The 56,142-nt window shown below is 71.5% G+C and carries 52 protein-coding genes and 2 pseudogenes (1 of these 54 only partly in view); 25 read left to right on the top strand and 29 right to left on the bottom strand.

Annotated elements, in window-relative coordinates:
- Positions 1–895 carry the 3' portion of an MFS transporter gene (locus ACFVYR_RS34800; RefSeq protein WP_384261066.1) on the top strand. Its footprint begins 314 nt before the window's first position, so 895 of the gene's 1,209 nt are visible here — the last part of the coding sequence; its start codon lies off the left edge, out of view; its stop codon occupies positions 893–895.
- Between the two features lie 90 nt (positions 896–985).
- Here the strand turns inward: ACFVYR_RS34800 and ACFVYR_RS34795 are convergent, their stop codons facing one another.
- On the bottom strand, positions 986–2,185 hold the full coding sequence (locus tag ACFVYR_RS34795; protein WP_384261063.1) for a hypothetical protein: 1,200 nt from the start codon (positions 2,183–2,185) through the stop codon (positions 986–988).
- Positions 2,182–3,147, bottom strand: coding sequence for a 5-dehydro-4-deoxyglucarate dehydratase (locus ACFVYR_RS34790; protein ID WP_384261061.1), 966 nt, complete (start codon positions 3,145–3,147; stop codon positions 2,182–2,184). The genes ACFVYR_RS34795 and ACFVYR_RS34790 overlap by 4 nt, the downstream gene beginning before the upstream one ends.
- A gap of 269 nt (positions 3,148–3,416) precedes the next feature.
- Between ACFVYR_RS34790 and ACFVYR_RS34785 the strand changes: the two genes are divergently transcribed.
- The 7 genes from ACFVYR_RS34785 (at position 3,417) to ACFVYR_RS34755 (ending at position 10,754) form a co-directional block, all read left to right on the top strand.
- Positions 3,417–4,226, top strand: coding sequence for an NAD-dependent epimerase/dehydratase family protein (locus ACFVYR_RS34785; protein ID WP_384261059.1), 810 nt, complete (start codon positions 3,417–3,419; stop codon positions 4,224–4,226).
- 207 nt (positions 4,227–4,433) lie between these two features.
- Positions 4,434–5,204: a DeoR/GlpR family DNA-binding transcription regulator gene (locus ACFVYR_RS34780; protein ID WP_384261056.1), complete on the top strand. Its 771-nt coding sequence runs from the start codon at positions 4,434–4,436 to the stop codon at positions 5,202–5,204.
- A 123-nt stretch (positions 5,205–5,327) separates the two neighbouring features.
- The gene (locus ACFVYR_RS34775) at positions 5,328–6,695 is read left to right on the top strand and encodes an ABC transporter substrate-binding protein (RefSeq protein WP_384261054.1); all 1,368 of its coding nucleotides are present in this window, start codon (positions 5,328–5,330) and stop codon (positions 6,693–6,695) included.
- Positions 6,692–7,654 (top strand): carbohydrate ABC transporter permease, encoded by a 963-nt coding sequence (locus ACFVYR_RS34770; protein WP_384261049.1) that lies wholly within the window; start codon positions 6,692–6,694, stop codon positions 7,652–7,654. The genes ACFVYR_RS34775 and ACFVYR_RS34770 overlap by 4 nt, the downstream gene beginning before the upstream one ends.
- Positions 7,654–8,484 (top strand): carbohydrate ABC transporter permease, encoded by an 831-nt coding sequence (locus ACFVYR_RS34765; protein ID WP_384261046.1) that lies wholly within the window; start codon positions 7,654–7,656, stop codon positions 8,482–8,484. Before ACFVYR_RS34770 ends, ACFVYR_RS34765 begins: the two co-directional genes overlap by 1 nt.
- Positions 8,481–9,470, top strand: a complete 990-nt coding sequence (locus ACFVYR_RS34760) for a zinc-dependent alcohol dehydrogenase family protein (protein ID WP_384261044.1) — start codon at positions 8,481–8,483, stop codon at positions 9,468–9,470. Before ACFVYR_RS34765 ends, ACFVYR_RS34760 begins: the two co-directional genes overlap by 4 nt.
- A 66-nt stretch (positions 9,471–9,536) precedes the next feature.
- Positions 9,537–10,754, top strand: coding sequence for a TerD family protein (locus tag ACFVYR_RS34755; RefSeq protein ID WP_384261073.1), 1,218 nt, complete (start codon positions 9,537–9,539; stop codon positions 10,752–10,754).
- A 161-nt stretch (positions 10,755–10,915) separates the two neighbouring features.
- On the opposite strand, the gene ACFVYR_RS34750 is transcribed toward ACFVYR_RS34755, so the two are convergent.
- A complete protein-coding gene (locus tag ACFVYR_RS34750) occupies positions 10,916–11,143 on the bottom strand; it encodes a CarD family transcriptional regulator (RefSeq protein ID WP_055564387.1) in 228 nt (75 codons plus the stop codon).
- Positions 11,144–11,473: 330 nt separating this feature from the next.
- On the opposite strand from ACFVYR_RS34750, the gene ACFVYR_RS34745 reads away from it, so the two are divergent.
- Entirely contained in the window at positions 11,474–12,376 is a 903-nt protein-coding gene (locus tag ACFVYR_RS34745; protein ID WP_384261041.1) for a serine/threonine-protein kinase, read from the top strand.
- 67 nt (positions 12,377–12,443) lie between these two features.
- Here ACFVYR_RS34745 and ACFVYR_RS34740 read toward each other — a convergent pair whose 3' ends face one another.
- Entirely contained in the window at positions 12,444–13,889 is a 1,446-nt protein-coding gene (locus ACFVYR_RS34740; protein ID WP_384261038.1) for an alkaline phosphatase PhoX, read from the bottom strand.
- Positions 13,890–14,176: 287 nt separating this feature from the next.
- On the opposite strand from ACFVYR_RS34740, the gene ACFVYR_RS34735 reads away from it, so the two are divergent.
- From ACFVYR_RS34735 to ACFVYR_RS34725, 3 genes are all read left to right on the top strand, one after another.
- A complete protein-coding gene (locus ACFVYR_RS34735) occupies positions 14,177–14,416 on the top strand; it encodes a hypothetical protein (RefSeq protein WP_384261036.1) in 240 nt (79 codons plus the stop codon).
- A 65-nt stretch (positions 14,417–14,481) separates the two neighbouring features.
- A complete protein-coding gene (locus ACFVYR_RS34730; RefSeq protein ID WP_384261033.1) occupies positions 14,482–15,651 on the top strand; it encodes a hypothetical protein in 1,170 nt (389 codons plus the stop codon).
- A 26-nt stretch (positions 15,652–15,677) separates the two neighbouring features.
- Positions 15,678–16,133: a hypothetical protein gene (locus ACFVYR_RS34725; protein WP_384261031.1), complete on the top strand. Its 456-nt coding sequence runs from the start codon at positions 15,678–15,680 to the stop codon at positions 16,131–16,133.
- A 130-nt stretch (positions 16,134–16,263) separates the two neighbouring features.
- Here the strand turns inward: ACFVYR_RS34725 and ACFVYR_RS34720 are convergent, their stop codons facing one another.
- Complete coding sequence (locus ACFVYR_RS34720; protein WP_384261030.1) at positions 16,264–17,730, bottom strand: hypothetical protein; 1,467 nt, start codon at positions 17,728–17,730, stop codon at positions 16,264–16,266.
- 282 nt (positions 17,731–18,012) lie between these two features.
- Here ACFVYR_RS34720 and ACFVYR_RS34715 point away from each other — a divergent pair, with 282 nt between their 5' ends.
- Positions 18,013–19,866: an endonuclease/exonuclease/phosphatase family protein gene (locus ACFVYR_RS34715; RefSeq protein ID WP_384261027.1), complete on the top strand. Its 1,854-nt coding sequence runs from the start codon at positions 18,013–18,015 to the stop codon at positions 19,864–19,866.
- 36 nt (positions 19,867–19,902) lie between these two features.
- On the opposite strand, the gene ACFVYR_RS34710 is transcribed toward ACFVYR_RS34715, so the two are convergent.
- The 6 genes from ACFVYR_RS34710 to ACFVYR_RS34685 all read right to left on the bottom strand — a co-directional run bounded on the left by ACFVYR_RS34710 (position 19,903) and on the right by ACFVYR_RS34685 (position 24,006).
- A complete protein-coding gene (locus ACFVYR_RS34710; protein WP_384261025.1) occupies positions 19,903–20,763 on the bottom strand; it encodes an SRPBCC domain-containing protein in 861 nt (286 codons plus the stop codon).
- Between the two features lie 148 nt (positions 20,764–20,911).
- Positions 20,912–21,682 carry an antibiotic biosynthesis monooxygenase gene (locus tag ACFVYR_RS34705; protein WP_384261022.1) on the bottom strand — a complete coding sequence of 257 codons (771 nt, stop codon included), beginning with the start codon at positions 21,680–21,682 and terminating at the stop codon, positions 20,912–20,914.
- Between the two features lie 132 nt (positions 21,683–21,814).
- Positions 21,815–22,654, bottom strand: a complete 840-nt coding sequence (locus ACFVYR_RS34700) for an SDR family NAD(P)-dependent oxidoreductase (protein ID WP_384261020.1) — start codon at positions 22,652–22,654, stop codon at positions 21,815–21,817.
- A gap of 70 nt (positions 22,655–22,724) precedes the next feature.
- The gene (locus tag ACFVYR_RS34695) at positions 22,725–22,991 is read right to left on the bottom strand and encodes a DUF4235 domain-containing protein (protein WP_384261017.1); all 267 of its coding nucleotides are present in this window, start codon (positions 22,989–22,991) and stop codon (positions 22,725–22,727) included.
- On the bottom strand, positions 22,988–23,587 hold the full coding sequence (locus ACFVYR_RS34690) for a DUF3618 domain-containing protein (RefSeq protein WP_384261015.1): 600 nt from the start codon (positions 23,585–23,587) through the stop codon (positions 22,988–22,990). The genes ACFVYR_RS34695 and ACFVYR_RS34690 overlap by 4 nt, the downstream gene beginning before the upstream one ends.
- Entirely contained in the window at positions 23,584–24,006 is a 423-nt protein-coding gene (locus ACFVYR_RS34685) for a phage holin family protein (protein WP_384261014.1), read from the bottom strand. The genes ACFVYR_RS34690 and ACFVYR_RS34685 overlap by 4 nt, the downstream gene beginning before the upstream one ends.
- A gap of 158 nt (positions 24,007–24,164) precedes the next feature.
- On the opposite strand from ACFVYR_RS34685, the gene dapA reads away from it, so the two are divergent.
- The gene (gene dapA / locus ACFVYR_RS34680; protein WP_384261012.1) at positions 24,165–25,076 is read left to right on the top strand and encodes a 4-hydroxy-tetrahydrodipicolinate synthase; all 912 of its coding nucleotides are present in this window, start codon (positions 24,165–24,167) and stop codon (positions 25,074–25,076) included.
- A gap of 3 nt (positions 25,077–25,079) precedes the next feature.
- Here dapA and ACFVYR_RS34675 read toward each other — a convergent pair.
- The 4 genes and pseudogenes from ACFVYR_RS34675 to ACFVYR_RS34660 all read right to left on the bottom strand — a co-directional run.
- Positions 25,080–25,268, bottom strand: a pseudogene (locus ACFVYR_RS34675) (SigE family RNA polymerase sigma factor); the annotation flags it as partial.
- 177 nt (positions 25,269–25,445) lie between these two features.
- Positions 25,446–26,054 carry a hypothetical protein gene (locus ACFVYR_RS34670; RefSeq protein ID WP_384261009.1) on the bottom strand — a complete coding sequence of 203 codons (609 nt, stop codon included), beginning with the start codon at positions 26,052–26,054 and terminating at the stop codon, positions 25,446–25,448.
- Between the two features lie 22 nt (positions 26,055–26,076).
- On the bottom strand, positions 26,077–27,066 hold the full coding sequence (gene dapD, locus ACFVYR_RS34665; RefSeq protein WP_384261007.1) for a 2,3,4,5-tetrahydropyridine-2,6-dicarboxylate N-succinyltransferase: 990 nt from the start codon (positions 27,064–27,066) through the stop codon (positions 26,077–26,079).
- A 9-nt stretch (positions 27,067–27,075) separates the two neighbouring features.
- On the bottom strand, positions 27,076–28,374 hold the full coding sequence (locus ACFVYR_RS34660) for an MFS transporter (protein ID WP_384261004.1): 1,299 nt from the start codon (positions 28,372–28,374) through the stop codon (positions 27,076–27,078).
- Positions 28,375–28,446: 72 nt separating this feature from the next.
- Here ACFVYR_RS34660 and ACFVYR_RS34655 point away from each other — a divergent pair, with 72 nt between their 5' ends.
- A complete protein-coding gene (locus ACFVYR_RS34655) occupies positions 28,447–29,337 on the top strand; it encodes a winged helix-turn-helix transcriptional regulator (protein WP_384261002.1) in 891 nt (296 codons plus the stop codon).
- On the opposite strand, the gene ACFVYR_RS34650 is transcribed toward ACFVYR_RS34655, so the two are convergent.
- From ACFVYR_RS34650 to ACFVYR_RS34605, 10 genes and pseudogenes are all read right to left on the bottom strand, one after another.
- Positions 29,309–29,854 (bottom strand): TetR/AcrR family transcriptional regulator, encoded by a 546-nt coding sequence (locus ACFVYR_RS34650; RefSeq protein ID WP_384260999.1) that lies wholly within the window; start codon positions 29,852–29,854, stop codon positions 29,309–29,311. The genes ACFVYR_RS34655 and ACFVYR_RS34650 overlap by 29 nt on opposite strands.
- Positions 29,854–30,213: pseudogene (locus tag ACFVYR_RS34645) on the bottom strand (DMT family transporter); the annotation flags it as partial. The gene ACFVYR_RS34650 and the pseudogene ACFVYR_RS34645, both read right to left, overlap by 1 nt.
- A 75-nt stretch (positions 30,214–30,288) precedes the next feature.
- On the bottom strand, positions 30,289–30,627 hold the full coding sequence (locus tag ACFVYR_RS34640) for a metal-sulfur cluster assembly factor (protein WP_030358830.1): 339 nt from the start codon (positions 30,625–30,627) through the stop codon (positions 30,289–30,291).
- Entirely contained in the window at positions 30,624–31,097 is a 474-nt protein-coding gene (gene sufU, locus ACFVYR_RS34635; RefSeq protein WP_384260995.1) for a Fe-S cluster assembly sulfur transfer protein SufU, read from the bottom strand. Before sufU ends, ACFVYR_RS34640 begins: the two co-directional genes overlap by 4 nt.
- A gap of 17 nt (positions 31,098–31,114) precedes the next feature.
- Positions 31,115–32,383, bottom strand: a complete 1,269-nt coding sequence (locus ACFVYR_RS34630; RefSeq protein WP_384260993.1) for a cysteine desulfurase — start codon at positions 32,381–32,383, stop codon at positions 31,115–31,117.
- Positions 32,380–33,144, bottom strand: coding sequence for a Fe-S cluster assembly ATPase SufC (sufC, locus tag ACFVYR_RS34625; protein WP_365145094.1), 765 nt, complete (start codon positions 33,142–33,144; stop codon positions 32,380–32,382). Before sufC ends, ACFVYR_RS34630 begins: the two co-directional genes overlap by 4 nt.
- A 7-nt stretch (positions 33,145–33,151) precedes the next feature.
- The gene (locus ACFVYR_RS34620) at positions 33,152–33,484 is read right to left on the bottom strand and encodes a bifunctional 3-phenylpropionate/cinnamic acid dioxygenase ferredoxin subunit (RefSeq protein WP_384260990.1); all 333 of its coding nucleotides are present in this window, start codon (positions 33,482–33,484) and stop codon (positions 33,152–33,154) included.
- A complete protein-coding gene (gene sufD / locus ACFVYR_RS34615; protein ID WP_384260987.1) occupies positions 33,481–34,662 on the bottom strand; it encodes a Fe-S cluster assembly protein SufD in 1,182 nt (393 codons plus the stop codon). Before sufD ends, ACFVYR_RS34620 begins: the two co-directional genes overlap by 4 nt.
- A 62-nt stretch (positions 34,663–34,724) precedes the next feature.
- Complete coding sequence (gene sufB / locus ACFVYR_RS34610) at positions 34,725–36,146, bottom strand: Fe-S cluster assembly protein SufB (protein WP_223773968.1); 1,422 nt, start codon at positions 36,144–36,146, stop codon at positions 34,725–34,727.
- The gene (locus ACFVYR_RS34605) at positions 36,143–36,898 is read right to left on the bottom strand and encodes a helix-turn-helix transcriptional regulator (protein WP_384260984.1); all 756 of its coding nucleotides are present in this window, start codon (positions 36,896–36,898) and stop codon (positions 36,143–36,145) included. Before ACFVYR_RS34605 ends, sufB begins: the two co-directional genes overlap by 4 nt.
- Before the next feature lie 261 nt (positions 36,899–37,159).
- Between ACFVYR_RS34605 and ACFVYR_RS34600 the strand changes: the two genes are divergently transcribed.
- From ACFVYR_RS34600 to ACFVYR_RS34590, 3 genes are all read left to right on the top strand, one after another.
- Positions 37,160–38,083 (top strand): ABC transporter ATP-binding protein, encoded by a 924-nt coding sequence (locus ACFVYR_RS34600; RefSeq protein WP_384260982.1) that lies wholly within the window; start codon positions 37,160–37,162, stop codon positions 38,081–38,083.
- Positions 38,084–38,171: 88 nt separating this feature from the next.
- Positions 38,172–38,942 carry an ABC transporter permease gene (locus ACFVYR_RS34595; protein ID WP_384260980.1) on the top strand — a complete coding sequence of 257 codons (771 nt, stop codon included), beginning with the start codon at positions 38,172–38,174 and terminating at the stop codon, positions 38,940–38,942.
- A 63-nt stretch (positions 38,943–39,005) separates the two neighbouring features.
- Positions 39,006–41,243 carry a glycogen debranching N-terminal domain-containing protein gene (locus tag ACFVYR_RS34590; RefSeq protein WP_384260977.1) on the top strand — a complete coding sequence of 746 codons (2,238 nt, stop codon included), beginning with the start codon at positions 39,006–39,008 and terminating at the stop codon, positions 41,241–41,243.
- Here the strand turns inward: ACFVYR_RS34590 and ACFVYR_RS34585 are convergent.
- Complete coding sequence (locus ACFVYR_RS34585; RefSeq protein ID WP_384260975.1) at positions 41,202–42,413, bottom strand: glycosyltransferase family 4 protein; 1,212 nt, start codon at positions 42,411–42,413, stop codon at positions 41,202–41,204. The genes ACFVYR_RS34590 and ACFVYR_RS34585 overlap by 42 nt on opposite strands.
- A gap of 178 nt (positions 42,414–42,591) precedes the next feature.
- Between ACFVYR_RS34585 and ACFVYR_RS34580 the strand changes: the two genes are divergently transcribed.
- Together ACFVYR_RS34580 and ACFVYR_RS34575 are read left to right on the top strand one after the other, a co-directional pair.
- Positions 42,592–45,318: a tetratricopeptide repeat protein gene (locus ACFVYR_RS34580; protein ID WP_384260972.1), complete on the top strand. Its 2,727-nt coding sequence runs from the start codon at positions 42,592–42,594 to the stop codon at positions 45,316–45,318.
- Between the two features lie 4 nt (positions 45,319–45,322).
- On the top strand, positions 45,323–46,351 hold the full coding sequence (locus ACFVYR_RS34575; protein WP_384260970.1) for a heme A synthase: 1,029 nt from the start codon (positions 45,323–45,325) through the stop codon (positions 46,349–46,351).
- Positions 46,352–46,408: 57 nt separating this feature from the next.
- Here the strand turns inward: ACFVYR_RS34575 and ACFVYR_RS34570 are convergent, their stop codons facing one another.
- The 3 genes from ACFVYR_RS34570 to ACFVYR_RS34560 form a co-directional block, all read right to left on the bottom strand.
- Complete coding sequence (locus tag ACFVYR_RS34570; RefSeq protein WP_384260968.1) at positions 46,409–47,500, bottom strand: amidohydrolase family protein; 1,092 nt, start codon at positions 47,498–47,500, stop codon at positions 46,409–46,411.
- 102 nt (positions 47,501–47,602) lie between these two features.
- The gene (locus ACFVYR_RS34565; RefSeq protein WP_384260965.1) at positions 47,603–47,950 is read right to left on the bottom strand and encodes a hypothetical protein; all 348 of its coding nucleotides are present in this window, start codon (positions 47,948–47,950) and stop codon (positions 47,603–47,605) included.
- Positions 47,951–48,043: 93 nt separating this feature from the next.
- Positions 48,044–48,997 carry a heme o synthase gene (locus ACFVYR_RS34560; RefSeq protein ID WP_384261071.1) on the bottom strand — a complete coding sequence of 318 codons (954 nt, stop codon included), beginning with the start codon at positions 48,995–48,997 and terminating at the stop codon, positions 48,044–48,046.
- Positions 48,998–49,414: 417 nt separating this feature from the next.
- Between ACFVYR_RS34560 and tkt the strand changes: the two genes are divergently transcribed.
- Genes tkt through pgl form a run of 5 tightly spaced genes read left to right on the top strand, consistent with a single transcriptional unit; the run spans position 49,415 to position 56,009 of the window.
- Positions 49,415–51,502 carry a transketolase gene (tkt, locus tag ACFVYR_RS34555; protein WP_384260963.1) on the top strand — a complete coding sequence of 696 codons (2,088 nt, stop codon included), beginning with the start codon at positions 49,415–49,417 and terminating at the stop codon, positions 51,500–51,502.
- Positions 51,503–51,536: 34 nt separating this feature from the next.
- Complete coding sequence (gene tal / locus ACFVYR_RS34550; RefSeq protein ID WP_384260961.1) at positions 51,537–52,655, top strand: transaldolase; 1,119 nt, start codon at positions 51,537–51,539, stop codon at positions 52,653–52,655.
- Positions 52,656–52,660: 5 nt separating this feature from the next.
- Positions 52,661–54,184, top strand: a complete 1,524-nt coding sequence (gene zwf / locus ACFVYR_RS34545; protein WP_384260958.1) for a glucose-6-phosphate dehydrogenase — start codon at positions 52,661–52,663, stop codon at positions 54,182–54,184.
- Entirely contained in the window at positions 54,181–55,233 is a 1,053-nt protein-coding gene (gene opcA, locus ACFVYR_RS34540) for a glucose-6-phosphate dehydrogenase assembly protein OpcA (RefSeq protein WP_384260956.1), read from the top strand. The genes zwf and opcA overlap by 4 nt, the downstream gene beginning before the upstream one ends.
- Positions 55,230–56,009: a 6-phosphogluconolactonase gene (gene pgl / locus ACFVYR_RS34535; RefSeq protein WP_384260954.1), complete on the top strand. Its 780-nt coding sequence runs from the start codon at positions 55,230–55,232 to the stop codon at positions 56,007–56,009. The genes opcA and pgl overlap by 4 nt, the downstream gene beginning before the upstream one ends.
- Positions 56,010–56,142: the final 133 nt, after the last annotated feature.

Here is a 56,142-nt window from a genome sequence, read left to right as displayed (position 1 = left end):
CTTCGCCGTCCTCGTGCTGTACGGGGCGTGCGGCGTCGTCACGGACGCGGCGGAGGCCGCCCTGGTCGCGGCGGCCGTCGACAAGGAACTGCTCGGCGACTTCAACGGCCTGCGGATGTCCGCGAACGAGGGCATGAAGCTGGTGGCCCCGCTCGCCGGCGCGGGCCTGTTCGCCGCCTACGGAGGCGCCCGGGTGGCGCTCCTTGACGCGGTGACGTTCGTGCTCGCGGCGGGGATGTTCGCGCTGCTGCGGGTGTGGGAGAGCGCGCCGGTGCCCGACCGCGCGTCGCTGCGGGCACGGACCGCGGAAGGCACGCGCCATCTGTGGGGCCACGAGCGGCTGCGGCCCCTCGTGATGGCGGGCGGCCTGACCATGCTGAGCTCGGGGATCAGCGGCGCGACGGTCTTCGCGATCGTCGAGGGGCTCGGCCGCCCGCCCTCGTACACGGGCGTGCTGTACGTCGCGCAGGGTGCCGGGTCCGTGGCGGTGGGTGTGGCGTCGGGGGCGCTGATGCGGCGCTTCGGAGCGCGCCGTTTCGCCGGCGCGGGCGTCGCGCTGACCGCCGCGTCCCTGCTGCTCAGCGCAGTGCCGTACGACGCCGCCGCCCTCCTGGGCAGCCTCACGAACGGCATCGGCCTGCCCTGCGTACTGATCGCCGGTCTGACCGCGGTTCAGCGCGAGACGCCGGACGCGCTCGTCGGCCGGGTGGCGGCGACGGCCGGCACCCTGATGTTCACCCCGACGGCGATCGGCATCGCGGCGGGCGCGGCCCTCGTGGAGAGCGTCGACTACCGCGTGCTGCTGACGGTGCTCGCGGGGGCACGGCTGCTGATCGCCGCGCCCCTGCTGAGGCGGCCCCGCAAGCGGGCTGCTTCACGTTCGCCCAGCGCTTGACGGTGGCGACGGCCTTCGCCTGCTCGGCCGCGGGGAGCCCGGCGGTCGAGGCGCCGTGCGTGGTCGTGGTCCCGCGGACCGTATCGGCGATCACTCCGTGCGCGACAGGGCCTCCTTGACGAGCGCGAGGTCGCCGTCCGACGCCAGGCCCGCGTGGTAGAGCCGCAGTTCGGTGGCGCCGAGCTCCGCGGCCCGCGCGGCGTCGGCGGCGAGCGTGCCGGGGCTGCCGCCCATGCCGCTCACCACGGTGAGGTTGGCGGCCAGGACCGTGCCGTCCCCGGCCCGCGCGGCGAACGGCGTCAGCAGGCCCGGGCCGCCCGTGCAGGGCACCACCACCCCATCGGCCACGGTGAGGATGTGCGCCGGGTCGGTGCCCGCGTCGGCGCCGCAGTGGTACGTCACCGGGTCGGCGTGGAGCAGGGCCTGGAAACCGGTCCGGCCCGCCGTGACCGCCGCCGTGCGGACCGCGCCCACGGCGGCCTCCTGGAGGGTACGGGCGGTTTCCTCGCGCCACGCGCGCGTGGCCGCCGCCCTGTCCACGCCGATCAGCTTCTCGACGACCGGCCAGCCGCCGCCCTCGCCTTCCTCCTCCCCCGGGCTACCGGCGCCGCGCCACAGGGGTTCCAGGGCGCGGCGGACAGCGGCCGCCAGCTCCTCGGGGTCGTGGCCCTGCCCGGCGTACCCATCACGGCAGGAGGAGCAGAAGCAGAGCGACATCAGGTACTGCCCGGCCTCGCCGAGGGGGACGCCCGCGGTCTTGTCGTGGGCGTGCAGGTGCGCGAGGCCGTACCAGCCGCAGGACTCCAGTTCGGTGCCGGACGTGCCGGGGCGCACGGCGGCTTCGGCGGCCAGATCGACCAGGTACGCGCGCGTGGCGGCTTGCGCGATGCAGGGCGCCCAGGGGTAGCGGTCCCCGTAGGCGTTCACCACGGAGGTCGCCGGATGCTCCTCCCCCATCCGGGAGTTGTGGGCGAGGACGACCCAGCTGTGTACGTCGATCCCGGCGTCGGTGAGCGCCCGCGCCGCCTCTCCGTAGGCGTCGCCCGGCGCCCACTTTCCGGCGGCGTACGGGCGCGGTTCGCGGCCCTGCCACCGATCGCCCGGCGGGTAGAGGACGGCGGCGTGCGCGGCGGTGACGACGCGGTGGCGCGGGTGGCGCGGGGTCAGGGCGCGGGTGGAGTGGTAGGCGGAGGCGAGGGTCACCTGCCGGATGCCGAGGGCGGTCAGGCGGGCGGGGGCGTCGGGGTCGCCGACGACGTCCCAGGGGTAGAGGAACGCGGCGGCCTTCACGCGCCCGCTCCCGGGTGCGCGCCGCCGATCAGTTCCCGGCCGCGCCCGACGAGTTCGGCCAGCCGCTTCACGTGGTCGTCGGCGGGCTCGTGCAGCGGCGGTCGCACGGGGCCGACGTCCAGACCGCCGAGCCGCACGCCCGCCTTGACGAGGGAGACCGCGTACCCCCGGCCGAGGGCGCGCAGTTCCACGAAGGGCCGGTAGAAGCCGTCGACGAGGCGGTTCACGGTGGCGTCGCCCTCCGGCGTACCGGCGTTGAACGCGCGGTGGAAGGCGAGGGCGATGTCGGGGGCGAAGCAGAAGACCGCCGAGGAGTAGAGGCTCACCCCGATGCCGCGGTAGGCGAGCCCGGTCAGTTCCGCGGTCGGCAGGCCGTTGAAGTACAGGAAGTCGCCCGGCACTTCGCTGCGCACGGCGCTGACGGTGCGCTGCATCAGGTCCATGTCGCCGAGGCCGTCCTTGAAGCCGATGACGCCTTCCGTGCGGGCCAGTTCGACGACCGTCTCCGGGGTGAGGACGGCGTTGTCGCGCTGGTAGACGATGACGTCCAGGGAGGTGGCTGCGGCCAGCTCGGTGTAGTGCCGCAGCAGCCCCTCCTGCCCGGCGACGACCAGGTAGGGCGGCATGGCGAGCAGGCCGTCGGCACCGGCCTGCTCGGCGAGGCGCGCGTACCGCACGGCGAGCGCGGTGCCGTACCCGGCGCCCGCGACCACCGGGACGCGCCCCGCCGTCTCCTCGACGGCCGCGGCGACGCACTCCTGGAACTCCTCGGGGGTCAGGGCGTGGAACTCACCCGTGCCGCAGCAGGCGAAGACGGCCGCCGCGCCCGCCTCGACGCCGGCGCGCACATGGGTGCGGAAGGTGTCCAGGTCGACAGCGCCGTCCGGACCGAACGCGGTGACCGGGAAGAACAGCGGCCCGCTGGGGACGCGGAGTCGGGAAGCGAGGGGGGCTGAGGTCACGGGCTCTCCCTGGGCGCGCACGCCAAGACGTGCATGTTTATGATTCATGTCCATATCCCTGAACATGGTCACGCTAAGGCGCCCGCTCGCGCGGGGTCAAGCGCGCGAACTGCCCAGTCACGACCGGAGTTGGCACCTCCGGAGCCGCGCCCGACACCTCGGCCGGAGTCTTGACGCGGCATGACGGAGATCCTTAGCGTGTCCATGGATGTGAATTCTGTACGTGGATGCATACGCGATTGCTTACGGCCGCACGAGGAGACCCCGTCATGCCCGCTCCCCGCACCGTCCTGCTCACCGGCGCCGCAGGCGGCATCGGCACCCTGATGCGCGCTCTCCTGCCCGCGTACGGCTACGACCTGCGCCCGCTCGACGTACGCCCCATGGACGACGAGCCGGACGCAGGCACGGCCGACCTCACCGACCGGGCGGCGCTGCGCGAGGCCGTGCGCGGGGTGGACGCGATCCTCCATCTCGCGGGCATCTCCCTGGAGTCCACCTTCGACAAGATCCTCAAGGCCAACATCGAGGGGACGTACAACCTCTACGAGGCGGCCCGCGAGGAGGGCGTGCGGCGGATCGTCTTCGCCTCCTCCAACCACGTGATCGGCTTCACCCCGCGCCCGCGGGGCGGAGAACCGCTGATCCCGGCCGACACCCCGCGCCGCCCCGACACCTTCTACGGCCTGTCGAAGTCCTTCGGCGAGGACCTCGCCCAGCTCTACTTCGACAAGCACGGCATCGAGACCGTCTCGGTCCGCATCGGGTCCTGCTTCCCCGAGCCGTCGAGCGTGCGGATGCTGTCGGTCTGGATGAGCCCCGAGGACGGCGCGCGGCTCTTCCACGCGGCGCTCACCGCCGAGGACGTGGGGCACACCGTGGTGTACGGCTCGTCCGCCAACACCCGGCTCTGGTGGGACCTCGGCTCCGCGCGGGCGCTGGGCTACGAACCGCGCGACGATTCCGAGCGGTTCGCGCGGCAGCTGATCGCCGAGCAGGGCGACCTCGACCCGGCGAATCCGGACCACGCGCACGTGGGCGGCCACTTCTGCACGAACCCGCCGGTGTGGCCGTACTGAACCGTTCGGGCACCGAACGGGCGGCCCAACCCGCGCAAACGGGCACGCGTCAGGACCGCCGCACAGGCCGTCGCCCCGCCGAGCGGGCACAAGCGGGCAGCATCGCGCCCGCTGCGAGCCTGGTCACGCCCCGGCCCGCGCTGTAGAACTTCCCCCACAGGGCCCGAACGGGCACCGACCGCACCCAGGGGGAAGAAGGTGGCGCCGATGACCGCGGAGGAACGTCAGCGGCGGATCGTCAACGCGGCCCGCCACTCCGGCTCCGTCGACGTGACGGCGCTCGCCGGGGAGCTCGGTGTCGCGAAGGAGACCGTCCGCCGCGACCTGCGGGCCCTGGAGGACCACGGCCTGGTCCGCCGCACCCACGGCGGCGCCTACCCCGTGGAGAGCGCGGGCTTCGAGACCACTCTCGCCTTCCGCACGACCATGCACGTCCCGGAGAAGCGGCGCATCGCGGCGGCCGCGACGGAGCTGCTCGGCGACGCCGAGACGGTCTTCGTCGACGAGGGCTTCACCCCGCAGCTGATCGCCGAGGCCCTGCCCGGGGCCGCGGCGGGCAGGCCGCTGACGGTGGTCACCGCCTCGCTCGCCACCGCGGGCACCCTCGCCGAGGCCGAGAACATCACCGTCCTGCTGCTCGGCGGCCGGGTGCGCCCCGGGACACTCGCCACCGTCGACCACTGGACGACCCGCATGCTGGCCGGTTTCGTCATCGACCTGGCGTACATCGGCGCCAACGGCATCTCCCGCGAACACGGCCTGACGACGCCCGACCCGGCGGTCAGCGAGGTGAAGGCGCAGGCCATCAGGGCGTCGCGGCGGACCGTGTTCCTGGGTGTGCACACCAAGTTCGGGGCGACGAGCTTCTGCCGGTTCGCGGGGGTCGGCGACCTGGACACGATCGTCACGAGCAGCCGCCTGCCCGCGTCCGAGGCGCACCGCTACTCGCTCCTGGGCCCGCAGGTCATCCGCACCTGACGACCTGTCCCCTCCCCCCGCCCCCTCCCGCCTCTCCTCTCCGCACCCCCCCCCCACGGGCCCCCGCACGCCCCGACGCGCCCCTCATCACCCGTTATGCCCCTCTATGTTCAGGAGCGATTCATGCGAACCCCGAGCCGACGGAGGCCGCGCACGCTCGTCGCGGCCACCGCAGGGGCGCTGCTCGCCCCGCTGCTCGCCGGCTGCTGGGCCGGTGCCGGCGGGTCCGGTTCAGGCGGCGACTCCATCAACATCCTCATGGTGAACAACCCGCAGATGGTGGAGTTGCAGAAGCTCACCGCCGCCCACTTCACCAAGGAGACGGGCATCAAGGTGAACTTCACCGTCCTGCCGGAGAACGACGTCCGCGACAAGATCAGCCAGGATTTCGCCAACCAGGCCGGCCAGTACGACGTCGCGACGCTCAGCAACTACGAGATACCGATCTACGCCAGGAACGGCTGGCTGCACGAGGTCGGTTCGTACGCGCGAAAGGATCGGGCGTACGACGAGAAGGACATCCTCGCGCCCATGCGCCAGTCCCTCACCGGCAGTGACGGCAAGCTCTACGGGCAGCCCTTCTACGGGGAGTCGTCCTTCCTGATGTACCGCAAGGACGTCTTCGAGAAGGCCGGTCTGACCATGCCCGAGCACCCCACCTGGCGGCAGGTGGCGGAACTCGCCGCCCGTGTGGACGGTGAGGAGCCGGGGATGAAGGGCATCTGCCTGCGCGGACTGCCCGGCTGGGGCGAGGTGATGGCGCCCCTGACGACCGTGGTCAACACCTTCGGAGGCACGTGGTTCGACAAGGACTGGAAGGCCCGACTGGACTCCCCCGAGTTCGAGAAGGCGACCCGCTTCTACGTGGACCTCGTCCGCGAGCACGGCGAGTCCGGCGCCGCGCAGTCCGGCTACGCCGAGTGCCTCAACAACCTCACCCAGGGCAAGACCGCCATGTGGTACGACGCGACGGCCGCCGCGGGCTCGCTTGAGTCCGCCAAGTCCCCCGTGCAGGGAAAGATCGGCTACGTGCCCGCACCGGTGGCGCGGACCAAGAGCTCAGGATGGCTCTACACCTGGGCCTGGGGCATGCAGAAGGCCTCGCACAACCCCGACAAGGCCTGGAAGTTCATCTCCTGGGCGTCCGGCAAGGAGTACGAGAAGCTCGTCGGCGAGAAGATCGGCTGGTCCAACGTGCCCGCGGGCAAACGCGCCTCGACCTACGCGAACCCCGCCTACCGCGAGGAAGCCGCCGCCTTCCAGGACGTCACCCGCGCCGCCATCGAGGGCGCGAGGCCCCGCGACCCGGGCGTGCAGCCCCGCCCGGCCCCCGGCATCCAGTTCGTCGGCATCCCCGAGTTCACCGACCTCGGCACCAAGGTCTCCCAGGAGATCAGCGCGGCCATCGCCGGACGCGTATCCGTCGAATCGGCCCTGAAGAACTCGCAGGAGCTCGCCGAGAAGATCTCCGAGGAGTACGAGGGACGATGACCACCACCGCGAGCACCACCACCGTCGGCCACGCGCGCGTGCCCGGCGCGAGGACCATGAAGACACCGGGGCCACCGGGACGGCTGCGCGCCTGGGCCACCAGGGCGCCCCTGCTGCCCGCCCTCGTCTTCATGATCGCCGTGACCCAACTGCCGTTCGTAGCGACCCTGGTGATCTCCTTCTTCGACTGGAACGCCCTCTACCCGGACGCCCGCAGCTTCACCGGGTTCGCCAACTACCACGAGGTCCTCACCGACCCCGACCTGCGCAAGTCCGTACTGACCACGATCCTTCTGACCGCCTCCGTGGTGCTCGCCAGCCTGGTCGCGGGGCTCGCTCTCGCGCTGCTCCTGAACCGGAGGTTCAAGGGACGCGGGCTGGTGCGCACCCTGCTCATCGCGCCGTTCCTGCTGGTCCCCGTGGCCGCCGCGCTGCTGTGGAAGCACGTGCTCTACAACCCCGAGTACGGGCTCTTCAACGGCCTGCTTCACTGGGCCGGCGGGGACTCCGCGGCGCAGCCCGACTGGATCTCCAACACCCCGCTGCTCGCCGTGGAGGCCTCCCTGGTGTGGCAGTGGACGCCCTTCATGATGCTGATCCTGCTCGCGGGGCTGCAGAGCCGCGACCCCGAACTGATCGAGGCGGCCCGCATGGACGGCGCGGGCAACTGGCAGGTCTTCCGCCATCTGACACTGCCCCACCTGCGCCGCTACCTCGAACTGGGCGCGCTGCTCGGCTCGATCTACATCGTGCAGAACTTCGACGCAGTCTTCACCATCACCTCGGGCGGCCTCGGCACCGCCAATCTGCCCTACACCGTCTACCAGAGCTTCTACCAGGCCCACGAGAACGGTCTGGCCTCGGCGGCGGGCGTCCTGGTCGTCATCGGCTCCCTCGTCATCGCGACCTTCGCGCTGCGGGTCGTCTCGTCCCTGTTCCGTGAGGAGGCGTCCCGCTGATGAGCAACGTACGCGGCAAGGGAATCGGCCTGGGGCTCACCGCCTGGCTCGCCGGCATCCTGTTCTTCCTGCCCATCGCCTGGATGGCGCTGACCTCCTTCCACTCGGAGGAGGACGCGGCGACCAACCCGCCCTCGCTCGCCGCCTCGCTCACCCTCGACGGCTACCGCGACTTCTTCGGCGCGGGCGGCGGCGCGAGCCCCTGGCCCTCGCTCATCAACTCGACGGTGGCCTCCCTCGTCTCGACCCTGTGCGTCCTCGTCCTGGCGCTGCCCGCCGCTTACGCGCTGTCGATCCGGCCCGTGAAGAAGTGGACGGACGTGCTCTTCTTCTTCCTGTCCACGAAGATGCTGCCGGTCGTGGCGGGCCTCCTGCCGATCTACCTCTTCGCCAAGAACACCGGCCTGCTGGACAACATCTGGCTGCTCGTCCTGCTCTACACCTCGATGAATTTGCCGATCGCCGTGTGGATGATGCAGTCGTTCCTCGCCGAGGTGCCGAAGCCGGTCATCGAGGCCGCACAGATCGACGGGGCGCGGCTGCCGACGATCCTCACGCGCGTGGTGGCGCCCATCGCGCTGCCGGGCATCGCCGCGACCTCGCTGATCTGCTTCATCTTCAGCTGGAACGAACTGCTCTTCGCCCGGGTGCTCACTGGCGTCGTCGCCCAGACCGCGCCCGTCTTCCTGACCGGCTTCATCACCAGCCAGGGCCTGTTCCTCGCGAAGGTGTGCGCCGCGTCGCTCATGATCTCCCTGCCGGTGCTCGCCGCGGGGTTCACCGCCCAGGACAAGCTGGTCCAGGGCCTGTCGTTGGGAGCCGTCAAGTGAAGGCCGCCATCATCGAGTCCGTCGGCAAGGCCGTGGTCGGGGAGGTGCCCGACCCCGCTCCCGGCCCCCGTGACGTCGTCGTCGAGGTCGCCGCGTGCGGACTGTGCGGGACCGATCTGCACATCCTCCAGGGCGAGTTCGCGCCGACCCTGCCGGTCGTGCCGGGGCACGAGTTCGCCGGCGAGGTCGTCGCCCTCGGCAGCGAGGTGCGCACGCTCGCCGTCGGCGACCGGGTCGCCGTCGACCCCTCACTGCACTGCCACGAGTGCCGCTACTGCCGGGACGGGCGGGGCAACCTCTGCGAGCGGTGGGCCGCGATCGGGGTGACCACGGCGGGCGGCGCCGCCCAGTACGCGGTGGCGCCCGCCGCGAACTGCGTACGCCTGCCCGACCACGTACGCACCGAGGACGCCGCCCTGATCGAGCCGCTGTCCTGCGCCGTGCGCGGCTACGACGTGCTGCGCGCCCGGCTCGGTTCGCACGTACTGATCTACGGCTCGGGGACGATGGGCCTGATGATGCTGGAGCTCGCCAAGCGCACCGGCGCGGCGAGCGTGGACGTCGTCGACCTGAACCCGGACCGGCTCGCCACCGCGCGGCGCCTCGGCGTCTCGGGGTCGGCGGCGAGCGCGGACGAACTGGAGCGTCCGCAGGGCTGGGACGTCGTCGTCGACGCGACCGGCAACGCGGCCGCGATCCAGGACGGGCTCGAACGAGTGGCCAAGGCGGGCACGTTCCTGCAGTTCGGTGTGGCCGACTACGCCACGCGCGTGAACATCGACCCGTACCGCATCTACAACCAGGAGATCACCATCACCGGTTCGATGGCGGTCCTGCACAGCTACGAGCGGGCGGCCGAGCTGTTCGCGGGCGGCGTGCTCGACCCCGACGTGTTCATCAGCGACCGGCTGCCGCTCACGGAGTACCCGGGGGCGCTCGACCGGTTCGCCGCCGGGCTCGGGCGGAAGATCGTGGTGGTGCCGTGATCCAAAAACCTTCGCCGGGTAAGGGAACGGCAAAGCGGGATCGTTCGTTACCCCGGCATGACAGCTATGACCCCCGGCTCGAACATCCCGCTGACCGCCGCCCGCGTGGCGGTGGACGTCGCCGCTCCGGTGCGGCTCGACGTATCGGGCCTGCTGCTCACCGCCGACGGCAAGGTGCGCTCCGACGACGACTTCATCTTCTTCAACCAGCCCGCCGGGCCCGGCGTGACCTACCAGTCGGGCGGCGGCACGACCCCCGACAAGATCACCGTCGACACCGCATCCGTGCCGCCCGGCATCGAGAAGATCGTCGTGACCGCGAGCCCGGACGCGGCGGGCCAGACCTTCCAGGGCATCGAGCCCACCGCCACGATCCGCAACGCCGACGACGGCTCGGTCCTCGCCACCTTCACGCCCCCGAAGCTCGGCGCCGAGACGGCCCTGGTGATCGTCGAGATCTACCAGCGCAACGGCGCGTGGAAGGCCCGCGCGGTCGGCCAGGGGTACTCCAACGGCCTCGCGGGCATCGCCACGGACTTCGGCGTCTCGGTGGAGGAGCCCGCCCCGGCTCCGCCGGCCGCCGCCCCCATGGCGCCGCCCGCCGGGCCGCCCGTGCAGGGTCCGCCCCCGCCGGCCGCCGACCCGCGCCTCTCGGCGCCCGCCCCGGCCGCTCCCCCGCCGCCCGCCGCGCCCGCGCCCGGCGCCGGGAAGATCAACCTGGACAAGGGCCGGGTCAGCCTGCAGAAGAACCAGACGGTGTCCCTGGTCAAGGGCGGCCGCCCGCTGCTCTCGCAGATCAAGATGGGCCTCGGCTGGGAGCCCGCGTTCCGCGGCAAGGACATCGACCTGGACGCCTCCGTCATCGCGTACGGCCCGCAGCGCAACCACGTCGACAGCTGCTACTTCGGCAAGCTCTCGATCGTGAACGGCGCGATCAAACACTCCGGCGACAACCTCACGGGCGAGGGCGGCGGTGACGACGAGGTGATCGTCGTCGACCTCGGCCGTCTCCCGCAGGACGTCACGGGCCTGGTCTTCACGGTGAACTCGTTCTCGGGGCAGAAGTTCACCGAGGTCGCCAAGGCCTACTGCCGTCTGATCGACGCGGCATCGGGCGAGGAGCTCGTCCGTTTCGACCTGACCAACGCCGAGGCGCAGACGGGCGTCATGATGGCGAAGCTGATCAAGCAGTTCACCGGCGAGTGGGAAATGACCGCGATGGGGCAGTTCGTGAAGTCCCGCACGGTGCGCGGCATGGTGAAGCCGGCGGCGCAGGCCCTGTAGGGCCCCTGTAAGGCCGCGTAAGGCCCCGTGAAGGGCCTCGCGGACGCGAGTGAGGGGCGGGGGCCGCATGTGCGGTCCGCCGCCCCTCACTCGTGCCGGTTCGCCGTCCGGGCCGGACGTACCGGATCGTCTTCCGGGTCAGAGTTCGGCCGGCTTCCGGGTCAGAGTTTGGCCAGCTTCGGGTAGGGGCTCAGGAACCGTCCCTGGCGACCCGCGAAGTCGATGACCACCGCGTCCTCGCCCTCGACGCCCACGATCCTTCCCAGGCCGTACTGGTCGTGGGAGACCCTGTCGCCCACCTCGAAGTGCTCCACGGGTGGCGCGGGCGGAGCGGGCACGTTGAAGGGACTGTTCGGCAGGTGGCGGCGCGAGCCGGGGGGCCTCGTCATATTCGCAGTATGGGCCCCCGAGTGGCCGCGGCACCATATTCCGTGCTCACACTGCCCTCACATCGGTATGGAACAGACACACAAGCCACGGTGTGTCACGCCCGGATCACGCTGCGGAGACGACCCGAACGAGGGACAGGGTGACAGCACGCTGCCTTTCGGCCACCAGCGGTGATCGAGAGGCCCTTGCCGCGGGCGCCGGACGGAGGGGGGGTACGGCCGCCGGTCTCCCGGCGTACGCAACCGTACGATGCCTCCCAGGCGTCGCACAGAGCGTCGACATGTCCTGCAGTCCCGAGGGCCCTCGGGGCCGCTGGAAGGAGAGAGCCCGTGGAGGTCGCCGGGTACCGGATCGTCGCGTTGCTCGGCGAGGGCGAGACGGGCCGCGTCCACTTGGCGCGGTCCGCGTGGGGGCGGCCGGTGGCCGTCAAGACGGTCGACGGGCCCCTCGCCGCCGATCCGGCGTTCCGCGAGCGCTTCCGCCGCGAGGCGCTCGCCGCGCGGACCGTCACCGGGCCCTGCGCGGCTGCCGTGGTCGGCGCCGACCCGGACGGCGAACCGCCCTGGCTGGCCGTCGAGTTCTGCGCGGGCCCCAGCCTCCCGAAGGCGGTGGCCACGTACGGGCCACTCGGTTCCGCCGAGCTGGCCGCGCTGGGCGCCACGCTCGCCGGAGCCCTGGCGTCGGTGCACGCGGCGGGCCTCACGCACCGCGACGTGAAGCCGTCCAACGTCGTCATCACGCGGCACGGCCCGCGGCTCATCGGCTTCGGCATCGCCAAGAGCACGGTCGCCGGGGGCCTCGCGGCCGACGGAAGCCCCGCGGCCGACGGCGGCATGGTCGGATCGCCCGGTTTCCTCGCCCCCGAGCAGCTGGCGCGGGGCGCCCGGCCGGGGCCCGCCTCCGACGTGTTCGCGCTCGGCGCCGTCCTCGTGGTGGCGGCGACCGGGCAGGGACCCTTCGGTTCCGGACGCGCCCCCGAGGTCCTGCACCGCACGCTGCACGAGGACCCCGACCTGCTCGGCGTGCCGGACCCGGAGTGGCGGCACTTTCTCGGCCGCTGCCTGGCCCGTGACCCCGCGGCGCGGCCACCGGTCGCGGAGGTGCTCGGCCGGTGCGCCGGGCAGGCGGCGGTCCCTCCGTGGTGGGCGCAGGAGCCGGTCGCGGGGCTGATCCGCCGTCAGGAGGGGAAGCTCGCCGAGATGTTGGGGCAGGCCGGGACCGGAGGGTCTTGAAGCCTGTCTTTGCACCCTTGCCCGCGCCCCGGCGCCCGCCTCGGGCCCGGGGACGCGGGAGTGCCGGTCAGCGCCGTCGGCGCCGCCACGGTCCGGTGATCGCGAGCATGATGCCGGGCGTCTGGATGTTGGCGTAGAGCGTCCTGCCGTCGGGCGAGAACGTGACGCCGGTGAACTCGCTGTACGCGGGCTCCTCCACTGTCCCCGCGTTGAGTTCGTTGCGCGCGATCGGGTACGTGCGGCCGCTCTCCGTCGCGCCGAACAGGTGCTGGACGCCGTCGCCGTCCTCCGCGATGACGAGTCCGCCGTGCGGCGAGACGGTGATGTTGTCGGGGCCGTCGAACGCGCCGTCCTTGCCCGGCTCCGGGTTGACACCGAGGAGCACCTTCAGCGTCAGGGTGCGGCGGCCGGGGTGGTAGAACCACACCTGTCCGTCGTGCGGGACGGGGCTCTCGGCGCGGGCGAAGGACGAGACGATGTAGGCGCCGCCGTCGGCCCACCACATGCCTTCGAGCTTGCGGGCGCGCGTGATGTCACCGTCGTCGAACTGCCGGCGCACGGGCACGGTCCTGGCGTCGCGGTCGGGGACCTCGACCCAGTCGACGCCGTACACCGTGCCGGTCCTCGTGGCGCGGGACAGGTCGTCGACGAAGCGGCCGCCGGAGTCGTAGCACCTGGGCGCCTTCAGGACACCCGCGTCGTCGGCGAGGGTGCGCAGTCTGCCGCGTCCGTGGGTGAAGCCCTGCGGCGGGGTCCAGCGGTAGAGGAGGCCGTTCGGCCCTGAGGCGTCCTCGGTGAGGTAGAGGTGGCCGCGCTTGGGGTCGACGACGACGGCCTCGTGGGCGTAGCGGCCGAGCGCCTTGACGGGCGTGGGGGCGCGGTTGGCCCGCCTGTCCAGGGGGTCGACCTCGAAGACGTAGCCGTGGTCCTTGGTCATGCCGTTGCGGCCCGCCCGGTCCTCGGTCTCCTCGCAGGTGAGCCAGGTGCCCCACGGAGTGGCGCCGCCCGCGCAGTTGGTGGCGGTGCCCGCGATGCCGACCCACTCGGCGACGTGCCCGTCGGGGCCGACCTCGACGACCGTGCAGCCGCCGGCCGCGGCCGGGTCGTAGACGAGCCCCTCGGCGAGCGGTACGGGGTGCTCCCACTTGCTGCGGGGGCCGCCCAGCTCGTGGTTGTTGACGAGGAGCGTGGTGCCGCGGGGGCCGCGGAAGGCGGCGGTGCCGTCATGGTTGGACGGCGTGAACTCGCCGCTCTCCAGCTTGGTCCTGCCGCTGTGGGTGAGGACGCGGTAGGTGAACCCGGCGGGCAGCGCGAGGAGCCCGTCGGGGTCGGGCAGGAGGGGCCCGTAGCCGGGGCCGTGGTGGCCGTGGCCCCGGGCGCCCTCCGGCTCCTCGGTCTCCGTGGCGGCCAGGGCGCCGGGCGCGGTGGCGAGCGCGGCGACACTGCCGGTCAGGGCGACCCCCGCACCGGTGAGCGCGGAACGTCTGGCGAAATCCCTGCGGGTGAGCGACATGGTTTCTCCTGGGGCGCGTGGACGGGTACGTATGGGCGCGTGGGCAGGTACGTCTGGAGTCGCGCGGGCGGCAGCGGACGGCCGGGCCGCTGTCGGCGCCACCGTCCCGCCCGCGCCTGAACACGGGCTGAACGCTGTCCGACAGCGAGGGGCCCGCTTTCCGAATCCGCCCGTGGGGGGGGGCGGCCCGGCGCGAAGAATCAGCGCGGGACACCTTGACCCGCGATGCCCACGGCAATAGACAGCACGTACGTGCACACGCACCACCGCGTGGGGAGGCGAGCCGAGTGGACGCACAGCAGGCACGCAGCCTCCATGAGGGCCGGCTGATGCGGCTGGCCAATGTCACCGGAGTCGGCACCGGGAGGGATGAGCACTCGGGTCAGGACGTGATCGTCGTCTTTGTCACCCACCGAGTGCCCCGTGACCGTCTCCGTGACGAAGACGTGGTTCCGGACACGCTCGACGGCGTCCCCGTACGCGTACTCGCCATCGGTGAAGTCGACGCACAGGACGGCGGGTCGTAGCGAGAGCGACGCCCGCGCGCGGTGCCGGAGCCCCACCCTTGTTCCAGGGGAAGAGGTGGTCTGGCGTGGTCAGCCAGCCCGAACTGATGCGAGGACCCACCGGCGGTCAGCTGAGCGACAGCTCCCGCCAGCAGGCGATGTCCGACTTCCTGCGGCCCCAACAGCCGCTGGCCAACGTCGTCGGCTTCGGCCACGGTGTGAAGTGGAGCGGCGGAGAGCCCACCGGCGAGCCCGCCGTCATCGTGTTCGTCACCCAGAAGGTCCCGGAATCCATGCTCCCGGAGCGGGACGTCGTCCCGCGCCAGATGGACGACGGCACCCCGACCGACATCGTCGCGGTGGGCCACATCGCGGCGCAGCGCAGCAGGCAGAGCAGGCCGGGGGGCCGCCGGGCCGAGGACCGCTCCCCGGGGGCGTACGACTCCGACACCGGCATCGGCGAGCACCTCTCGGGCCTCGGGCAGCCACAGCTCGAGGAGTACGCCGGGCACACCATGTACGAGCCGCAGCTCCTCAAGCGCCGGATGCGCCCCTGCGCCTCCGGCTTCTCGGTCGGCAACGTCCGGGTGACCGCGGGCACGCTCGGCAGCGTGGTCTACGACTTCCTGCCCGGCGCCTCCGTCGACCCGCCGGGCTCCGGCCTCGGCACCCCGGCGAAGTTCTACGTCCTCTCCAACAACCACGTGCTCGCCGACTCCAACCGGGCGCAGCTTGGCAGCGCCATCGTGCAGCCCGGCGTCTTCGACGGCGGGCAGGACCCGGCGGACCGCATCGCGACCCTGGAGCGCTTCATCACGATCCAGTTCGCCCCGCAGATCCCGCTGGAGCGGCACAACAACGTCGTGGACGCGGCGCTCGGCGCGGTCGAGTTCCAGGACGCGACGCGTGAGCAGTACTTCAGCGGCGCCCCGCGCGCCTGGCGGCGCAAGGCCAACGTGGCCGTCGGCGACCTGGTGAAGAAGACCGGCAGGACGACGAACATCAGCTTCGGCCGGATCATCGCCGTCGACGCGACCGTCGACGTGAACTACGGCACGGCGGGCACGGCCCGGTTCAAGGACCAGATCATCACGACGAACATCTCGGCGGGCGGCGACTCCGGTTCGCTGGTCACCTCGCAGGACGACGTCGCGGTGGGTCTGCTCTTCGCCGGTTCCTCCGTCGCGACCATCGTCAACCACATCGAGAACGTCCGCGCGCTGCTGCGTGTGGAGATCGCCGAGCTGCTGGCCTGACGGTCAGGACGGAAGGAGGGTTTTCCATGACCACTCAGGCACGCAAGCAGAAGGACAGCCAGTCGCGGATGTCGGAGCACCGCTTCCACAATCCGCAGGGCGCCGAGGTCAAGACGCGCGACGAGGCGTTCGCCGCGCCGGTCGCCGACGTGTCGGCCGAGGCACTGTCGGCGGACTGCAAGCTGACGCTCCACAACGGCACCGTCACCTTCGCCATCGAGGTGCGGTACAACCCCAACACCTACCCGCACGTGGTGACCGGGGGCCGGATCACGTCCGGCATCTGCGGTGCGCCGTGGGACATCACGGGCGGCTCGATCGGCGAGACGATCCGGCTCGACGCGAAGCGGTCGGGGCAGGGGGCGTGCGCGTCCACGATCACGATCGTGGGCGAGTTCCAGAATCCGCCGGCCTACCGGGGTACGTACGGGTTCGACGGGGCGTCGTCGTCGTTCAAGCACACGACTCGGTACGAATGCTGACGCCTCCGGCGGGGTGAGCGGACCCCGGGTGGGCCTGAACTGTCGGGCCCACCCGGGGTGCTGTCTGTCGCCCTTCGGGCTCGTCCTCAAACGCCGGACGGGCTTCGAGGTGCCCGCGACGGGCTGACGATCACAGGCCCTGCTGCGACCTTGCCTTGAAGGCCGCCTTGCGGGCCTCCTTCGCCACCTTCTTGTCGGGGTGCAGGCGGCCCATGGCCTCCAGGACGTCGGCCGTGGCGGGGTGGTCGACCCGCCATGCCGCGGCGAAGAAGCCGCTGTGCTGCTGGGCGAGGCCCTCGACCAGGCCCTGGAGTTCGTCCGAGTTGCCCTCGGCGGCGAGCTGCGCGGCGAGTGTGTCGATGGTCAGCCAGAAGATGAGCGCCTCCGACGGGGCGGGCACGTCCGCGGCGCCGTGCTCGGCGAGCCAGACCCGGGCGAGACCGCCGAGCTCCGGGTCGTCGAGGACCTCGCGGAGCGCGGGCTCCGCCTCGGCGCCGACCAGGGAGAGCGCCTGCTGGCAGCGGAGTCTGCGCAGCGGCGCGCCCTCGTCGCCGCCGCGCGCCGCGGCCAGCAGCTCGGCGGCGGCGGCCAGCGGTTCGTGCCGGGTGAGCCACTGCTCGATCTCGGCCTGCGCGGCGTGCTGCGGGAAGCCGGAGGTGCCGGCGAGCAGCGCGTCGGCGCCCTTGTCCGCGAGGTCGCCGACGGCGGGCGCGTCGACGCCGGCCTCCAGCATGCGGGCGCGGACGCCGTACAGGCCGAGCGGGGTGAGGCGGACCATGCCGTAGCGGCTGACGTCCTCCTCGTCGACGGGGGCGGGCTGCTCGGCGTTCTCGTCGTCGATGTCGGCCATGAGCGCCTCGTCGACGGGCTGGTACTCGACGAGGCCGAGCGGTTCGAAGAGCCGGAACTGGTCGTCGAGCTTCATCATCGCGTCCGACACCTGCTCCAGGATGTCGTCCGTGGGCTCGCCCATGTCGTCGGGGACGATCATCGAGGCGGCGAGGGCGGGCAGTGGCACCGGTCCCTCACCGCCCGCGGCGTCGCCCACGGTGAGCAGGTAGAGGTTGCCGAGTACGCCGTCGAGGAAGTCGGCCTCGGCCTGCGGGTCCCAGCCGAGCTCGTCGAAGTCGACCTCGCCGTTCTCCTCCAGGACGTCCAGGAGGTTCTCCATGTCGGGCACGGTGGCGTCCGCGTACACGGTGTCGAGGGCGCCGAGCCAGATGCCGAGGACGTCCTGCGGGCTGCCCGCCACGAGCGCCGCGAGGTCCGCGCCCTGCGTGACGGTGCCGTCCGCGCCCTCCTCGTCGGCGTCGGTGACGTCGACGAGGCCGGTGTCCACCGCGACCCGCCAGGCCTCGCTCGTGTACGCGGCGGCGTCCGCCTCCTCGATGCCCGCAGCCGCGAGGTCCAGCTCGGCCGCGGCCGCCGGGAGCTGGGCGTCGACGAGCTCGCCGCCCGCGCCGACGCGGGTCTCGGGCCCCGCCCAGCGGGCGAGCCGCACGGCGCGGGACAGCAGCGGTGTGGCGAGCGCGGCCCGCGCGAGTTCCGCTTCGGAGTGCAGCAGCACCGGCGGCAGGGTGGCGGGACTTACGGACATCGGCTGGTTCTCCTCCGAAGGTGTGGTCGCCGAGCGTTCGGATCGGCAAGGCGCAAGCCTAGACGGATTTGGCACCATGCGGCCCGGTTCATGTCCCTGTCAGGAAACGTACAGCGCGGGAACACCCGGGGAACCTTGACAACTGCCCTGGTCACGCAAGAGATTGACGCGCGTAGAGCACCTCCGCACCCTCGCACTCCTGCCTTCCCGCACTTCTGCACTCCTGCACTCCTCTGCGGGCGCCCGCTGTCCGCTCCGCCTTCCGTCACCCGGAGTTTCCCGATGCCGCACATACCCTCGCCCCGCGTCCCCAGATCCGCCGCCGTCGGCGCCGTGCTCGCCACCGCCCTCGCCGCGGGCCTGCTCGCGACCACCTCGTCCGCCGCCTCCGCCGACGAGGTCCGCATCCACGACATCCAGGGCACCACCCGCGTCTCGCCCCTGGCGGGACAGCAGGTCACAGGAGTCGCCGGCGTCGTGACCGGCGTCCGCGCATACGGCTCCAAGGGCTTCTGGATCCAGTCGGCCGCCGACGCCGCCGACAAGGACCCGGCCACCAGCGAGGCGGTCTTCGTCTTCACCGGCTCGGCGCCGCTCACCGTCGAGCCCGGGGACGCGGTCCGGGTCTCCGGGACGGTCGGGGAGTACGTTCCCGGGGGCGCGGGATCCGGCAACCAGTCCCTCACCCAGATCACCAAGCCGACGGTGAGCGTGGAGTCGTCGGGCAACGCGCTGCCCGCGCCGGTCACGATCGACGCGAAGTCCGTGCCCGCCGCGTACGCGCCGGACGGCGACCCCGCCCAGGGCAACAGCGTCAACGCGCTGCCGCTCAAGCCCCGTTCGTACGCCCTGGACCTCTACGAGTCCCTGGAGGGCATGAACGTACGCATCGGCACCTCGCGCGTGGTCGGCGCGACCGACACGTACAACGAGATGTGGGTGACCGTGAAGAAGCACGAGAACCGCAGCAGGCGCGGCGGCACCGTCTACGGCTCGTACCGCGCGCAGAACGGCGGCCGGCTGCAGATCCAGCAGCTCGCCCCCGTCTCCGAGCACCCCTTCCCCAAGGCGAACGTCGGCGACGTGCTGCGCGGCGGCGCCGAAGGGCCCCTGGACTACAACCAGTTCGGCGGTTACACCCTCGCCGCCCGTGAGCTCGGCACCGTCACCGACAAGGGCCTCATGCGCGAGAAGACGCGGCGGCAGGCCAAGGGTGAGCTCGCCGTGGCCACGTACAACGTCGAGAACCTCGACCCGAGTGACCCGCAGAAGAAGTTCGACGCGCTCGCCGCGGCCGTCGTCTCGAACCTCTCCTCGCCCGACATCGTCGCCCTGGAGGAGATCCAGGACGACAACGGCGCGAAGAACGACGGCACGGTCTCCGCGGAGGCGACCCTGAAGAAGTTCACGGACGCGGTCGTCGCCGCGGGCGGGCCGCGCTACGCGTGGCGCTCCGTCGACCCGCAGAACAACAAGGACGGCGGCGAGCCGGGCGGCAACATCCGTCAGGTCTTCCTCTACAACCCCGAGCGGGTCTCGTTCACCGAGCGTGCGCCCGGCGACGCCACCACCCCCACCGAGGTCGTGCGCGAGGGCAAGCGGGCCGCGCTGAGCCATTCCCCCGGACGCGTGGACCCGCTGAACACGGCGTGGGAGGACAGCCGCAAGCCGCTGGCCGGCGAGTTCGTCTTCCGCGGCCGCACGGTCTTCGTGATCGCCAACCACTTCGGGTCCAAGGGCGGCGACGAGGGTCTGACCTCGCACCACCAGCCGCCGGTGCGCTCCTCCGAGGCCAAGCGGCTGCGGCAGGCGCAGGCGGTGAACGGCTTCGTGAAGGAGCTGCGCGAGGCGCAGCGCGACGCGGACGTCGTGGTGCTCGGCGACATCAACGACTTCGAGTTCTCGGCGGCGGCCAAGGCCCTCGAGGACGGTGGTGCGCTCCGCTCGGCCGTGAGATCGCTGCCGCGCGCCGAGCGCTACTCCTACGTCTACCAGGGCAACTCGCAGGTCCTCGACCAGATCCTGACCAGTCCCGGGGTGGGGGACGACTTCGGCTACGACAGCGTGCACATCAACGCGGAGTTCGCCGAGCAGAACAGCGATCACGATCCGCAGGTGCTGCGCTTCAGGCCGTAGACCGTAGGCCGTAGGCGGTGGATCCGCTGGACCGCCTCAGCCGTAGAGGTGGTCCAGCCAGTCCTGCCAGGCCAGTTCGGTGCCCTTGGCGTCCGCGTGCGCACCGAAGTCGTGGACGCTGACGCCGACCGGAGCGCCGAAGTGGTTGCGGCCGAAGAACCGGTGCATCGTCTCGTCCGTGCGCAGTCCGATGAAGTACCGGCTGCGGAAGTCGATCACCGCGTTCAGCTCCCCTGCGGGGGCCTGGGCGCGGACGCGGGCGCCGTCCGTGGCGTCGTCGGGCAGGCCGAGGGCGCGGGCGAGTGAGGCGAAGGCGTCCGGGGCGAGCGAGGCGAGCGGGCCGTTGACGGCGGAGAAGGCGACGGGGCGGCCCGCGAAGTACGTCATGTACTGGCCGAGGGTGTGCAGGTAGAAGTCGGTGTGGCGGACGGCGCTCTCGTACTGGGTGTCCGCGCTGCCGGTGAAGACGCCGCTGCGGACGTAGCGCAGCCAGGAGCGGCGCCCGCCGTCGCGGGGCTCGATGGTGTGGTCGAGCTGGTGCAGACTCTGGCCCGGCACCCTGTCCGGGTCCTCGACGCGGGCGGTGAGGCGGCGGGGCGGGTCCCAGCGGGTGACGGTGCCGCCGGAGGGGGCGGCACCGCCCTCGCGCGGCTCGTACTCCATGGGCCACTGCCAGCCGCCGGTGCCGGTGGTGAGGGCGGCCCAGAGCTGGTCGGGGGAGCCCTCGACCGCGAACTCCCTGACGATCTCGAAGGCCTCGCCCGCGCCGTCGGCCGCACCGGTCTCCCCGGCGGCCACGGGCCCGACCTCGTCGGCCCTCCCCCGGCCGGACCGGCGCCCGGCCGACCTGGCTGCCCTGCCCGCCCTGCCCCTTTTGGCCCTGCCGTCGTCGCTCATACCGGCCACCCGGGGGCGGAGGCGGGTGGAAGAGGCGGGTGCGGGTAAGGGTGCGGGGCAACGGTCACGTCCAGCATGGCTCCACCGTCCCGCCGACCCCAACCGCTGTCCAGGCGGGTGGAGCCGTCGGCGGGACGGCGCCGGGAATTTACGCCTTGCTCGGTACGAAGCCGTACGCGAACCGGTACCGGGCGACCGCTCCGTCCCCCACGACGCCGGGGAAGTCGCGCACCCGGCGCCACTGGGGCGTGGGCGAGCCGATGCCCTCGCCCGCCGCGGCGAGCGCGTCGATGTGGGCCTGCTCGCTCTCCCACTCGGCGTAGTTGAGGACCCGCCTGCCGTCGATGCTGACGTGGAAGTGGGCGGAGCGCAGCCCCGGCTTCCCCGCCGGGTCGGTGTCCAGGGCCTCGATCACCCCGTCGGCCCAGGCGCGCTGCCGGTCCTCGTCGGGCCCTTCGAAGTCGACCTGCACGACCACGATCGCGAGCGCGCCGGAGTCGTGCCCCTCGCGGTCGCTGCCGTCGCTGCCGTCGCTGTCGTCGCGTCCTTCGGTCCAACTGCGGTACAGGCGCGTCTTGTTCAGGCCGAGGCGCTCGATGCCCGGCACGGCCGCGTCGATGTCGGTGTTCCTGGCGTCCCTGCCGTTCCCGGAGTTGGCGAAGAAGTCCTGGTAGGCGGAGTCGTCGCGCCACTGCGAGCGGTGCAGGACGGTCGATCCGTCGGCGCCCGCGTACACCGTGTAGGAGAGCAGTCCCTCATGGGGCCAGGGGCGGCTCTCCCAGGCCTTCGCGATGGCGTCCAGGGTGGCCCGTTGCCGCTCGGGCGAACCGGTGCTCCAGGTGCTGATGAAGGTGAGGTCCCCGTCCTGCCGGGCCGGGTCGGGGAGGGTTCCGGTGCTGTGGGTCGCGGTCGTGGGCATGGCGGTCCGTCCGTCTCGGTCGATGTCGGTGCGCCCGCCGGGCCGGGGCCCGGCGGGACACGACCGACGATGCGACATCAACCAAGGTTGAGGTCAACCCCCGCGCGGTTTCGCGCCGTCATCGCCGCCACGTCACAGCAGGTGGCCGCCGCCGTCCACGAGCAGGACCGCCCCGGTGATGTACGAGGAGTCGGCCAGGTCGGCCACCGCCTCCGCGATGTCCTCCGGGCGGCCCACCCGGCCCAGCGGGAGGCGGCCCGCGACCGCCTCCATGGTGGCCTCGATGCCCTCGACACCGTCGAACCAGGGGGTGTCGATCATGCCGGGCGCCACCGCGTTGACCCGGACGGCCGGGCCGAGCGTCTTGGCGAGCAGCTTCGTCATGTGGTTCACGGCGGCCTTGCTGACCGCGTACGGGATCGAGCTGCCGTCCGGCCGCACGCCCGCCTGCGAGGAGATGTTGACGATGCTGCCCGCCCCGCTCGCCCGCAGGTGCGGGACGGCCGCCGTGATGGTCTGCCAGACGCCGATGACGTTGACGTCGTACAGCTCACGCCACACGTCGGGGCCGGCGGCCGCGAGGTCGTCGTGGTCGATGAACCGGGTGGCACCGGCGCAGTTGACCAGGATGTCCAGTCGGCCGTACGTGTCGACGGCGCTCTGCACCAGCCGCGCGGCGTCGGCCTCGTCGGCGACGCTCGCCCGGACGTAGACGGCGTCAGGCAGTTCGGCCGCCAGCTTCTCGCCCGCCTCCACCGACCGGGCGGAGTTGACCACCACGCGAACGCCCGCCGCGGCGAGGCGGCGGGCGATGGCGGCGCCGATCCCGGAGGAGGATCCGGTCACCAGCGCGACGCGCCGCTCCGCGGTGGCGTCGCCGTCGCTGTCACTGCTCTTGCTGTTGTTCCTGCTGTTGTTCTTGCTTCCGCTGCTGCCACTGCGGTCGCTGTTGCTGCTGTTGTCGCTGTTCATCAAGGTTCAAGCCTCTGTGTCCGTCCGGCCTGTCGGCGCCCGGGGCGATCATGCCAGACGGGCACCGGTGTCAGCCCGGCCAGCGGCCCGTCAGACGCCGCACGCCGACCGCGCCGCCGCGGTCGACGGCGGCCCTGACGACGGCGAAGATCGCGCCCTGCAACGCGGCGGCGGCGAGGATCTCGCCCCAGGCGCGTTCCTCGTCGTGCGCGTCCGGTGCGTCGTCCTCGCCCGCCACCGCCTTCCAGGTGCGGTTGAACAGCGCGCTCGCGGCCACGCCGCCCAGCATGCCGAAGGCCAGACCGAGCGGCTTGTAGAGCACCTGTGCCCCGTTCATCGGCGCCCCGCCCGCTTGCGGCGCAGCAGCACGCAGGCGACCAGGACGCCCGCCCCGGCCGCGGCGAACGCGCGCGGGTGGCGGCCGCCGATCCTCGCGATACCGCTCGCGGCGGCCCGCACCGGCTCGGGCGCACCGTCCTGCACCCGGCGCGCGGCCTCGGCCACCTTCTCCTCGGCCTGGACCACCGCGGGGTGCTGCTCCGCGCGCGCCTTGCCGTCGAGCACGGCTCCCTTGGCCCGCTCGGCGCTCTCGGCCGCCTTGTCCTTCGCCCGGACCGCGCCGGCCGCCGCCTTGTCCTTCACGCGCGCCGTGCCTTCGGCCGTCACGCTCCTGGCGTGCTCCGCCTCGTCGGCCGCCTTGTCCTTGGCGCGCGCCGCCTGTTCCGTCACCTTGTCCTTCACCTGTGCCGCCGTCCCTCGTACCTGTTCCTTCACCGCTGCTGCCCGCTCCCGGGCGCGGGCCTTCACGTCCGCCTTCGCCGCCAGTTCCTCGACGGTCACGCCGAGACGGCCTCGGGTGTCCTCGATCTGCCGGCGCAGTTCGTCCGGCCCCTTCACGCCCGTGTTCTCCGGTTGCTCCGGCGTCTTCGTCATCGGTGCGCCCTTCCCTTGATCTCCTCGACATCCGCCTTGACGCTGTCCATCGCCCGCTGCGGCACGGGCGGTACCGCGCGGGCCAGTTGACCGCGTCCCAGCACCGCGAGCACCGCCGCCACGGCGAAGAGCACGCCGGTGACGATCAGGGCCGCGGCCCATACGGGCAGCACCAGGGAGAGGGCCGCGGCCGCCGTGGCCGACAGCGCCATGAGTCCGACGTACGAGACCGCGCCGGCCGCTCCGAGGAGCCCTCCGCCGCGTCCCGCCCGTTTGCCCTTCTCCGCCATCTCCTGGGCGGCCAGCCGCATTTCCTGGCGTACGAGTTCCGAAATCTGCGCGGTGGCCTGCTCGACGAGCTCTCCCACCGAGTGCCGCTCATGTTCGCGTGTCGGCTGCTCGCCCATGGTTCCGGTCACAGTTTCGCCTCCCTCCTTCTGGGAGGCCCGGGTACCCGGGCGGGGCCGCGCTATCCCCGCTGATCTCGGGTGAACCGAGCAACCTCGTAGGCCTTCTTTCCATTACCTCGTAGAAGAATTAAGTGGAGCTTCAGAGTCGGGGTGCCCAGACTGTCCGCATGACCTCCGGAACCGCCGCGTCGGCCGCACCCTTCGGCCGCACCCTCTGCGCGATGATCACGCCTTTCACTGCCGAGGGCCGCCTCGACCTCGACGGCGCCCAGCGCCTCGCCGACCACCTGGTGTCCGGAGGCTGCGAAGGGCTCGTCCTGTCCGGCACGACCGGCGAGTCGCCGACCACCTCCGACGACGAGAAGGCGGCGCTCGTGCGGGCCGTCGCCGACGCGGTCGGCGACCGGGCGTCCGTCGTCGCGGGCGTCGGCAGCAACGACACCCGGCACACCGTCGAGCTGGCCCTGCGGGCCGAGAAGGCGGGCGCCCACGGTTTGCTGGTGGTGACGCCGTACTACAGCCTCCCGCCGCAGGACGCCGTCGAGGCGCACTTCCGCACGGTCGCGGACGCCTGCGGGCTGCCGGTCCTGCTCTACGACATCCCGGGTCGCACCGGCACCCGTATCGCGACGGACACCGTGCTGCGGCTGGCGGACCATCCGCGGATCGTCGGCGTGAAGGACTGCGCGTACGACGTCCTCGGCAGTCAGAAGGTCATGTCCCGGACGGAGTCGGCGTACTACGCGGGCTGCGACGAGTTCAATTTGGCGCTGTACGCGGTGGGCGGCGCCGGCTGCGTCAGCACGGTGGCCAACGTGCTCCCCGGCCTGCCGCGGGCGGTCTTCGACGCGTTCGACGCCGGTGACACGGCGGGTGCGCGCCGGCTGCAACTGGCCGCGACACCGCTGATCGAGGCGATGATGGCGTCGGGCCTGCCCGGCACGGTCACGGCGAAGGCCCTGCTCGGCGCCCTCGGGCTGCCCGCGGGTCCGGTGCGGGCACCGCTGCTGCCCGCCGGCCGCGAGGCGACCGACGGGCTGCTCGCCGCCTACGAGGAGACGCGGGCGGCGGTGCGGTGATCAGATCCGGCGTACGTACGCCTCCGGTTCGTCGATCCGCTGCCACCGCCCGGCCGCCTTGACCAGGGCGTTCTGCAGCAGGTCCTCCCCCGCGTGCCGGTCGCCCCCGCAGAGCGGCACGGCGGTCCTCAGCAGCGCCGACGATCTGGTCGCCACGAACTCCCGGAAGCTGTTCTGCTCATCGGCATTCATCGTCACCTTCGCTCCCTGGTGGGCCTGTTGCCCTCCCGCATGGATGTGGACGGGTCCGGGAGCCTGACGCTATGCCTGTGTGCGGAGAAAAGCTGTGCGCGAAAAATCTGTGCGCGCAGAAAAGGAGCGGTCGCCCCACGTGGGGCGCCCGCTCCTTTCGAGTGGCGAGCGGGCGTCTCAGGCTCCGGCCGGGAAGCCCGCCGCCCTGGTCCAGCGAAGCGTCTCTCCGCCCCCGCTGAAGGTGGTCTTCTTGCCTCCGGGTGCGATGACGATCTTCTCCCAGCCGTCGAAGTCCGTCGTGAGGTGCTTCGCCCACTTCGTCAGCGGTCCGAAGGACACCGCGGCGACCGACTCGGTCGGCGGCTCGCCGTCCGCGCAGTACGGACCGAAGTCGCCGAAGGCCGCGACGGTGCCGTCCTTGGCCTTGAGGGTGATGCCCTGGCAGGCGTCGGCCTTGGTGCGGTACACCGCGGCGGGCTTGGACCACCCCTTGGCGCGGGGACTGTAGTCCTGCACGTAGAGCCCCTTGCCCCGCAGGTAGTACATGGCCACGCGACGCTTGTCGGCGAGCTTGACCTGAGCGTCGAACGGGCTCGGGCTGCCGCTCCAGGGGATGTCGCTCCTCCCCAGCGGATGGCTGTGGTCGCCGGTCGCCGCCCGGCTCACCACCTGCGCGGCGCTTCGGACGTCGTCCCGTGGCTGACCCGCGCTCTGCCCGCACCCGGCGGCCAGGCCGAGCGCCGCGACGGCACCGAGGGCCAGGGCCCGTGCACCCGTTCTGTTCATGTCGCTCCCCCTGTGGCGTACGTCAGTTGTGGCTGTGCAGCACGTCGTTCAGGCCGCCCCACACCGCGTTGTTCGGGCGGGCCTCGACGGCGCCGGTGACCGAGTTGCGGCGGAAGAGGATGTTCGAGGCGCCGGAGAGCTCGCGGGCCTTGACGATCTGTCCGTCGGGCATCGTCACGCGGGTGCCCGCGGTGACGTACAGACCGGCCTCGACGACGCACTCGTCGCCCAGCGCGATGCCGACGCCCGCCTCGGCGCCGATCAGGCAGCGCTCGCCGATGACGATGCGGACGTTGCCGCCGCCGGACAGCGTGCCCATCGTGGAGGCGCCGCCGCCGATGTCCGAGCCGTCGCCGACGACGACACCGGCGGAGATGCGGCCCTCGACCATGGAGGTGCCGAGCGTGCCCGCGTTGAAGTTCACGAAGCCCTCGTGCATGACCGTGGTGCCCTCGGCGAGGTGCGCGCCGAGCCGGACCCGGTCGGCGTCGGCGATGCGGACGCCCTTGGGCGCGACGTAGTCCGTCATGCGCGGGAACTTGTCGACGGACGTCACGGCGAGGTGCAGGCCCTCGGCGCGGGCGTTGAGCCGCACCTTCTCCAGGTCGTCGACGGCGACCGGACCGAGCGAGGTCCACGCGACGTTGGCGAGGAAGGCGAACTGGCCGTCCAGGTTCACGCCGTGCGGGCGCACCAGGCGGTGGCTGAGCAGGTGCAGGCGCAGGTAGACGTCGTGGGCGTCCAGCGGCTTGTCGTCGAGGGACGCGATGACCGTACGCACGGCGATGACCTCCACGCCGCGGCGGGCGTCCGGGCCCATCGCCTTGGCGGCGCCGTCGCCGAGCAGTTCCACGGCGCGCTCGGCGGTCAGCCGCTCGCTGCCCGCGGGGCCCGGCTCTGCGGTGAGCTCGGGCGCGGGGAACCAGGTGTCGAGAACGGTGCCGTCGGCGGTGACGGTGGCGAGGCCTGCGGCGACGGCGCCGGTGGTGCGGGAAGCATGCGTGTCGGTCATGGGTGAAACCTAACCGGAGGTGCGGCGCGCGGGCGAACCGGTCTCAGGGTGCGGGCTGCCGGTGGCGCCGCCCGCGGCGACGGCGGCGGACCTTTCGCGGCCCCCGCCCCGCCCCGCCGCGAGGACCACGCACCCCGCCGCTCCCGCGAGCGCCGCGCAGAGCGGCCACAGCAGCCCCGGCGCCGCGGTGTACAGCGCGCCGCCGAGCGGGGCCGACAGCACGACGCCGCTGACGGAGACGCCCGAGTACAGGCTCTGGAAGCGGCCCTGCGCGTGCGCGGGCGCGTGGTCGGCGACGTACGCGGTGGCCGGTGTCTTGTAGAGGATCTCGCCCGCGGTGAGCAGCAGCATCATGGCCACGGCGGTGGCGGTCCCGGTGCCGAGGGCGAGCACGGCGTAGCCCGCGCCGACGAGCAGCAGCCCGGCCCCGATGATCCGCAGCGGCGCGCGACCGCGCAGCGCGAGGGTGGCGGGGAGTTCGAGGAGGAGGATGACGCCGCCGTTGATCGCCAGGAGCCAGCCGTAGACGCCGGTGCCGAGGCCGTGCCGGTCGAGGTCGACGGGGAGCGTCGAGTACTGCTGGCGGTAGACGAGGTCGGTGACGAGGATCGCGGCGAGCAGGACGAGGACGGTGGGGCGCTCGCGCAGGGCGGCGCGGACGCCCTGCTCCGGGCCGACGGTCCCGGCCGCCTGCCCGCGCGACGCGCCGTGCGACGGCAGCACCCGCCAGGCGTACGCGGCGAAGACGAGCGTGCCGATTCCGTCGACGACGAAGAGCGAGGTGTACGAGGTGTGGGCGATGAGCAGCGCGCCCAGCGGGGGTCCGACGGTGAAGCCCGCGTTGGCCGCGAAGCGCATCACGGCGAAGCCCTGGCGGCGCGCGCCCTCGGGCACGGTGACGGCGACGAGGGCGCCGTTGGCGGCGCGCACGCAGCCGCCCGCGTACTGGCCGACGGCCGGCACCACGTACAGCAGCGCGGCGGGCAGGACGGGCAGCGCGAGTACGCCCGCGCCGCTGATCAGGGAACCGGTGAGGAGCACGCGGCGGTGGCCGAACCGGTCGCCGAACCAGCCGCCGGTGAAGTTGCCCGCGACCATCCCCGCGCCGCCGATGCCGCTGATCAGACCGGCCACGGCGGCGGAGAGGCCGCGCTCGTCGGTGAGGTAGACGAAGAAGTAGACGAAGGTGAAGGCGACGACCATGTTGAAGAACTGGCCGGCGGCGAGCAGCCACACGGTCCTCGGCACGTCCCGCAGCCCTTGTCCCGGCGTCCGCTCCCGCTGTCGACCGCGCTTACCCCGCACCATGCCACCCCCATCGGCCCAGGCCCACGCCCGAGTCAGTTCCTTTTGGGAACGGACTATGTCAGGATGGCGGCCATGGCGCAACGGACCCGGCTCGACGACGATCACTGCGCCATCGCGCAGGCCCTGGACGTCGTGGGCGACTGGTGGACCCTGCTGATCGTGCGCGACGCGGCGCGCGGGGTCCACCGCTTCGACGCGCTCCAGCGCGAACTGGGCCTGTCCCGCAAGGTGCTGACCGAGCGGCTGCGGCTCCTGGTCGACGCGGGCGTACTCGCCCGTGTCCCCTACCAGGACCGCCCGGTGCGCCACGAGTACCGCCTGACGCCGCGCGGCCGCGCGCTGCTGCCCGTTCTTGTCGCCCTCCAGGACTGGGGCGACACCTGGATCCTCGGAGAGGGAGAGACGATGGCGACCGCGACGGAGGCGTCCCTGGAGGCGCAGCGGGTCCACGCGCTGCTCGGCACGCGCGTGCCGGAACTCCAACTGGCCGGCCGGGGGGGCGCATTGCTCGACCCGGTGGCCGCGGACACACCCTGCACCGTCCTGTACTGCTTCCCCGGCGCGTACGCCCGGCAGGAGGCCTACCCGCCCGGCTGGTCGCAGATCCCCGGCGCGCGCGGCTGCACGCTGGAGTCCTGCACCTACCGCGACCGGCTCGCGGAGTTCACCGCGGCGGGCGCGACCGTGCACGGCGTGTCCTCCCAGCGCCCCGACGAGCAGCGAGCGTTCGCCGAGAAGGAGGGCCTGCGTTTCCCGCTGCTCTCGGACGCCGACCTGGCGCTCACGGCGGCGCTGCGCCTGCCGACGTTCCGCGCGGCGGGCGTGAGCCGGATGAAGCGGCTGACGCTGGTGGTGGACCGCGACCGGGTGGTGCGGGACGTGCAGTATCCGGTCACCGACATCACGGCGAGCGTGGAGGCGGCCCTGGTGACGGTCAAGTCCCTGACACCAGCAGCCGGTTGAGCACCTCCCGCGTATACCCCTCGTCGTACTCGCCGCCGGTGATCAGCACTTGCAGGCAGATGCCGTCCATCAGGGCGACGAGGGCGCGGGCGGTGACCGGATCGGTGCGCCGCTCCAGCAGTTCGGCCAGCCCCGCGCACCACTCGGCGGCGACCGGGCGCAGGGCGGGCCTGCGCAGCGCGGCGAGGTAGAGCTCGTACTCCAGCTCAAGCCCCGCACGCTCGCCCGCGAACCACTCGGCGAGCAGCCGGGCGAGCTCCCCCGCGATGTCGGCCCCCGGGTCCTCGAACACGCCGCCCGCGTCCACCACCTTCGCGAAGCTCTCGTTGGTCTGCCGCAGCGCGGCCACCATCAGCTCGTCGAGCGTCTTGAAGTGGTACGTGGTCGAGCCCAGCGGCACATCGGCCTCGGCGGCGACCGAGCGGTGGCTGAGCCCGCCGATCCCCTTCGCGGCGACCACGCGGATCGCCGCGTCGATGATGCGCTGCCTGCGCTCGGGGTCGTAACGGCGGACCATCAGTGCGCACCGCCCAGATTGAGCACGACGACGCCCGCGATCACGAGCGCGATCCCACTCATCTTGAGCAGCCCCGCCGGCTCCCCCAGGAACAGCATCCCGATCGCCGCGACGGCCGCCGTGCCGATGCCCGCCCAGATGGCGTAGGCGGTCCCCACGGAGAGCGTCTTGAGGGTCTGCGCGAGCAGCGTGAAGGCGAGCAGATATCCGGCGACGGTGATGAGCGAGGGCCACAGCTTGCTGAACCCCTCGCTGTACTTCATGGCCGTGGTCCCGGCCACCTCCGCAGCGATCGCCGCGGCCAGCAGTGCGTATCCCATGCGTACGAGTGTACATATCGTTGCGTACGAGCGTACGTAACGCCGGACGCACGTCGGCCCCCCGTGCCCGAAGGCGCGGGGGGCCGATGCGTCAGCCGTGGCTCGGAGCTGGGATCAGACGTTGAACCCCAGCGCCCGAAGCTGCTCGCGGCCATCGTCCGTGATCTTGTCCGGGCCCCACGGCGGCATCCAGACCCAGTTGATCCTGAGTTCGTTGACGATGCCCTCCGTGGCGGACTTCGCCTGGTCCTCGATGACGTCCGTCAGCGGGCACGCCGCCGACGTCAGCGTCATGTCGATCGTGGCGATGTTCGCGTCGTCGATGTGCACGCCGTAGATCAGGCCGAGGTTGACGACGTCGATGCCCAGCTCGGGGTCGACGACGTCGTACAGCGCCTCGCGGACCTCTTCCTCCGAAGCGGGCTTCGTCGTGAGTGTCTCGTTCTCGCTCATGCCGTCTTCCTCTCAGCGGCCCCGTCGGTCTCTCCCAGCGCCTGGGCCGTCGCGTCCTTCCAGGCCATCCAGCTCAGCAGGGCGCACTTCACCCGCGCCGGGTACTTGGAGACACCGGCGAACGCGACCGCGTCCTCCAGGATCTCCTCCATCGCGTCGTCCGGCTCCAGCTTGCCCTTGGACTGCATCAGCTCCAGGAAGACCTCCTGGACCTTCTGCGCCTCCGCGAGCTCCTTGCCGACCAGGAGGTCGTTCAGGACGGACGCGCTGGCCTGGCTGATGGAGCAGCCCTGCCCCTCGTACGACACGTCGGCGATGGTCGACCCGTCGTACTTCACGCGCAGCGTGATCTCGTCGCCGCACGTCGGGTTGACGTGGTGCACCTCGGCGTCACCATCGCGCAGACCACGCCCGTGCGGGTGCTTGTAGTGGTCCAGGATGACTTCCTGGTACATCGAATCCAGCTTCACGTTGCCCAGCCAGCCCCTCAGCCGAAGAAGTTCCGTACGTGCTCCAGGCCGTCGACGAGAGCGTCGATCTCGCCGGGCGTGGAGTACAGATAGAACGACGCTCGCGTGGTCGCAGGAATTCCGTAGCGGAGGCAGACGGGCCGTGCGCAGTGGTGGCCGACGCGGACCGCGATGCCCTGCTCGTCGAGGACCTGGCCCACGTCGTGCGGGTGGATGTCACCGAGCGTGAAGGAGATCGCGGCGCCGCGCTCCTCGGCCGTCGTCGGGCCGATGATGCGGAGGTCGGGGACCTCCAGGAGGCGCTTGACCGCGTACTCGGTGATCGCGTGCTCGTGCGCGGCGATCTTGTCCATGCCGATGGCCGAGAGGTAGTCCACGGCCGCGCCCAGGCCGACGGCCTGGGAGACCGGCGGCGTGCCGGCCTCGAACTTGTGCGGCGCGGGAGCGTACGTCGACGAGTTCATCGACACGGTCTCGATCATCTCGCCGCCGCCGAGGAAGGGCGGGAGGTCCTCCAGGAGCTCCTGCCGTCCCCACAGCACGCCGATGCCCGTCGGGCCGCACATCTTGTGGCCGGTGAAGGCCACGAAGTCGGCCTGGAGCGCCTGCACGTCCAGCGGCATGTGCGGGGCGGCCTGCGAGGCGTCGATGAGGACGAGCGCGCCGACCTCCTGCGCACGGCGGACGATCGCCTCGACGGGGTTGTGCGTGCCCAGGATGTTCGAGACCAGGACGAAGGAGACGATCTTCGTCTTCTCCGTGATGATCTCGTCGATGTTGGACAGGTCGAGCCGGCCGTCGTCCGTGAGGCCGAACCACTTCAGCTTCGCGCCCGTGCGCTGCGAGAGCAGCTGCCACGGAACGATGTTGGAGTGGTGCTCCATCTCCGTGATGACGATCTCGGTCTCGTGGTCCACGCGGTAGGGCTCGTCGGCCCAGCCCAGCATGTTGGCCACGAGGTTGAGCGACTCCGAGGCGTTCTTGGTGAAGATCACCTCGTCGCGGCTCGGCGCGTTGATGAACGCGGCGACCTTGTCACGCGCGCCCTCGTACAGCGCGGTGGCCTCCTCGGCGAGGACGTGCACGCCGCGGTGGACGTTGGCGTTGTGCTGCTCGTAGTACTCGTTCAGCACGTCGAGGACCTGGCGCGGAGTCTGCGAGGTCGCCGCATTGTCCAGGTACACGAGCTTCTTGCCGTCGTGGATCCTGCGATCCAGGATCGGGAAGTCCTTGCGGATCGCCTCGGTGTCGAGGAGGCCGGAAAGCCCCTGGTGGGCCACTGTCACGCGGATGCGCCGCCCTTCGTGTAGGCCTCGTAGCCCTCGGCCTCCAGCTTGTCGGCGAGCTCGGCGCCGCCGGACTCGGCGATGCGGCCGTTGGCGAAGACGTGCACGAAGTCGGGCTTGATGTAGCGCAGGATGCGCGTGTAGTGCGTGATCAGCAGGGTGCCGACCTCGCCGGTCTCGCGGACGCGGTTGACGCCGTCCGAGACCTGGCGCAGGGCATCGACGTCCAGGCCGGAGTCCGTCTCGTCGAGGATCGCGATCTTCGGCTTGAGGAGCTCCATCTGGAGGATCTCGTGGCGCTTCTTCTCACCGCCGGAGAAGCCCTCGTTCACGTTGCGCTCGGCGAAGGCCGGGTCCATCTGGAGCTGCTCCATCGCGGACTTGACCTCCTTCACCCAGGTGCGCAGCTTGGGGGCCTCGCCGCGGATCGCCGTCGCCGACGTGCGCAGGAAGTTGGAGACCGAGACGCCGGGGACCTCGACCGGGTACTGCATGGCGAGGAACATGCCGGCACGGGCGCGCTCGTCGACGGACATCTCCAGGACGTCCTCGCCGTCGAGGGTGACGGTGCCCTTGGTGATCGTGTACTTGGGGTGACCGGCGATGGAGTAGGCGAGCGTCGACTTGCCGGAGCCGTTCGGGCCCATGATGGCGTGGGTCTCGCCCTGCTTCACGGTCAGATCGACGCCCTTGAGGATCTCCTTGGTGGAGTTGTCGGCCTCGACGGTGACGTGCAGGTCCTTGATTTCAAGCGTTGCCATGGGTGCCTCAGGACTCCTGGGAGAGGGAGACGAGCACATCGTCCCCTTCGATCTTTACGGGGTATACGGGGACAGGGCGCGTCGCGGGGAGACCGGACGGCTTGCCGGTGCGGAGGTCGAAGGCGGAGCCGTGCAGCCAGCACTCGATCTGGCAGTCCTCCACCTCGCCCTCGGAGAGGGAGACGTTCGCGTGCGAGCAGATGTCGTTGATCGCGAACACCTCGCCCTGGGTGTGGACGACCGAGACGGGCGTGCCGTCGAGCTCCACCCGCTTGGGGGTGTCCTCCTCCAGCTCGCCGAGGCCACAGACCCGAACGAACCGAGCTTGGTCAAACGTCATGCGACGGTCGCCTCCAGCTCCTCTTCGATCTTCGCGAGGAGGCGCTCCTCGACGTCGGGCAGGCCGATCTGCTGGACCAGCTCGGCGAAGAAGCCGCGGACGACCAGGCGACGGGCGTCCTCTTCCGTGATGCCGCGCGACTGCAGGTAGAAGAGCTGCTCGTCGTCGAAGCGGCCGGTCGCAGAGGCGTGGCCCGCGCCGACGATCTCACCGGTCTCGATCTCGAGGTTCGGCACCGAGTCGACCCGCGCGCCGTCGGTGAGGACGAGGTTGCGGTTCATCTCGTACGTGTCCGTGCCCTCGGCGGCGGCCTCGATGAGGACGTCGCCGATCCACACCGCGTGGGCCTCGTCGCCCTGGAGCGCGCCCTTGTAGACGACGTTGGACTTGCAGTGCGGGGTGTTGTGGTCGACCAGGAGGCGGTGCTCCTGGTGCTGGCCCGCGTCGGTGACGTACAGGCCGAAGAGCTCGGCCTCGCCGCCGGTGCCCGCGTAGGTGACGCGCGGGTGGAGGCGCACCAGGTCGCCGCCGAAGGTGACGACGACGGACTTGAAGGAGGCGTCGCGGCCGACCAGCGCGTTGTGCTGGGCGACGTGCACCGCCTTGTCGTCCCAGTCCTGGACGGAGACGACGGTGAGCTTGGCGCCGTCGCCGACGACGAAGTCGACGTTGGCGGCGAGCACGGCGTCACCGGTGTGGTCGATGACGACGAGGGCCTCCGCGAAGGCGCCCAGCTCGATGACCTGATGCGCGAAGGCGGTGCCGCCCTCGCCGTGCACGGCGATCCGGATCGGCTCGGTGAGGACCGTCTCCTTGGGGACGGTGACGACCGAGGCCTTCTCGAAGGACGAGTACGCCTGGGCGGCGACGCGGTCGACGGGCTTGCCCGCCTTGCCGACGCGCGCGTCGTCCCGGTCGACGGTCTCCTGGATGACACCCTCGGGGGCGCTCACCTCGACGCGGATGCCACCGTCCGCCACCGCAGTACCGTCGTGCAGCCCGCGCAGCCGCTCCAGCGGCGTGAACCGCCACTCCTCCTCGCGGCCGTGCGGGACCGGGAAGCTGTCCACGTCGTAGGACGGGGGAGCGCTCATGCGGGTGGCGACGGTGGACTCGGCGGCCACCGCGATCGATCCGGCGGTGGTGCTCCCCACCGGGATATTCTGAGCCTCAGCCATGGCTGTCGTCGTGCTCTCTCTCTGCGTAAGAAGTCAGTCGCTGCGGAGGATGGTCGCCGGAATTAACCGACCGAACCCTCCATCTGCAGCTCGATCAGCCGGTTCAGCTCCAGGGCGTACTCCATGGGCAGCTCCTTGGCGATCGGCTCGACGAAGCCGCGCACGATCATCGCCATGGCCTCGAACTCCGTCATGCCGCGGCTCATCAGGTAGAAGAGCTGGTCGTCGGAGACCTTGGAGACCGTCGCCTCGTGACCCATCGACACGTCGTCCTCGCGGACGTCGACGTAGGGGTAGGTGTCGGAGCGGGAGATCGTGTCGACGAGCAGCGCGTCGCAGAGCACGTTCGACTTCGATCCGGCCGCGCCCTCACCGATCTCGACGAGGCCGCGGTACGAGGTGCGGCCGCCGCCGCGCGCCACCGACTTGGAGACGATGTTGGAGGAGGTGTTCGGCGCCATGTGGACCATCTTGGAGCCGGCGTCCTGGTGCTGGCCCTCGCCCGCGAAGGCGATGGACAGCGTCTCACCCTTGGCGTGCTCGCCCATGAGGTAGACGGCGGGGTACTTCATCGTCACCTTGGAGCCGATGTTGCCGTCGATCCACTCCATGGTCGCGCCCTCGTACGCCACGGCGCGCTTGGTGACCAGGTTGTAGACGTTGTTCGACCAGTTCTGGATCGTCGTGTAGCGGCAGCGGCCGCCCTTCTTCACGATGATCTCGACGACGGCGGAGTGCAGCGAGTCCGACTTGTAGATCGGCGCGGTGCAGCCCTCGACGTAGTGGACGTAGGCGTCCTCGTCGACGATGATCAGCGTCCGCTCGAACTGGCCCATGTTCTCCGTGTTGATGCGGAAGTAGGCCTGGAGCGGGATCTCGACGTGCACGCCCTTGGGGACGTAGATGAACGAGCCGCCGGACCACACGGCCGTGTTCAGCGAGGCGAACTTGTTGTCACCGACGGGGATGACGGTTCCGAAGTACTCCTTGAAGAGCTCCGGGTGCTCCTTCAGCGCCGTGTCGGTGTCCAGGAAGATGACGCCCTGCTCCTCCAGGTCCTCGCGGATCTGGTGGTAGACGACCTCGGACTCGTACTGGGCGGCGACACCGGCGACGAGGCGCTGCTTCTCCGCCTCGGGGATGCCGAGCTTGTCGTACGTGTTCTTGATGTCCTCGGGCAGGTCCTCCCAGGACTCCGCCTGCTTCTCCGTGGAGCGCACGAAGTACTTGATGTTGTCGAAGTCGATGCCCGACAGGTCCGAGCCCCAGTTCGGCATGGGCTTCTTGTCGAAGAGGCGCAGGCCCTTGAGGCGGAGCTTGGTCATCCACTCCGGCTCGGACTTCTTGGCCGAGATGTCCCGGACGACGTCCTCGTTGATGCCGCGCTTGGCAGAGGCACCGGCCGCGTCGGAGTCGGCCCAGCCGTATTCGTAGTTGCCCAGACCCTCGAGTTCGGGGTGGGCAGTCTCCGTGGGGAGCGTCATGCGGGGTTCCTCCCGGCCGTGCTTGCTGATGCTGATGTGGTGGTCCGTGTGGTGCTGTCGCTGTCGCCGCTGGTGCCACTGCGCGGGATGAACGTCGTGCAGACGCCGTCTCCGTGGGCGATCGTGGCGAGACGCTGCACATGCGTGCCGAGCAGCGTGGAGAAGAATTCCGTCTCCGCCTCGCACAGCTGCGGGTACTGCTCGGCGACATGCGCGACAGGGCAGTGATGCTGGCAGAGCTGCTCGCCGACCGGTGCGCTGCGCGCCGTGGCAGCGTACCCGTCGGCGGTCAATGCCTTCGCGAGGGCCTCGGTGCGCTCCGCGGGCGGCGCGGCGTCCACGGCCCGCTTGTACGCCTCCGCCTGGGCGGCGATCCGCGCCCTGGCGAACTCGACGACCGCGCCCTCGCCGTGGTGCTCGGTGATCCACCGGAGCGCGTCCGCGGCCAGCTTGTCGTACGACTGGTCGAAGGCGTCGCGGCCACAGTCGGTCAGCGCGAAGACCTTGGCGGGCCGGCCCCGGGTCCTGGCCCCGTAGACCCGCTGCTCGCGGGGTTCCACGACGTTCTCATGGGCGAGGGCGTCGAGGTGGCGGCGGACGGCCGCCTGGGTGAGGCCGAGGCGCTTGGCGAGGTCGGCGACGGTGGACGGGCCGTGGTCCAGGATGGAGCGCGCGACCCGGTTGCGCGTGGAGTGGTCCGAGCGCATCCCGGCCGCGAGTTCCTCCTGCGGAGCCTCGCCAACGTTTTTCACAACGCCATTGTTGCGTAATTCCTCAGGGCCTGACAACCCGTGTCCAGAGCGCCCACCGGTGCGCTGCATCACTTAGGCATACCTAAGCTGACCTGCGGAAACGATCACTGATCGATCAAAGCGCACCGCCCACGCAGCATGGCCCGCAGGCTCCTCCACCATGCCGGCACCCCCTCCGACCGGCCCTTTGTGCCAGTACGCGGCCGAACTCCGCCGCCCCGCCCGACCCGGCCCCCGCCGCCGTCCCTAGACTGGCTCACCATGCGAAACGAGCCCGTCGTCCAGATCCGGAATCTGGTCAAGCGGTACGGAGACAAGACCGCGGTGGACGGTCTCGACCTGACGGCCGGGGCAGGCGTCACCGCCGTCCTCGGCCCCAACGGCGCGGGCAAGACCACCACGATCGAGACCTGCGAGGGCTACCGGAAGCCGGACTCCGGCACCGTCCGCGTCCTCGGCCTCGACCCGGTGCGCGAGGCCGAGACGCTGCGGCCCCGCATCGGCGTGATGCTCCAGTCCGGCGGCGTCTACTCCGGCGCCCGCGCCGATGAGATGCTCCGCCACGTGGCCAAGCTGCACGCGCGCCCCCTCGACGTCGACGCGCTGATCGAGCGCCTCGGCCTGGAGAGCTGCGGCCGCACCACCTACCGCAGGCTCTCCGGCGGCCAGCAGCAGCGCCTCGCGCTCGCGATGGCCGTGGTCGGCAGGCCCGAGCTGGTCTTCCTCGACGAGCCGACGGCGGGCCTCGACCCGCAGGCGCGCCGGGCCACCTGGGACCTCGTACGCGATCTGCGCCGCGACGGCGTCGGCGTCATCCTCACCACGCACCACATGGACGAGGCCGAGGAACTCTCCGACGACGTCGCGATCATCGACGCGGGCCGGGTCATCGCCCAGGGCAGCCCCGACACGCTGTGCCGCGGCGGCGCCGAGAACACCCTCCGCTTCACCGGCCGCCCAGGACTGGACGTCGCCTCGCTGCTCAAGGCGCTCCCCCCGGACTCGGCCGCGGCGGAACTGACCCCCGGCTCCTACCGCGTGAGCGGCACGGTCGACCCGCAGCTGCTCGCCACGGTCACCACGTGGTGCGCGCAGCACGGCGTGATGCCGGACCGCATCTCGGTCGAACGCCACACTCTCGAAGACGTCTTCCTGGAGCTCACCGGCAAGGAGTTGCGCTCATGACGCAAGCCCACTCGTCCTTCGGCCGGGGGCCCGGGGATTGTCCCCAGGCAAGGCACAGCCTCGAACTCACGGGCAGGGAGCCACGCGGATGAGCGCCGCCGGTACGTACACGCCGGAGCCGGGCGCCGCCCCGCTCCCCCGCATGATCGCCGCGCAGGCGGCGCTCGAGACGAAGATGCTGCTGCGCAACGGCGAGCAGCTGCTCCTCACCATCGTGATCCCGACCCTGCTGCTCGTCCTCTTCAGCGCCGTCGACATCGTCGACACGGGCGACGGGGACGCGGTCGACTTCCTCGCGCCCGGCGTCCTCGCGCTCGCCGTCATGTCGACGGCCTTCACCGGCCAGGCCATCGCGACGGGCTTCGAACGGCGCTACGGCGTGCTCAAGCGACTCGGCGCCTCGCCGCTCCCGCGCTGGGGCCTGATGACGGCGAAGACCCTCTCGGTGCTGGTCACCGAGGTCCTGCAGATCGTGCTGCTCACCGTCATCGCGTTCGCCCTCGGCTGGTCGCCGCACGGCAACCCCCTCTCCGTGCTCCTGCTCCTGGTGCTCGGCACGGCGGCCTTCTCCGGCCTCGGCCTGCTGATGGCGGGCACCCTCAAGGCCGAGGCGACGCTCGGCGCGGCGAACCTCGTCTTCCTGCTCCTGCTCCTGGGCGGCGGCGTCATCGTCCCCCTCGACAAGTTCCCCGACGCGGCCCGCACGGTGCTCGACCTGCTGCCCGTCTCGGCGCTCTCGGACGGACTGCGCGACGTCCTCCAGCACGGTGCGGGCATGCCGTGGGGCGACCTCGGGATCCTCGCGGTGTGGGCGGTGCTCGGCCTCGGCGCGGCGGCGAGATTCTTCCGCTGGGAGTGACGCGCGCGGGGCGGGGCTCCCCCGCCGCGAATGACGTGTGCACGGAGCGGGCACTCCCGTTCCGTGGCCGACACCCCGGAATTACCCGGACCGCGCCGGGTCCGCGCCCTGCAGCCCCTGCTGCACGACGTGGTGATCTGCGTCGCGGCGCCCGCCTTCACCGCGTCGTCCCGCGACGGCCAGCTCCGCGGCGCCCGGGCCGACGGCTTCTACGACCACGACCGCAGGCTCCTGCACACCCTGCGCCTGCTGGTCGACGGCCGTGAGCCCGAGCCCGTCGGCGTCCAGCCGCTCGGCCCCCACCAGGTCCGCTTCACCTCCGTGCACCGCTGCCCGGGCGACGGCACGGCCGACCCGACACTGATCGTCGAGCGGGTGCGCACCGCGGGCGAGGGCGAGACGGTCCTGCTGCGCAACGTCGGCCCCGCCGTCCGCCGGCTGCGGGTGGAGCTGGCCGCCGCCACCGACCTGGCCGACATCGCCGACGTGAAGCGCGGACTCCCCGGGCGCGCCGTGCCCCCGTCGGTGGACGGCGGGGACCCGGCCCTCGCCTGGCGCGCCCCCAACGGCCGCGCGCGGGTCGCCGTGACGGGCCCGGCCGAGCCCGAGACGTCGGCAGGCCCGACGCGCGGCACCTTCACCTGGCGCCGGGTCGAGCTGCCGCCGGGCGGCTCCTGGCTGGTCCGGCTCGCCGTCACGGGCCGCGCGGTGCCCGCCCCGCCGGACCACCCGGTCGCCGCTTCCCCGTACGTGCCCTGGTCGGAGCCGGTGGTCCGGGGCGACCGGCGGCTCGTCGCCCTGGTCCGCCAGGGCCTCGCCGATCTGCGGGCGCTGCGGCTCGCGGACGGCTCGGGACGCAGGTCGGCGCCCCGCGACGACCAGTTCATCGCTGCGGGCTGCCCCTGGTACCTGACGCTCTTCGGCAGGGACTCCATCTGGTCGGCCCGCATGCTGCTGCCGCTCGGCACCGAACTGGCCCGCGGCACCCTGTGGACCCTCGCCCGCCGGCAGGGAACGGTCCACGACGAGTTCCGCGAGGAGGCGCCGGGGCGGATCCTGCACGAGCTGCGGCCCGCGGAGTCGCAGCACGGCCACGGCCTCCTGCTCCCCGCCCACTACTACGGCTCCGTCGACGCGACCCCGCTCTTCGTCTCGCTCCTCGTCGACGCCTGGCGCTGGGGCCTGCCCGCCGCCGACGTCGACGGCCTCCTGCCGTACGCGGAGCGGGCGATGGACTGGATCGTCACCACCTGCGGCAAGGACAAGGACGGGCTGCTGCGCTACTACCCGCGCCCCGGCGGCCTGCTCCACCAGTCCTGGAAGGACTCCGTCGACGCGGTGCGCGACGCGGCGGGCCGGCGCGTCGAACCGCCGCTGGCCATCTGCGAGGTGCAGGGATACGCCTACGAGGCCGCGGCCGGGCTCGCCGACCTGCTGCACTCCCGCGGGGCGGAGCGGCGGGCCAGGACGCTGCGCGGGTGGGCCGCGGCGCTCCGCCGCCGCTTCGCCGACGCCTTCTGGATCGACAGCAAGGAGGGCCCGGCCCCCCGCTACGTCGCCATCGCCGTCGGACTCGGCCTCGATCCGGTCAGCGGCGCGGCCTCCAACATGGGCCAGCTGCTCGCCACCGGCATCCTCGACCGGGACGGCTGCGCCGACGTCGCCGCCTGGCTCGCCGCGCCGGGGCTGAACTCTGGCTGGGGGCTGCGCAGCCGGTCCGCCGCCGTGCCGGGCTTCAACCCGCTGAGCTACCACGGCGGTTCGGTGTGGACCCACGACACGGCGATCGCCGTGCAGGGCCTGTGCGCGTCGGGCCACCACGCCGAGGCCGCGGTGCTCACCGACGGCCTGCTCGACGCGGCGGTCCACTTCTCGTACCGGATGCCGGAGCTGTACGCCGGTGACGCACGGACCGAGAACTCCCCCGCCCCGCTCGCCTACCCGGCAGCCTGCCGTCCGCAGGGCTGGTCCGCGGCGTCGGGTGTGGCGGTGCTCGCGGCCCTGCTCGGCCTGCGCCCCGACGCGCACCGTCGGCGGCTCGGGGTGCGCCCGCTCCACCCGGAACTGCTCGGCCCGCTCTCCGTGACGGGACTGCGCCTCGCCGGTGCGGAGCTCTCCGTACGGGTCGACCGGGACGGCCGGGCGACGGTGGCGGGGCTGCCGGAGGGGTGGCTGAGCGACACCGGCGCGGACAACGGCTCGGGCACCGGTTCAGGTGTCGGTTCAGGTGCCGGTCCAGGTGCCGGTCCAGGCACTGCTTCAGACACCGGTGCGCGCGCAGGCCCCGACCTGGCCCGCTGACGCCCCGTCCGCCCGGGCGAGCAGCCTGCGGTACTCGCTCTGCATCTGCCCCAGGTACATCGTGCGCAGATCGAAGTGCTCCCTGACGTGGGCCCGTCCGCGCAGCCCCATCAGACGTCCGGTCTCCCGGCGGTCGAGCAGTTCGGCGAGGCGCACGGCGAGCAGTCCGGCGAGCTGCTCCGTGTCCCGGCCGGGCACGAGGTAGCCGATCACCCCGTCGTCGTCGACGCCCTCGTCGAGGCCGCCCATCCGGGTCACGACGACGGGCCGCGCCGCGGACATCGCCTCCAACGGGGCGAGCCCCATCGGCTCATTGAAGACGGAGGGGTAGACGACGACGGTGGACTCCGCGTAAAGATCAGGCATTTGTTCGACGCCTGCCTCGACGAAATCCACGTACGGCTCCAAGTGGCGCTCTTCGATTTCCTTTTCGAGGTTTTCCCTGAAACCGATCTTCTCGCCGTGGAAATCGACCGTCTGCCGGGTGTCCGTGAGGACGAGCCGAGGGGTGAATGCGCACATGCGGCGTTTGACGATCAGGTCGAGCGCGGCGACGGCGAGCATCGCGCCCTTGTCCGGGATCAGCCGCGCGGGCAGCAGCACCGTGCCGGGCCGCGGCGCGACGTCGAGCGGGGGGATCTTCGCGTACGCCTCGGTGTCGATGCCCAGGTAGGTGCGCTCGGCCCGCACGCCGAGCACGTCGGCGCAGGCGGTCCGCAGGAAGGCGGAGACGGCGTAGTGCCCGTCCCACTGGGCCGCGTCGAGCGTGGAACCCCGGCTCCCCGGCTCGCCCCAGATGCTGTGGTACGTGTGGCAGAGCACCAGCCGCAGCGGCTCGCGCAGCGCCTCCAGGGCCCTGGCCGGGTCCGCGCTGAAGTGGTGCAGGTTGTGGCAGTGGACCACCCTGATGCCCCGCTCGCCGAGGACGTCGGCGAACCACCGGGTGAGCTGGTGCCGGTCGTCGGGACCGCGCTCCACCCGGGCGAGGTCGAGGGCCGGGTGGGTGAGCACCTCCACGTCCGGCCGGCCGGACGCCTTGGCCTTGAGCGTCCCGGTGAGCACGGTGACACGGTTTCCCTGCCGCGCCAGCAGTCGCGAATAGTCCCACAAATGGGATTCGACCCCACCGACGCAGGGCGGAAAGGACCAGTGGACCAACGCGATATGCATCCCGGACCCCGGGGGTTGATCCTTCGTGCCGAGATCCATACCGCCTCCGTACCGTCGATTCCGCGAAGCGCAGATATTAGTCCCGGAATCCGCTGCGGCCGTATTCCGGTCCGGCCACTTTTCCCCCGAGAATAAGAGTGTGCTGCGCACGGCACGGCCAGACGGTCAGGGGGAACTGATGTCCGTATTGATTTCGGGATTGGTCACCGGCGCACGCAAGCAGTTCGGCACGGTACGCAGGCGGGCCACCAACACGGTGAAGCGGCTCACCGCCGGCGCCACCGCGCTCTCCGGCGTGGCGATCGCCCTGGTGACGCTCCTGAAGGACAAGACGAGCGGACCGCTGATGTGGATCCTCGTCGGCTGCATCGTGCTGTGCATGGTGACTCTCGTCGGCGCGGCCACCCCGCCGCACGCGCGCTCCGCCGGGGAGGCCCCTTCGACCGCCTTCCCGCCCAACAACCTCCCTTTCCGGTCACGGTACTTCGTCGGCCGCGCGAGGGAAATGGCCCGGATCGAGCGGACGCTGCGCCCCGCCCGCACCCCGAAGGACCGGCGCGTCTGCGTCATCCACGGCACTGGCGGCGTCGGCAAGTCCCAGCTGGCCACCGCGTACGCACACGACAAGCTGGCCCACCACACCCTCACCCGCTGGCTCAACGCCACCAGCCCCGACCGGCTGCTGTGCGACCTCCTCGATCTCGCCACCCTGCTCGGCATCGCCGACCACGAGTCGAAGACCGTCGTCCTGACCCGGCTGTGGAGCTGGCTGCGCGACCACCCCGACTGGCTCCTGATCTACGACAACGTCCAGCTCGACGGCGCCGAGCCGCACGCCGACGGGCCCGTCGACCGCCAGCAGCGGCTGCAGCCCCTGCTGCCGCCCGAAGGCGTCGGCGAAGTACTGATCACCACCCAGCTGCGCGAGGGCTGGACCGGCCTCTGCCCCGACCCCGTCGAGCTCAGCGTCTACGACGAGGCCGACGGCATGGCCTTCCTGCGGCTGCGCACCGGCTCGGCCGCCGACGAGCGGCTCGCCCGGCTCGGCGAACAGCTCGGCTGGCAGCCCCTCGCCCTGGAGCAGGCCGGGGCGTACATCGAACAGGCGGAGATCAGCGTCGAGGGCGAGGACTTCGAGGGCTACCTGGAGCGGCTGTCAGAGCGGAGCGCCGACAGCGACGCGAGGACCTTCCAGCTGGCGATCGAGCGGGTCGGCGCCCAGCACCCCGCCGCCGAGGACCTGCTGCGGCTGTGCTCCTTCCTCGCCTCCGAGGACGTGCCGCGCACCATGCTCTTCCGGGCCCGCGCGGTCCTGCCCGACCGGCTGCGGCTGGTCATGGAGGACCAGCTCGCCTTCACCCGGCTGGTCCTCAAGCTGGTCGACCACTCGCTGATGACCCGCCACGGCGGCGGCCGGACGAAGGACGTGACGTACGGGATCCACTCCCGGGTGCAGATCTTCATCCGCTCCCGGCTGACGGGCCACGAACGCCTGGAGTGGTCGCAGGCCGCCGTCCGGCTGATAGAGACCGCCTTCCCGCAGACCCCCGAGCAGCTCGACTCGCGGGTCGACTGCGAACGCCTCATGCCGCACGTCGACGCGGTCACCGCCGAGCCCGCCTGGGCCGCCGACAGCGAGAGGGACGGCGACGGCGAGCTGGGCGCGGCGCAGGACCCGGAGGCGCTGATGCGGCTGCTGCACCGGGCGGGCTGCTACCAGAACCACCGCTGCGACTGGGAGAGCGCGCTGGCCTTCTTCAGCCGGGAGGCGGAGCTGCGCAGGCTGGGGACGGGGTCCGACCACAGCCTGGCGGCGTCCCATCTCGCCCTCGCCCGCCAGCACTACCTCCTCGCCCACCTGGACACCGCGGAAGCGGCCTGCGGAAGGGCGCTCGCCCTGTGCGACGCCCACAAGGACGACGACGCCTTCCAGCAGGTGCGGGCGCAGTGCTGCCGCCAGTTCGGCGGGATCCTGCGCGAGCGCAACCGCTTCCGCGAGGCCAGCGGCTACCTCGAATCCGCCCTGCGGATCTACGAGCACCAGGGCTCAGGATGGGAGGTGCTCGACTGGGCGGTCACCGAGCAGGAGGCCGGCATGATCCACCGCAACGCGGGCCGGCTCACCGACGCGCTCGACTGCTACGGGCGCGCCCGCGACCTGGTCAGCAGCGGCGGCTCCACCGGTCTTGAGGAACACGTGCTGTTCCACGCGATGCTCGACCGCGACATCGGGATCGTGGCCCAGGACCGCGGCGACCTGGACACCGCGGAGCGCGAGCTGTCGGCGGCGCACACCGTCTTCCGCAACAAGCGCGGCGCGGAGGACTTCGAGACCGCGCAGGTCGCCAAGTTCCTCGCGGACGTGCTGCGCCGCAAGGCCCAGCGGTGCCGGGCCGAGTCCCGGCGCACCCGCAATCCGCTGCGCAAGCGCCGCCTGCACGCCCAGGCCCAGGCCCATCTCACGACGGCGCACGACCTCCTCGGCCCCGTCCTCGCCCTGCTCGGCGAGCGCCGCAGGACCGAGGCGCACACGTACGCCGCCTGCCTCAACAAACTGGGCTCGCTGCAGTGGGCGCAGGGCCATCTGCACAAGGCCGTCGACACGCTCCGCGAGGCCGAGGAGATCTACGTCACCGCGTACGGCCCCGACCACCACTACCGCGCGAAGACCCTCTCCCGTCTCGGCCCGGTACTGCGGGCATCGAACGACCGGCACCGGGCCGAGCAGGAGCTGCGCACGGCGGAGCGGATCTTCGTCGCCAGCCTGGGAGAGGACCATCCCTCGCTCGTGGCGGTCTACGAGTTCCTCGCCGACTGCGCCCCGGACCCGGCGCGGGAGGCGGAGCTGCGGGCCCGGGCCGACCGCATCCACCGGTCACTCTGGGACAACTCGTCCCCCTCGTGAAGACATGCACAAGCGGCCCCCTACGATGGTGCGCGTGCCAAACGTGACCCGAGCCGATATCGCCTCCGCCGTGCGGAACCCGCTCGCCTTCATCGCCGAGCGCTGGACGCCGACCCAGCGGACCGTCCAGCAGGCGGCCATGATCTCCCTCGTCATGACGGTCGTCATCGTGGTGACGGGCGGCGCCGTGCGGCTGACCGGTTCGGGGCTCGGCTGCCCGACCTGGCCCAAGTGCACGGAGGAGTCCCTGACCGCGACGAGCGAGATGGGCTTCCACGGCGTCATCGAGTTCGGCAACCGCATGCTGACGTACGTGCTCTGCGCGGCCGTCGGCTGGGCGATCATCGCGGCCCGCTCGCAGAAGCCGATGCGGCGCAGCCTCACCCGGCTCGGCTGGATCCAGTTCTGGCTGGTGATGGGCAACGCCGTGCTCGGCGGCTTCGTGGTCCTCGTCGGCCTCAATCCGTGGACGGTCGCGGCGCACTTCCTGCTCTCCTCCGCCCTGATCGCGGTCGCCATCACCATGTGGCAGCGCACCCGCGAGGGCGACGGCGAGCCGCGTCCGCTGGTCGGCAAGGCCGTGGTGCAGCTCGTCTGGTTCCTGGTCGGCGCCGCCGCGCTGCTGATCGCGATGGGCACGGTCGTGTCGGGCTCCGGGCCGCACGCCGGTGACTCCAGCGACGTGCCGCGGATGGGCTTCGACTGGGAGGCGGTCAGCAAGCTGCACGCGGTCCTCGCCTGGATCGTGGTGACGCTGGCGTTCGCCCTCTGGTTCGTCCTCAGGGCGGTCGACGCGCCGTCCGGCCCGCTGGCCCGCACCCGCCAGCTCTTCCTGGTCCTGCTCGCGCAGGGCGCGATCGGCTACGTCCAGTACTTCACGGACCTGCCCGAGCTCCTGGTCGGCGTGCACATGTTCGGCTCGTGCCTGGTGTGGATCGCCGTGCTGCGGGTGCTGCTCTCGCTGCGCGAGCGGCCGCTCACCACGGCGGACGTACCCGCCCAGGCGGACGACTCCCGCCTCTCGGCCGTCTGAGAGCCTGTGTCATATCCCCGACCGGGGATATGACACAGGCTCTGAGACCCGCCGCTCTCACCGCCCGTCGAGGAGCCCGTAGACCCGGCGGGCGTTGCCCGCGGCGATCAGTCCCGCCACGCGCTGCGCGTCGGTGAGCGACCAGGCGCCCTCCGCGACCCAGGTGCCGAGCACCCGCCCGAGCGCCTCCCGGAACAGGTGCGCGCCGACGACGTGCAGTTCGGGCAGCCCCAGGGCGCCGCTGGAGAACAGCACCTTGCCGAAGGGCGCGAGTTCCAGGATCTCGGCGAGCACGGCGGCGGCGCGGGCCCCGGTGCGCACCAGCGCGGGGCCGAGGTCGGCGTACACGTGCGGGAAGACGGCCGCCAGGTGTGCGGCGCTGCGGTGGTAGGGGTAGCCGTGCAGCAGCACCAGGTCGGTGCCGAGCCCCGCGGTGGCCCGCGCGAAGTCCCCGAGGTACGTCTGCGGGTCCCCGGCGCCCGCGTGCAGTTGCAGCGGCCGCCCGGAGGCCACCGCGATCCACAGCAGGTGCCGCAGCAGTACGGGGTCGGTCAGCGCCCCGCCCACCTGCCGTCCGGCCAGCCAGCGCACCACGGCGCCCCGTACCTCCCCCGGGCCCGGCGGCTCCGCGGCCAGGGCGAGGGGGTGGCGCACCCCGGCCACCGAGGTGAAGGCGACGGCGCCGACGGCGGCGGCGTGCACGGACTCGGCGAGATTGGCCAGAAACGCGTCGGCGGTGCCCGAGGTGTCCGCGACCTGTTCGGCGAGCAGTTCCAGGCGGACGATCTCGCGGGCGTCGGCGTCACCGGTGCAGGCCATCTCGGCGGGCCCGGTCAGGTCGCCCGGCAGCCCCGTGTCGACGAGGTACGTGGTGATGCCGCTGCCCCGCAGCAGGCGCCGCCCCGATTCCAGTACGCCGAGTTCGCGGCGGCGTGCGAGGTAGCGGGCGGGCGGGCAGTGCGGTTCGAGGCCGAGCAGCGGCGGACACCAGCGGCGCACCGCGAAGCCGGTCTGCGTGTCGAAGAAGGTGGTGCCGGGGGCGGGCGGGCCCTCGCCCCGGCCGAGGTGGGCCTCGAAGGTGCCGAGGCCCAGCTCGCTGCGGAGGACGCCATGGCAGTACTGGTCCACCAGGGACGGCGTTTCGATCATCCGGACTCCCGATGAGTGGACCTTGCTCCTACGGTCCTAACGGGTGACCCGGGTGTCAGGTGTTGCTTTCGGCCGGTCCACGGGGAACGGACGGCGTGGCGTTCAGCCGTTGCTGGGACCGCCGAGCTGGATGCCGGCCATCCGCGTCCATTCGTACGGACCGGTCTTCACCTTTGCCGCGAACTCCCCGTCGAACTCCTCGTGGACGGTGACACCGGCCTTCTCGACGGCGCTCTGCGCGACGGCGTGGGTGGGGGCCACCAGGTCGCCCCAGCCGCCGTCCTCACCGACCAGGACGATCCGGGCGCCCTTCTGCCCGAGGTAGGCGACCTGCGCCTCGGCCCCGCCGTGCGCCCGCGCGAAGGTGCCGATCTCCTTGGCGAGCCTGGCCGCCTTCCGCTCGGCACGAGCGGCCTGCTTGCTGTCCTCAACCTGCTGCGTCTCTGCCATGAGCAGGATGCTACCGACGGGTAGACCAACTGGCGACGGGCGGGGCCCGTGGCGTTCAACACCACGTGCCCCGCCCGTCGGCGAAGTGAACGCTCAGCGGAGGAAGGGGTCCACCGCCACGGCCACGAAGAGCAGCGAGACGTACGTGATGGACCAGTGGAAGAGCCGCATCTCCTTGAGCTTGCCGCCCGTGACCTCGGCCTTGGCGCGGTTCTGCAGCCCGTGCGCCTCCCACAGCCACCAGCCGCCGGTGACCAGCGCGACCGCCGTGTAGAACCAGCCGGTGTAGCCGAGCGGCTGGAGCAGCAGCGAGACGGCGACCATGACCCAGCTGTAGAGCACGATCTGGCGGGCGACGACCTTGTTGGAGGCGACGACGGGCAGCATCGGCACGCCCACGCGCGCGTAGTCGTCCTTGACCTTCATGGAGAGCGGCCAGTAGTGCGGCGGGGTCCAGAAGAACATCACGAGGAAGAGGATGACCGGCGCCCACGACATGGAGTTGGTGACCGAGGACCAGCCGATGAGGACCGGCAGGCAGCCCGCGATGCCGCCCCACACGATGTTCTGCGAGGTGCGGCGCTTCAGGATCATCGTGTAGACGACCACGTAGAAGAGCAGGGCGCCGAGCGAGAGCCAGGCGGAGAGCCAGTTGACGGCGAAGCCGAACAGCAGGGTGGAGACGACCGCGAGACAGACGCCGAAGGCGAGGCACTCGCGCGGGCTGACCATGCCGGTCACCAGCGGCCGCTGCGACGTGCGGTCCATGAGGGCGTCGATGTCGCGGTCGATGTACATGTTGAGGGCGTTGGCGCCGCCCGCGGAGAGATAGCCGCCCAGGCAGGTCACGAAGACCAGCCACAGGTCGGGCACCCCCTGTTCGGCGAGGAACATCACCGGAACGGTGGTGATGAGCAGCAGCTCGATGATCCGCGGCTTGGTCAGCGCCACGAAAGCCTTGACACGAGCCCCGAACGGCCGATGGCTCGGGCTAAGGTCCGTCCCGGAAACCCCCGCTGGACGGGATTCAACGGCCGTCACGCACACCCCTGACAGAGACATCCCAGCGAGCCGACCAGCACCTTCTGACATGAAGATCCGGTAAAGGCCCGCGCGTACCACGCCACTGTAGACGTTGCCCATACCTCGCTCTTCGCGGGGGTGGGGTCGTGTTGGGCGACCGGCCGGACGGCGTCCGTGACGGCCCGGGCCGCCACGGACGCGGAACTGCGCGTTCATCGAGCGGACAAATGGGCGATACCGGTGGCCTTTTGAGCGGACATATGAGCGACCCCATATTCACTTGCCTAATGCCTCCGCTTTCCTTTCGGGAGGCGGATCCTCGCATGTCACTGCAGTCTGGAATGACTCGAAAAAATGAGCGTTCTCGCAGCGGTAGGCTCGACAACGGCCGGTGGGATCTACCGCCGGCATTCGACATGTGGAGAGGAGCCCTGACTCAGGGTGAGCACCAAGCCGACCACCACAGACCTCGAGTGGACCGAACTGGACCAGCGGGCCGTTGATACCGCTCGCGTCCTGGCCATGGATTCCGTACAGAAGGTCGGCAACGGCCATCCCGGTACGGCCATGAGCCTCGCGCCCGCCGCGTACACCCTCTTCCAGAAGGTGATGCGCCACGACCCGGCGGACGCCGACTGGACCGGCCGCGACCGGTTCGTCCTCTCTGCGGGCCACTCGTCCCTGACCCTCTACACCCAGCTCTACCTGGCCGGTTTCGGCCTGGAGCTCGACGACCTCAAGGCGTTCCGCACCTGGGGCTCGAAGACCCCGGGCCACCCGGAGTACGGGCACACGACGGGCGTGGAGACGACGACGGGTCCGCTGGGGCAGGGCGTCGCCAACGCCGTGGGCATGGCGATGGCCGCCCGTTACGAGCGCGGTCTGTTCGACCCGCAGGCGGCCCCCGGCTCGTCCCCGTTTGACCACTACATCTACGCCATCGCCGGTGACGGCTGCCTCCAGGAGGGCATCTCCGGCGAGGCCTCGTCGCTGGCCGGGCACCAGAAGCTCGGCAACCTGATCCTGCTGTGGGACGACAACCACATCTCGATCGAGGGCGACACGGAGACCGCGGTCTCCGAGGACACGATGAAGCGGTACGAGGCGTACGGCTGGCACGTCCAGCGCGTGGCGCCCAAGGAGGACGGCGACCTCGACCCGGCCGCCCTGTACGCCGCGATCCAGGCCGCCAAGGCCGAGACCGGGCGCCCCTCCTTCATCGCGATGCGCTCGATCATCGCCTGGCCCGCCCCGAATGCCCAGAACACCGAGGCCGCCCACGGCTCGGCGCTCGGCGACGAGGAAGTGGCCGCCACCAAGCGCGTCCTCGGCTTCGACCCGGAGCAGACCTTCGAGGTCTCCGACGAGGTCCTCGCGCACACCCGCAAGGCCCTCGACCGGGGCCGCGAGGCCAAGGCCGAGTGGGAGAAGGGCTTCGCCGCCTGGCGCACCGCCAACAGCGAGCGCGCCGCCGAGTTCGACCGCATCGCCAAGGGCGAGCTGCCCGCGGGCTGGGAGGAGAAGCTCCCGGAGTTCGAGACCGGCAAGGCCGTCGCCACCCGCGCCGCGTCCGGCAAGGTCCTGCAGGCGATCGGCACGGTCATCCCCGAGCTGTGGGGCGGCTCCGCCGACCTCGCGGGCTCGAACAACACGACGATCGACAAGACGTCGTCGTTCCTGCCCGTCGGCAACCCGCTGCCGGAGGCCGACCCGTACGGCCGTACGGTCCACTTCGGCATCCGCGAGCACTCCATGGCCGCGGAGATGAACGGCATCGCGCTGCACGGCAACACCCGCATCTTCGGCGGCACCTTCCTGGTGTTCTCCGACTACATGCGCAACGCCGTCCGCCTGTCCGCGCTGATGCACCTGCCGGTGACGTACGTGTGGACGCACGACTCCATCGGCCTCGGCGAGGACGGCCCGACCCACCAGCCGGTCGAGCACCTGGCCTCGCTGCGCGCCATCCCGGGCCTGAACGTGGTGCGCCCGGCCGACGCCAACGAGACCGTCGTCGCGTGGCGCGAGATCCTCAGGCGCTACACCAAGGAGTTCGGCGTGGGCGCCCCGCACGGCCTCGCGCTGACCCGCCAGGGCGTACCGACGTACGAGCGCAACGAGGACGCGGCGAAGGGCGGCTACGTCCTGTTCGAGGCCGAGGGCGGCTCGCCCGAGGTCGTGCTGATCGGCACCGGCTCCGAGGTGCAGCTCGCCGTCGAGGCGCGCGAGCAGCTGCAGGCCGAGGGGGTCCCGACGCGCGTCGTCTCGATGCCGTCGGTCGAGTGGTTCGAGGAGCAGGACCAGGGGTACCGGGACTCGGTGCTGCCGCCGTCGGTGAAGGCGCGCGTGGCGGTCGAGGCGGGCATCGGCCTGACCTGGCACCGTTTCGTGGGTGACGCCGGCCGCATCGTCTCGCTGGAGCACTTCGGTGCTTCGGCGGACGCCAAGGTGCTGTTCCGCGAGTTCGGGTTCACCGCCGACGCGGTGGCCGGGGCGGCGCGGGAATCTCTCGCCGCCACCCAGCGCTGACGCCCATATACGACCAAGTAGGAGATGTAATTCCATGACAGACGCACTCAAGCGCCTCTCCGAAGAAGGCGTCGCGATCTGGCTGGACGACCTGTCGCGCAAGCGGATCACGTCCGGCAACCTCGCCGAACTGATCGACCAGCAGCACGTCGTGGGCGTCACGACCAACCCGTCGATCTTCCAGAAGGCCATCTCGCAGGGCGACGGTTACGACCAGCAGCTCTCCGACCTGGCGGCCCGTGAGGTCACGGTCGAAGAGGCCATCCGGATGATCACTACGGCGGACGTCCGTGACGCCGCCGACATCCTGCGCCCGGTCTTCGACGCGACGGGCGGCCAGGACGGCCGCGTGTCCATCGAGGTCGACCCGCGCCTGGCGCACAACACCAAGGCCACGACGGCCGAGGCCAAGCAGCTCGCGTGGCTGGTGGACCGGCCGAACGCGCTCATCAAGATCCCGGCCACGAAGGCGGGCATCCCGGCGATCACCGAGGTCATCGGCCTCGGCATCAGCGTGAATGTCACGCTGATCTTCTCGCTCGAGCGCTACCGCATGGTCATGGACGCGTACCTGGCGGGCCTGGAGAAGGCCAAGGAGCGCGGCCTGGACCTCTCGAAGATCCACTCGGTGGCGTCCTTCTTCGTGTCCCGCGTGGACACCGAGATCGACAAGCGCCTGGACGGCATCGGCACGGACGAGGCCAAGGCCCTCAAGGGCAAGGCCGCGCTCGCCAACGCCCGGCTCGCCTACGAGGCGTACGAGGAGGTCTTCTCCTCCGACCGCTGGGCCGCCCTCGACAAGGCGCAGGCCAACAAGCAGCGTCCGCTGTGGGCCTCGACCGGCGTCAAGGACCCCGCGTACAAGGACACCCTGTACGTCGACGAGCTCGTCGCGCCCAACACGGTGAACACGATGCCGGAGGCGACCCTGGAAGCCACCGGCGACCACGGTTCGATCACCGGCAACACCATCTCGGGCACCTACGACGAGGCCCGCGCCGAGATCGCCGCCATCGAGAAGCTCGGCATCTCGTACGACGAGGTCGTGCAGCTGCTCGAGGACGAGGGCGTCGACAAGTTCGAGGCGTCCTGGACCGACCTGCTCAAGTCGACCGAGGCCGAGCTCAAGCGCCTCGCTCCCGCGAAGGGCTGACCACTTTGTCAAGCAGCAATCCGCTGCGTGACGCCGCAGACCGACGGCTCCCGCGTATCGCGGGGCCGTCGGGCCTGGTCATTTTTGGTGTCACGGGCGATTTGTCCCGTAAAAAGCTGATGCCCGCCGTGTACGACCTCGCCAACCGAGGTCTCCTGCCGCCGGGCTTTTCCCTCATTGGTTTCGCCCGCCGCGACTGGGAGGACGAGGACTTCGCCCAGGTCGTCCACGACGCGGTCAAGGAGCACTCGCGCACGCCGTTTCGCGAGGAGGTCTGGCAGCAGCTCATCCAGGGCATGCGCTTCGTCCAGGGCAACTTCGACGACGACGATGCGTTCGAGCAGCTCAAGGCCACGATCCAGGAGCTCGACAAGGCGCAGGGCACCGGCGGCAACTTCGCGTTCTACCTCTCGGTGCCGCCGAAGTTCTTCCCGCAGGTCGTCCAGCAGCTGAAGAAGCACGAGCTCGCGGACGCCCCGAAGGGCTGCTGGCGCCGCGCGGTCATCGAGAAGCCGTTCGGCCACGACCTCGCGTCGGCCCAGGAGCTGAACGCGATCGTGCACGAGGTGTTCGACCCGGACCAGGTGTTCCGGATCGACCACTACCTCGGCAAGGAGACCGTCCAGAACATCCTGGCGCTCCGCTTCGCCAACCAGATGTTCGAGCCGATCTGGAACCGGTCGTACGTCGACCACGTGCAGATCACCATGGCCGAGGACATCGGCATCGGCGGCCGCGCCGGCTACTACGACGGCATCGGCGCCGCGCGCGACGTCATCCAGAACCACCTGCTCCAGCTGATGGCGCTGACCGCGATGGAGGAGCCCGCCTCCTTCGACGCGGACGCGCTCGTCGCCGAGAAGGCGAAGGTCCTCGGCGCCGTCCGGCTCCCCAAGGACCTCGGCAGGGACACGGTCCGCGGGCAGTACGCCGCGGGGTGGCAGGGCGGCGAGAAGGCCGTCGGCTACCTCCAGGAAGACGGCATCGACCCCAAGTCGAAGACCGACACCTACGCGGCCGTCAAGCTGGAGGTGGACAACCGCCGCTGGGCGGGCGTCCCCTTCTACCTGCGCACCGGCAAGCGGCTCGGCCGCCGGGTCACGGAGATCGCGGTGGTCTTCCAGCGCGCGCCCCACTCCCCCTTCGACCACACCGCCACCGAGGAGCTCGGGCAGAACGCGATCGTCATCCGCGTCCAGCCGGACGAGGGCATCACGGTCCGGTTCGGCTCGAAGGTGCCCGGCACCTCCATGGAGATCCGGGACGTGTCGATGGACTTCGCGTACGGCGAGTCCTTCACCGAGTCCAGCCCGGAGGCGTACGAGCGCCTGATCCTCGACGTCCTGCTCGGCGACGCCAACCTCTTCCCGCGCACGGAGGAGGTCGAGCTGTCCTGGAACATCCTCGACCCGATCGAGGAGTACTGGGACAAGCACGGCAAGCCCGCGCAGTACCCGGCCGGCACCTGGGGTCCGGCCGAGGCGGACGAAATGCTCGCACGAGACGGACGGAGCTGGCGTCGGCCATGAAGATCGACCTTACGGACACCACGTCCAGCAAGATCAACAAGGCGCTCGTGCAGGGCCGCAGGGCGATCGGCACCCCGGCCGTCGGCATGGTCCTCACCCTCGTCATCGTCACCGACGAGGAGAACGCCTACGACTCCCTGAAGGCCGCCAACGACGCCTCCCGCGAGCACCCCTCGCGCACCCTCGTGGTCATCAAGCGGGCCGCCCGCTCGCCCCGTGACCGCACCACCTCGCGCCTGGACGCCGAGGTACGGGTCGGCGTCGAGGCGGGCACCGGCGAGACGGTGGTCCTGCGGCTGTACGGCGAAGTCATCGACCACGCCCAGTCGGTGGTGCTCCCGCTCCTGCTGCCCGACGCCCCCGTGGTCGTCTGGTGGCCGGTGAACGCCCCGCTGGACCCCGCCAACGACCCGCTCGGCGCCCTGGCCCAGCGGCGCGTCACGGACACGTACGCGGCCGAGCACCCCATCGAGGAGCTGACCGCCCGCGCCGCCGCCTACCACCCCGGCGACACGGACCTGTCCTGGACCCGCATCACCCCGTGGCGCTCCATGCTGGCCGCGGCCCTGGACCAGATCGCCTGCAAGGTGCAGTCGGTGCAGGTGGACGGCGAGGAGTTCAACCCGAGCTGCGAGCTGCTCGCCATGTGGCTCGCGGACCGGCTCGGCGTCCCCGTCAAGCGCGCGCTCTCGCCGGGCCCCGGCCTGACGGGTGTGCGGATGGAGACCGACTGCGGTCCCATCGTGCTCGACCGGGCCGACGGCTCGCTCGCCACGCTCCACATCGAGGGCCAGCCCAACCGCGCGGTGGCGCTCAAGCGCCGCGAGACGGCCGAGCTGATCGCCGAGGAGCTGCGGCGCCTCGACCCGGACGACACCTACGCCTCCGCGCTGAAGTACGGCGTGGACCGGCTGGCGCAGACGCCCGCCGAGCGGGTCACCGAGACGGCCGAGGAGGCCCCCCGGGACTCCGGTGACTCCGCGGCGGCTCCCGAGCCGAAGAAGGCCCCGGCCAAGAAGACCGCCGCGAAGAAGGCGGCGGCCAAGTGAGCGCGGTCCCGCAGCTCGTCGTCCACCGCGACAAGGAGCTGATGGCGCAGGCCGCGGCGGCCCGCCTCATCACGAAGATCGTCGACGCGCAGGCCGCCCGCGGCAGCGCGTCGGTGGTCCTCACCGGTGGCCGCAACGGCAACGGCGTGCTCGCGGCGCTCGGCTCGTCCCCCGCCCGGGACGCGATCGACTGGTCGCGCCTCGACCTGTGGTGGGGTGACGAGCGCTTCCTGCCGGACGGCGACCCCGAGCGCAACTACACGCAGGCCCGCGAGGCCCTGCTCGACTCGGTGCCGCTCAACCCGGCCCGGGTGCACCCGATGCCCGCGTCGGACGGCGCGTACGAGGTGGACGCGGCGGCGGAGATCTACGCCGCCGAACTCAGCGCGGCCGCGGGCCCGGAGGACCACGGCCCCGTGCCGACCTTCGACGTCCTGATGCTCGGCGTCGGCCCTGACACGCACGTCGCGTCGCTCTTCCCCGAGCTCCCCGCAGTGCGCGAGACGGTGCGCCCGGTGGTCGGCGTGCACGGCGCGCCGAAGCCGCCGCCGACCCGCGTCACCCTCACCCTCCCGGCGATCCGGGCGGCCCGTGAGGTGTGGCTGCTCGCGGCGGGCGAGGACAAGGCGAGGGCCGCGGCCATCGCCCTGTCGGGCGCGGGCGAGGTGCAGGCCCCCGCGGCCGGCGCCTACGGCCGCTCGCGCACGCTGTGGCTCCTGGACGCCGCGGCGGCCTCCCAGCTCCCTCCGGAGCTGTACCCGCCGTCCGTCGCGTAACCGCGTCCCCGTCATACGTCTGAGGGCCCCGAACCGGCTGGCGAATTCAAGGGGTCGTCGCAACACGGTGATCAACTGGCTGTTGCCAGGAGCTTAGCGAGGCGCTCGGGTGGGGTTTCCCAGCCGAGCGTTT

Source organism: Streptomyces sp. NPDC058284 (assembly GCF_042881135.1).
In the GTDB taxonomy this organism is placed as follows: Bacteria; Actinomycetota; Actinomycetes; order Streptomycetales; family Streptomycetaceae; genus Streptomyces.
The sequence above is the reverse complement of the archived record's forward strand: the minus strand, read 5'-3'. Positions and strand labels throughout refer to the sequence as shown.

Bases quoted from the DNA above. Each gene is read 5' to 3' on its own strand.
- ACFVYR_RS34660 (WP_384261004.1), bottom strand. From the start codon at position 28,374: ATGGTGCGGGGTAAGCGCGGTCGACAGCGGGAGCGGACGCCGGGACAA.
- ACFVYR_RS34780 (WP_384261056.1), top strand. From the start codon at position 4,434: ATGACCGCGGAGGAACGTCAGCGGCGGATCGTCAACGCGGCCCGCCAC.
- sufD (WP_384260987.1), bottom strand. From the start codon at position 34,662: ATGGCTGAGGCTCAGAATATCCCGGTGGGGAGCACCACCGCCGGATCG.
- sufC (WP_365145094.1), bottom strand. From the start codon at position 33,144: ATGGCAACGCTTGAAATCAAGGACCTGCACGTCACCGTCGAGGCCGAC.
- ACFVYR_RS34620 (WP_384260990.1), bottom strand. From the start codon at position 33,484: ATGACGTTTGACCAAGCTCGGTTCGTTCGGGTCTGTGGCCTCGGCGAG.
- ACFVYR_RS34600 (WP_384260982.1), top strand. From the start codon at position 37,160: ATGCGAAACGAGCCCGTCGTCCAGATCCGGAATCTGGTCAAGCGGTAC.
- tal (WP_384260961.1), top strand. From the start codon at position 51,537: ATGACAGACGCACTCAAGCGCCTCTCCGAAGAAGGCGTCGCGATCTGG.
- ACFVYR_RS34690 (WP_384261015.1), bottom strand. From the start codon at position 23,587: ATGACGAAGACGCCGGAGCAACCGGAGAACACGGGCGTGAAGGGGCCG.
- ACFVYR_RS34695 (WP_384261017.1), bottom strand. From the start codon at position 22,991: ATGAACGGGGCACAGGTGCTCTACAAGCCGCTCGGTCTGGCCTTCGGC.
- ACFVYR_RS34700 (WP_384261020.1), bottom strand. From the start codon at position 22,654: ATGAACAGCGACAACAGCAGCAACAGCGACCGCAGTGGCAGCAGCGGA.
- sufB (WP_223773968.1), bottom strand. From the start codon at position 36,146: ATGACGCTCCCCACGGAGACTGCCCACCCCGAACTCGAGGGTCTGGGC.
- ACFVYR_RS34715 (WP_384261027.1), top strand. From the start codon at position 18,013: ATGCCGCACATACCCTCGCCCCGCGTCCCCAGATCCGCCGCCGTCGGC.
- opcA (WP_384260956.1), top strand. From the start codon at position 54,181: ATGAAGATCGACCTTACGGACACCACGTCCAGCAAGATCAACAAGGCG.
- ACFVYR_RS34570 (WP_384260968.1), bottom strand. From the start codon at position 47,500: ATGATCGAAACGCCGTCCCTGGTGGACCAGTACTGCCATGGCGTCCTC.
- ACFVYR_RS34710 (WP_384261025.1), bottom strand. From the start codon at position 20,763: ATGAGCGACGACGGCAGGGCCAAAAGGGGCAGGGCGGGCAGGGCAGCC.
- ACFVYR_RS34580 (WP_384260972.1), top strand. From the start codon at position 42,592: ATGTCCGTATTGATTTCGGGATTGGTCACCGGCGCACGCAAGCAGTTC.
- ACFVYR_RS34765 (WP_384261046.1), top strand. From the start codon at position 7,654: ATGAGCAACGTACGCGGCAAGGGAATCGGCCTGGGGCTCACCGCCTGG.
- ACFVYR_RS34575 (WP_384260970.1), top strand. From the start codon at position 45,323: ATGCACAAGCGGCCCCCTACGATGGTGCGCGTGCCAAACGTGACCCGA.
- ACFVYR_RS34670 (WP_384261009.1), bottom strand. From the start codon at position 26,054: ATGAACAGAACGGGTGCACGGGCCCTGGCCCTCGGTGCCGTCGCGGCG.
- dapD (WP_384261007.1), bottom strand. From the start codon at position 27,066: ATGACCGACACGCATGCTTCCCGCACCACCGGCGCCGTCGCCGCAGGC.
- ACFVYR_RS34725 (WP_384261031.1), top strand. From the start codon at position 15,678: ATGACCACTCAGGCACGCAAGCAGAAGGACAGCCAGTCGCGGATGTCG.
- ACFVYR_RS34585 (WP_384260975.1), bottom strand. From the start codon at position 42,413: ATGCATATCGCGTTGGTCCACTGGTCCTTTCCGCCCTGCGTCGGTGGG.
- ACFVYR_RS34650 (WP_384260999.1), bottom strand. From the start codon at position 29,854: ATGGTCCGCCGTTACGACCCCGAGCGCAGGCAGCGCATCATCGACGCG.
- ACFVYR_RS34775 (WP_384261054.1), top strand. From the start codon at position 5,328: ATGCGAACCCCGAGCCGACGGAGGCCGCGCACGCTCGTCGCGGCCACC.
- ACFVYR_RS34640 (WP_030358830.1), bottom strand. From the start codon at position 30,627: ATGAGCGAGAACGAGACACTCACGACGAAGCCCGCTTCGGAGGAAGAG.
- ACFVYR_RS34740 (WP_384261038.1), bottom strand. From the start codon at position 13,889: ATGTCGCTCACCCGCAGGGATTTCGCCAGACGTTCCGCGCTCACCGGT.
- ACFVYR_RS34720 (WP_384261030.1), bottom strand. From the start codon at position 17,730: ATGTCCGTAAGTCCCGCCACCCTGCCGCCGGTGCTGCTGCACTCCGAA.
- ACFVYR_RS34565 (WP_384260965.1), bottom strand. From the start codon at position 47,950: ATGGCAGAGACGCAGCAGGTTGAGGACAGCAAGCAGGCCGCTCGTGCC.
- ACFVYR_RS34595 (WP_384260980.1), top strand. From the start codon at position 38,172: ATGAGCGCCGCCGGTACGTACACGCCGGAGCCGGGCGCCGCCCCGCTC.
- ACFVYR_RS34750 (WP_055564387.1), bottom strand. From the start codon at position 11,143: ATGACGAGGCCCCCCGGCTCGCGCCGCCACCTGCCGAACAGTCCCTTC.
- ACFVYR_RS34770 (WP_384261049.1), top strand. From the start codon at position 6,692: ATGACCACCACCGCGAGCACCACCACCGTCGGCCACGCGCGCGTGCCC.
- ACFVYR_RS34755 (WP_384261073.1), top strand. From the start codon at position 9,537: ATGACCCCCGGCTCGAACATCCCGCTGACCGCCGCCCGCGTGGCGGTG.
- ACFVYR_RS34655 (WP_384261002.1), top strand. From the start codon at position 28,447: ATGGCGCAACGGACCCGGCTCGACGACGATCACTGCGCCATCGCGCAG.
- dapA (WP_384261012.1), top strand. From the start codon at position 24,165: ATGACCTCCGGAACCGCCGCGTCGGCCGCACCCTTCGGCCGCACCCTC.
- ACFVYR_RS34785 (WP_384261059.1), top strand. From the start codon at position 3,417: ATGCCCGCTCCCCGCACCGTCCTGCTCACCGGCGCCGCAGGCGGCATC.
- ACFVYR_RS34705 (WP_384261022.1), bottom strand. From the start codon at position 21,682: ATGCCCACGACCGCGACCCACAGCACCGGAACCCTCCCCGACCCGGCC.